Annotated in this window: 56 protein-coding genes and 1 pseudogene (2 of these 57 running past the window's edge); 35 read left to right on the top strand and 22 right to left on the bottom strand. The window is 67.1% G+C overall.

The features are described 5' to 3' along the window. The 6 genes from LLW23_RS09760 to LLW23_RS09785 all read left to right on the top strand — a co-directional run. Positions 1-2,253, top strand: the 3' portion of a protein-coding gene (locus tag LLW23_RS09760) for a helicase-related protein (protein ID WP_408642040.1). It extends 210 nt beyond the left edge of the window; only the last 2,253 of its 2,463 coding nucleotides appear in the window; its start codon lies off the left edge, out of view; the stop codon is at positions 2,251-2,253. Between the two features lie 37 nt (positions 2,254-2,290). Then, positions 2,291-2,596 carry an RNA-binding S4 domain-containing protein gene (locus tag LLW23_RS09765; protein WP_228945051.1) on the top strand — a complete coding sequence of 102 codons (306 nt, stop codon included), beginning with the start codon at positions 2,291-2,293 and terminating at the stop codon, positions 2,594-2,596. A gap of 64 nt (positions 2,597-2,660) precedes the next feature. Next, on the top strand, positions 2,661-3,002 hold the full coding sequence (gene fdxA / locus LLW23_RS09770) for a ferredoxin FdxA (protein ID WP_228945053.1): 342 nt from the start codon (positions 2,661-2,663) through the stop codon (positions 3,000-3,002). Positions 3,003-3,299: 297 nt separating this feature from the next. Further along, entirely contained in the window at positions 3,300-3,833 is a 534-nt protein-coding gene (locus LLW23_RS09775) for a CarD family transcriptional regulator (RefSeq protein ID WP_228945055.1), read from the top strand. A 120-nt stretch (positions 3,834-3,953) separates the two neighbouring features. Next, positions 3,954-4,682: a head GIN domain-containing protein gene (locus LLW23_RS09780; RefSeq protein ID WP_228945056.1), complete on the top strand. Its 729-nt coding sequence runs from the start codon at positions 3,954-3,956 to the stop codon at positions 4,680-4,682. A gap of 39 nt (positions 4,683-4,721) precedes the next feature. Next, on the top strand, positions 4,722-5,423 hold the full coding sequence (locus LLW23_RS09785) for a GIN domain-containing protein (protein WP_228945058.1): 702 nt from the start codon (positions 4,722-4,724) through the stop codon (positions 5,421-5,423). 32 nt (positions 5,424-5,455) lie between these two features. On the opposite strand, the gene rpmG is transcribed toward LLW23_RS09785, so the two are convergent. Beyond that, entirely contained in the window at positions 5,456-5,623 is a 168-nt protein-coding gene (rpmG, locus tag LLW23_RS09790; protein ID WP_228945060.1) for a 50S ribosomal protein L33, read from the bottom strand. Positions 5,624-5,804: 181 nt separating this feature from the next. Between rpmG and LLW23_RS09795 the strand changes: the two genes are divergently transcribed. The 5 genes and pseudogenes from LLW23_RS09795 to LLW23_RS17730 all read left to right on the top strand — a co-directional run. Then, positions 5,805-6,110: a hypothetical protein gene (locus LLW23_RS09795; protein ID WP_228945062.1), complete on the top strand. Its 306-nt coding sequence runs from the start codon at positions 5,805-5,807 to the stop codon at positions 6,108-6,110. 22 nt (positions 6,111-6,132) lie between these two features. Further along, entirely contained in the window at positions 6,133-6,699 is a 567-nt protein-coding gene (locus LLW23_RS09800) for a TMEM165/GDT1 family protein (RefSeq protein WP_228945064.1), read from the top strand. Between the two features lie 87 nt (positions 6,700-6,786). Beyond that, entirely contained in the window at positions 6,787-7,284 is a 498-nt protein-coding gene (locus tag LLW23_RS09805) for a Dps family protein (RefSeq protein ID WP_228945065.1), read from the top strand. A gap of 178 nt (positions 7,285-7,462) precedes the next feature. Continuing rightward, on the top strand, positions 7,463-9,070 hold the full coding sequence (locus LLW23_RS09810) for a cisplatin damage response ATP-dependent DNA ligase (protein ID WP_228945066.1): 1,608 nt from the start codon (positions 7,463-7,465) through the stop codon (positions 9,068-9,070). 211 nt (positions 9,071-9,281) lie between these two features. Next, positions 9,282-10,016, top strand: a pseudogene (locus tag LLW23_RS17730) (SMR family transporter); the annotation flags it as partial. On the opposite strand, the gene LLW23_RS09815 reads toward LLW23_RS17730, so the two are convergent. The 4 genes from LLW23_RS09815 to recQ form a co-directional block, all read right to left on the bottom strand. Further along, complete coding sequence (locus LLW23_RS09815) at positions 9,957-10,949, bottom strand: sterol desaturase family protein (RefSeq protein ID WP_228945067.1); 993 nt, start codon at positions 10,947-10,949, stop codon at positions 9,957-9,959. The pseudogene LLW23_RS17730 and the gene LLW23_RS09815 sit on opposite strands and share 60 nt — an antisense overlap. Before the next feature lie 36 nt (positions 10,950-10,985). Next, positions 10,986-11,381, bottom strand: a complete 396-nt coding sequence (locus LLW23_RS09820) for a hypothetical protein (protein ID WP_228945068.1) — start codon at positions 11,379-11,381, stop codon at positions 10,986-10,988. Positions 11,382-11,391: 10 nt separating this feature from the next. After that, entirely contained in the window at positions 11,392-11,826 is a 435-nt protein-coding gene (locus LLW23_RS09825; protein WP_228945069.1) for a TIGR01244 family sulfur transferase, read from the bottom strand. Positions 11,827-12,066: 240 nt separating this feature from the next. Beyond that, the gene (recQ, locus tag LLW23_RS09830) at positions 12,067-13,827 is read right to left on the bottom strand and encodes a DNA helicase RecQ (RefSeq protein ID WP_228945070.1); all 1,761 of its coding nucleotides are present in this window, start codon (positions 13,825-13,827) and stop codon (positions 12,067-12,069) included. 89 nt (positions 13,828-13,916) lie between these two features. Between recQ and LLW23_RS09835 the strand changes: the two genes are divergently transcribed. Continuing rightward, positions 13,917-14,189, top strand: a complete 273-nt coding sequence (locus tag LLW23_RS09835) for a GNAT family N-acetyltransferase (protein WP_228945072.1) — start codon at positions 13,917-13,919, stop codon at positions 14,187-14,189. A gap of 139 nt (positions 14,190-14,328) precedes the next feature. Here LLW23_RS09835 and LLW23_RS09840 read toward each other — a convergent pair whose 3' ends face one another. Together LLW23_RS09840 and LLW23_RS09845 are read right to left on the bottom strand one after the other, a co-directional pair. Continuing rightward, a complete protein-coding gene (locus LLW23_RS09840) occupies positions 14,329-16,146 on the bottom strand; it encodes an ABCB family ABC transporter ATP-binding protein/permease (RefSeq protein WP_228945074.1) in 1,818 nt (605 codons plus the stop codon). Between the two features lie 84 nt (positions 16,147-16,230). Beyond that, positions 16,231-18,261, bottom strand: coding sequence for a S9 family peptidase (locus LLW23_RS09845; protein WP_228945077.1), 2,031 nt, complete (start codon positions 18,259-18,261; stop codon positions 16,231-16,233). Between the two features lie 118 nt (positions 18,262-18,379). On the opposite strand from LLW23_RS09845, the gene LLW23_RS09850 reads away from it, so the two are divergent. Then, entirely contained in the window at positions 18,380-18,610 is a 231-nt protein-coding gene (locus LLW23_RS09850) for a hypothetical protein (protein ID WP_228945079.1), read from the top strand. A 21-nt stretch (positions 18,611-18,631) separates the two neighbouring features. Here LLW23_RS09850 and LLW23_RS09855 read toward each other — a convergent pair whose 3' ends face one another. Next, the gene (locus LLW23_RS09855; protein ID WP_228945081.1) at positions 18,632-19,966 is read right to left on the bottom strand and encodes a NupC/NupG family nucleoside CNT transporter; all 1,335 of its coding nucleotides are present in this window, start codon (positions 19,964-19,966) and stop codon (positions 18,632-18,634) included. A gap of 138 nt (positions 19,967-20,104) precedes the next feature. Between LLW23_RS09855 and LLW23_RS09860 the strand changes: the two genes are divergently transcribed. From LLW23_RS09860 to acs, 7 genes are all read left to right on the top strand, one after another. Continuing rightward, the gene (locus LLW23_RS09860; RefSeq protein ID WP_228948527.1) at positions 20,105-20,743 is read left to right on the top strand and encodes a queuosine precursor transporter; all 639 of its coding nucleotides are present in this window, start codon (positions 20,105-20,107) and stop codon (positions 20,741-20,743) included. Continuing rightward, complete coding sequence (locus LLW23_RS09865; RefSeq protein ID WP_228945084.1) at positions 20,740-21,717, top strand: class I SAM-dependent methyltransferase; 978 nt, start codon at positions 20,740-20,742, stop codon at positions 21,715-21,717. The genes LLW23_RS09860 and LLW23_RS09865 overlap by 4 nt, the downstream gene beginning before the upstream one ends. 31 nt (positions 21,718-21,748) lie before the next feature. Further along, a complete protein-coding gene (argB, locus tag LLW23_RS09870; RefSeq protein WP_228945086.1) occupies positions 21,749-22,651 on the top strand; it encodes an acetylglutamate kinase in 903 nt (300 codons plus the stop codon). An 89-nt stretch (positions 22,652-22,740) separates the two neighbouring features. Beyond that, a complete protein-coding gene (locus tag LLW23_RS09875; RefSeq protein WP_228948528.1) occupies positions 22,741-23,040 on the top strand; it encodes a YggT family protein in 300 nt (99 codons plus the stop codon). 44 nt (positions 23,041-23,084) lie between these two features. Then, positions 23,085-23,954 (top strand): bifunctional methylenetetrahydrofolate dehydrogenase/methenyltetrahydrofolate cyclohydrolase FolD, encoded by an 870-nt coding sequence (gene folD, locus LLW23_RS09880; protein WP_228945088.1) that lies wholly within the window; start codon positions 23,085-23,087, stop codon positions 23,952-23,954. A 4-nt stretch (positions 23,955-23,958) separates the two neighbouring features. Continuing rightward, positions 23,959-24,576, top strand: a complete 618-nt coding sequence (locus LLW23_RS09885; RefSeq protein WP_228948529.1) for a MarC family protein — start codon at positions 23,959-23,961, stop codon at positions 24,574-24,576. Positions 24,577-24,763: 187 nt separating this feature from the next. Next, on the top strand, positions 24,764-26,701 hold the full coding sequence (acs, locus tag LLW23_RS09890) for an acetate--CoA ligase (RefSeq protein WP_228945090.1): 1,938 nt from the start codon (positions 24,764-24,766) through the stop codon (positions 26,699-26,701). Positions 26,702-26,860: 159 nt separating this feature from the next. Here acs and LLW23_RS09895 read toward each other — a convergent pair whose 3' ends face one another. Together LLW23_RS09895 and hisC are read right to left on the bottom strand one after the other, a co-directional pair. Next, positions 26,861-27,769, bottom strand: a complete 909-nt coding sequence (locus tag LLW23_RS09895; RefSeq protein WP_228945091.1) for a prephenate/arogenate dehydrogenase family protein — start codon at positions 27,767-27,769, stop codon at positions 26,861-26,863. Positions 27,770-27,907: 138 nt separating this feature from the next. After that, positions 27,908-29,008, bottom strand: coding sequence for a histidinol-phosphate transaminase (hisC, locus tag LLW23_RS09900; protein ID WP_228945093.1), 1,101 nt, complete (start codon positions 29,006-29,008; stop codon positions 27,908-27,910). A gap of 96 nt (positions 29,009-29,104) precedes the next feature. Between hisC and metX the strand changes: the two genes are divergently transcribed. Genes metX through LLW23_RS09920 form a run of 4 tightly spaced genes read left to right on the top strand, consistent with a single transcriptional unit; the run spans position 29,105 to position 31,662 of the window. Next, positions 29,105-30,223: a homoserine O-acetyltransferase MetX gene (metX, locus tag LLW23_RS09905; RefSeq protein WP_228945095.1), complete on the top strand. Its 1,119-nt coding sequence runs from the start codon at positions 29,105-29,107 to the stop codon at positions 30,221-30,223. After that, positions 30,220-30,651, top strand: a complete 432-nt coding sequence (locus LLW23_RS09910) for a GNAT family N-acetyltransferase (RefSeq protein ID WP_228945097.1) — start codon at positions 30,220-30,222, stop codon at positions 30,649-30,651. Before metX ends, LLW23_RS09910 begins: the two co-directional genes overlap by 4 nt. Continuing rightward, on the top strand, positions 30,648-31,247 hold the full coding sequence (gene metW, locus LLW23_RS09915; RefSeq protein WP_228945099.1) for a methionine biosynthesis protein MetW: 600 nt from the start codon (positions 30,648-30,650) through the stop codon (positions 31,245-31,247). The genes LLW23_RS09910 and metW overlap by 4 nt, the downstream gene beginning before the upstream one ends. A gap of 22 nt (positions 31,248-31,269) precedes the next feature. Further along, complete coding sequence (locus LLW23_RS09920; RefSeq protein ID WP_228945101.1) at positions 31,270-31,662, top strand: response regulator; 393 nt, start codon at positions 31,270-31,272, stop codon at positions 31,660-31,662. Here the strand turns inward: LLW23_RS09920 and LLW23_RS09925 are convergent. The 6 genes from LLW23_RS09925 to LLW23_RS09950 all read right to left on the bottom strand — a co-directional run bounded on the left by LLW23_RS09925 (position 31,637) and on the right by LLW23_RS09950 (position 37,690). Continuing rightward, the gene (locus LLW23_RS09925; protein WP_228945103.1) at positions 31,637-33,130 is read right to left on the bottom strand and encodes a sensor histidine kinase; all 1,494 of its coding nucleotides are present in this window, start codon (positions 33,128-33,130) and stop codon (positions 31,637-31,639) included. The two genes, LLW23_RS09920 and LLW23_RS09925, sit on opposite strands and share 26 nt — an antisense overlap. A gap of 104 nt (positions 33,131-33,234) precedes the next feature. Beyond that, the gene (gene ssb, locus LLW23_RS09930) at positions 33,235-33,777 is read right to left on the bottom strand and encodes a single-stranded DNA-binding protein (RefSeq protein ID WP_228945104.1); all 543 of its coding nucleotides are present in this window, start codon (positions 33,775-33,777) and stop codon (positions 33,235-33,237) included. Between the two features lie 9 nt (positions 33,778-33,786). Beyond that, positions 33,787-35,643, bottom strand: coding sequence for a ferrous iron transporter B (gene feoB / locus LLW23_RS09935; RefSeq protein WP_228945106.1), 1,857 nt, complete (start codon positions 35,641-35,643; stop codon positions 33,787-33,789). Between the two features lies 1 nt (position 35,644). Further along, complete coding sequence (locus LLW23_RS09940) at positions 35,645-35,869, bottom strand: FeoA family protein (RefSeq protein ID WP_228948530.1); 225 nt, start codon at positions 35,867-35,869, stop codon at positions 35,645-35,647. A gap of 201 nt (positions 35,870-36,070) precedes the next feature. Next, complete coding sequence (locus LLW23_RS09945) at positions 36,071-36,730, bottom strand: COQ9 family protein (RefSeq protein WP_228945108.1); 660 nt, start codon at positions 36,728-36,730, stop codon at positions 36,071-36,073. 48 nt (positions 36,731-36,778) lie between these two features. Then, on the bottom strand, positions 36,779-37,690 hold the full coding sequence (locus LLW23_RS09950) for a DMT family transporter (RefSeq protein ID WP_228945110.1): 912 nt from the start codon (positions 37,688-37,690) through the stop codon (positions 36,779-36,781). Between the two features lie 62 nt (positions 37,691-37,752). Between LLW23_RS09950 and LLW23_RS09955 the strand changes: the two genes are divergently transcribed. After that, positions 37,753-38,832, top strand: coding sequence for an alkene reductase (locus LLW23_RS09955; RefSeq protein ID WP_228945112.1), 1,080 nt, complete (start codon positions 37,753-37,755; stop codon positions 38,830-38,832). A gap of 482 nt (positions 38,833-39,314) precedes the next feature. After that, positions 39,315-40,718, top strand: a complete 1,404-nt coding sequence (dnaA, locus tag LLW23_RS09960) for a chromosomal replication initiator protein DnaA (RefSeq protein WP_228945114.1) — start codon at positions 39,315-39,317, stop codon at positions 40,716-40,718. Between the two features lie 86 nt (positions 40,719-40,804). Here the strand turns inward: dnaA and clpA are convergent, their stop codons facing one another. Next, a complete protein-coding gene (clpA, locus tag LLW23_RS09965) occupies positions 40,805-43,126 on the bottom strand; it encodes an ATP-dependent Clp protease ATP-binding subunit ClpA (RefSeq protein ID WP_228945116.1) in 2,322 nt (773 codons plus the stop codon). A gap of 133 nt (positions 43,127-43,259) precedes the next feature. Further along, the gene (locus LLW23_RS09970; protein ID WP_228945118.1) at positions 43,260-43,457 is read right to left on the bottom strand and encodes a DUF1192 domain-containing protein; all 198 of its coding nucleotides are present in this window, start codon (positions 43,455-43,457) and stop codon (positions 43,260-43,262) included. Between the two features lie 92 nt (positions 43,458-43,549). Between LLW23_RS09970 and LLW23_RS09975 the strand changes: the two genes are divergently transcribed. The 7 genes from LLW23_RS09975 (at position 43,550) to LLW23_RS10005 (ending at position 49,572) form a co-directional block, all read left to right on the top strand. Beyond that, positions 43,550-44,551, top strand: a complete 1,002-nt coding sequence (locus LLW23_RS09975; RefSeq protein ID WP_228945120.1) for an NAD(P)H-quinone oxidoreductase — start codon at positions 43,550-43,552, stop codon at positions 44,549-44,551. A gap of 1 nt (position 44,552) precedes the next feature. Further along, complete coding sequence (locus LLW23_RS09980; protein ID WP_228945122.1) at positions 44,553-45,170, top strand: glutathione S-transferase family protein; 618 nt, start codon at positions 44,553-44,555, stop codon at positions 45,168-45,170. Positions 45,171-45,264: 94 nt separating this feature from the next. Continuing rightward, positions 45,265-46,149, top strand: coding sequence for a UDP-2,3-diacylglucosamine diphosphatase (locus LLW23_RS09985; protein ID WP_228945124.1), 885 nt, complete (start codon positions 45,265-45,267; stop codon positions 46,147-46,149). Positions 46,150-46,154: 5 nt separating this feature from the next. Then, entirely contained in the window at positions 46,155-47,171 is a 1,017-nt protein-coding gene (locus LLW23_RS09990) for a glycosyltransferase family 4 protein (protein ID WP_228945126.1), read from the top strand. A gap of 149 nt (positions 47,172-47,320) precedes the next feature. Further along, complete coding sequence (locus tag LLW23_RS09995) at positions 47,321-47,989, top strand: DUF1013 domain-containing protein (protein WP_228945128.1); 669 nt, start codon at positions 47,321-47,323, stop codon at positions 47,987-47,989. Between the two features lie 61 nt (positions 47,990-48,050). Beyond that, the gene (locus LLW23_RS10000; RefSeq protein ID WP_228945130.1) at positions 48,051-48,455 is read left to right on the top strand and encodes a hypothetical protein; all 405 of its coding nucleotides are present in this window, start codon (positions 48,051-48,053) and stop codon (positions 48,453-48,455) included. Positions 48,456-48,483: 28 nt separating this feature from the next. Next, a complete protein-coding gene (locus tag LLW23_RS10005) occupies positions 48,484-49,572 on the top strand; it encodes an MBL fold metallo-hydrolase (protein ID WP_228945132.1) in 1,089 nt (362 codons plus the stop codon). A gap of 226 nt (positions 49,573-49,798) precedes the next feature. Here LLW23_RS10005 and purH read toward each other — a convergent pair whose 3' ends face one another. From purH to LLW23_RS10025, 4 genes are all read right to left on the bottom strand, one after another. Next, positions 49,799-51,370 carry a bifunctional phosphoribosylaminoimidazolecarboxamide formyltransferase/IMP cyclohydrolase gene (purH, locus tag LLW23_RS10010; RefSeq protein ID WP_228945133.1) on the bottom strand — a complete coding sequence of 524 codons (1,572 nt, stop codon included), beginning with the start codon at positions 51,368-51,370 and terminating at the stop codon, positions 49,799-49,801. 66 nt (positions 51,371-51,436) lie between these two features. Next, positions 51,437-53,170, bottom strand: a complete 1,734-nt coding sequence (locus LLW23_RS10015; RefSeq protein ID WP_228945135.1) for a heparinase II/III family protein — start codon at positions 53,168-53,170, stop codon at positions 51,437-51,439. After that, entirely contained in the window at positions 53,167-53,826 is a 660-nt protein-coding gene (gene rpe / locus LLW23_RS10020) for a ribulose-phosphate 3-epimerase (protein ID WP_228945138.1), read from the bottom strand. The genes LLW23_RS10015 and rpe overlap by 4 nt, the downstream gene beginning before the upstream one ends. Positions 53,827-53,851: 25 nt before the next feature. After that, positions 53,852-55,162 (bottom strand): RsmB/NOP family class I SAM-dependent RNA methyltransferase, encoded by a 1,311-nt coding sequence (locus LLW23_RS10025; protein WP_228945140.1) that lies wholly within the window; start codon positions 55,160-55,162, stop codon positions 53,852-53,854. Between the two features lie 41 nt (positions 55,163-55,203). On the opposite strand from LLW23_RS10025, the gene LLW23_RS10030 reads away from it, so the two are divergent. Together LLW23_RS10030 and LLW23_RS10035 are read left to right on the top strand one after the other, a co-directional pair. After that, positions 55,204-55,365, top strand: coding sequence for a DUF1674 domain-containing protein (locus LLW23_RS10030; RefSeq protein WP_228945142.1), 162 nt, complete (start codon positions 55,204-55,206; stop codon positions 55,363-55,365). 54 nt (positions 55,366-55,419) lie between these two features. Then, a protein-coding gene (locus tag LLW23_RS10035; protein WP_228945144.1) for an AsmA family protein crosses the window boundary here: on the top strand, positions 55,420-55,856 show its 5' end (the start). The gene runs 1,417 nt beyond the window's last position; only the first 437 of its 1,854 coding nucleotides appear in the window; its start codon is at positions 55,420-55,422; its stop codon lies off the right edge, out of view.

Consider the following 55,856-nt stretch of genomic DNA (forward strand, 5'->3'; position numbering starts at 1 on the left):
CCCAAGGATGCGCGGTGGTTTCTCTGCACTGCCGAATCGATGCCGTTGGAGCGGGATGTGGCGTTCGTGGCGCTCGACGAGGCGCAGCTTGGCGCGGATACCGAGCGCGGGCATGTGTTCACCGATCGGCTGCTTCATGCGCGTGGGCGCGAGGAGACGATGATCCTCGGCTCGGCGGCGCTGAAGCCGGTGGTGCGATCGCTGGTGCCCGGCGTCGAGATCGTCGAGCGGCCGCGCTTTTCGGACCTGAGCTACGCCGGGGCGAAGAAGATCAGCCGGCTGCCGCGGCGCTCGGCAATCGTCGCGTTCAGCGCCGAGGAAGTCTATGCCGTGGCCGAGATGATCCGGCGGCTGCGTGGCGGCGCGGCGGTGGTGATGGGCGCGCTTAGCCCGCGCACGCGCAACGCGCAGGTGGCGATGTTCCAGGCGGGCGAGGTGGATTATCTCGTCGCGACCGATGCGATCGGCATGGGGCTGAACATGGACGTGGCGCATGTCGCGTTCGCCGGGCTGCACAAGTTCGACGGCAAGCGGCGGCGGCGGCTGACGACCGCGGAAATGGCGCAGATCGCGGGGCGGGCGGGGCGGCACCAGCGCGACGGCACGTTCGGCGCGGTCGCCGAGGAGGGCCCGGACGCGTTCCTGCCCGAGGAAGTGCTGGCGATCGAAGGGCATCGTTTCCCGACGCTCGACACATTGTATTGGCGCGAGGGCGATCCGGACCTGTCGAGCGTCGACGCGTTGCTGGCGTCGCTATCTGCGCCGCCGAACCACGAGACGCTGCGGCCGGCGCCGGAGTCGGTCGATCTTGCGGTGCTGCGCCGCATGGCCGAAGACCCTGCGGTGCGCGCGCGCGCACGCGGGCAGGTCGATCGGCTGTGGGCGGCGTGCGGGATTCCCGATTTCCAGAAGCTGGGGGTCGAGCCGCATACGCGCTTCGTTGCGCGCGTGTTCGGGTATCTTTCCGAGGGGCATTTGCCGCATCAGTGGTTTGCGGACGAAGTGGCGCGGCTGGATCGTGCCGATGGCGATGTCGAGACGATCGCGGGGCGCGTCGCGGCGATCCGCACCTGGGCGTATATCGCGCAGCGCAAGGACTGGCTGGCCGATCCGGCGCATTGGGCGGCGCGGACGCAGGCGGTGGAGGAGCGGCTGTCCGATGCGCTCCATACCAGCTTGACGCAGCGCTTCGTCGACAAGCGCACGAGCGCGTTGATGAAGCAGATCGGCGCGGGGGCGGGCGCGCTGCCGGTCGAGATCGGCGCGACGGGCGAGGTGACGATCGACACGCATGCGATCGGGCGGCTCGATGGCTTCCGCTTCGTCGTGGCGCCCGAGGCGCGCGCGACCGACAAGCGGCTGCTGCTCGCGACGGCGGAGAAGCGGCTGGCGGGCGAGCGGCGCGCGCGGGGACAAGCGCTGGTCGCGGCGGCGGACGATCGCTTCGTGCTGGCGAGCGGTGGCGGCATCGTGTGGGGCGGGCATGTCGTGGCGCGGCTGGCGCGCGGGCGATCGCTGGGGCGGCCAGTGGTGGTGCTGGACGATGCGCTGGATTGCCTCGACGTGACGCTGCGGCGCGCGGCGCTGGAGCGGGTGCAGCGCTGGGTGGAGGCAGCGGTTGCGGCGCAGTTGCCCGCGCTGGCGGCGCTCGCGGGGCTGGCGCGCGATCCGGCGGCGACGCCGGCGCTGCGCAGTACCGCGGCGGCGATCGAGGCGGGGGCGGGGATTACGCAGCGGTTGCCGGTGCGCGTGGCGATCGAGGCGCTGACGGCGGCGGATCGCACACGGCTGCGGCGTGGCGGGGTGACGATCGGCGCGCTCGACCTATTCGATGCGCGATTGCTCAAGGCGCGTGCGCGGCCGTGGCGCGAGGCGCTGCTCGTGGCCGCGGGGCAGCCGGTGCCGGTGCCGGCGGCGGATGGCGCGACGGTGCTGCCGCGCGGCGCGCCGGGTGCGACACTTGCGGCGGGTTTCCGCCCGCTCGGCACGCAGGCGGTGCGGATCGATCTGGTCGAGCGGATCGCGCGCGCCGCGCATTATGCGCGCAAGGGCCGCACGCCGTTCGCGCCCGATCCGGCGCTCGCGACGTCGATCGGGTTGGAGCCGGCCACCGTGGCGCGGTTGATGACCGAACTGGGCTTCCGGCCGCTGCCCGAGGGGCGCTGGGCGTGGCGCGGGCGGCCGCCGGCGGCGGTGATCGCGCCGCGTGCCGACAATGCGTTCGCGGCACTGGCGGAGCTCGGGCTTGGTTGAACGGCGGGGGGCCACGAGCGCGGCAGCCGAGCCGACGATGCGGCTCGACCGATTCCTGTGGTTCGCGCGGTTGGCCCGCACGCGCGAGGTGGCGCAGGCGATGGCGATGGAGGGGCGGCTGCGGATCGACGGCCGCGTGATCGACCGCGCGCATGCGCCGGTGCGGGTCGGCTGTATCCTGACCTTCTTCAAGGCGGGCGAAGTGCGCGTGCTGCGCGTCGAGGCGCTGCCGGTGCGGCGCGGATCGGCGCCCGATGCGCTGGCGTGCTACATCGATCTCGACACGATGGACGATGCCACGCGCGGGGCCGCAAACGTATGGCAGGAAGGCGCGGGCGATTGACGATGGCCAGCGCTACGCATAGCAGCGCCTCCACGCCTGCCGACCGAGGGGAGTTTTACCGGCCATGACCTATGTCGTCACCGACGCGTGCATCCGTTGCAAATATATGGATTGCGTCGAAGTGTGCCCGGTCGATTGCTTCTACGAGGGCGAGAACATGCTCGTCATCAACCCCAGCGAGTGCATCGACTGCGGCGTGTGCGAGCCGGAATGCCCGGCCGAGGCGATCCTGCCCGATACGGAGAGCGGACTCGAGCAATGGCTTGAGCTCAACACGACCTTTTCGAACCAATGGCCCAACGTGACGCGCAAGGGCGACCAGACCCCCGCCGATGCCGACGAGCACAAGGGCGAAGAGGGCAAGTACGACAAGTATTTCTCGGCCGAGCCGGGCCCGGGGGACTGAGCGGTTTCGCGCCTGCGATGCGCCACGATGGCGCTATCGCGGGGCACCGATCCAGACCGGTATCGAGGCGGGGCGAGCGGAGGCTTGCGTCCGGATGCCGCAAACGCCAGCGATGCTGACCGATCGCCGCTGGTAATATTGTTGCAACGATGCTATATAAGTCCGCGACGGGCGCTTTCCTTGTGCGCCCTGCTGGAGAAGCTCAACCCCTTCACGTCTTATTGGCTGGATCGAGCGGGTATTGAAACCCGCTTCGTCGTGCCAGTGCCGTGATGTAACCCAGAGGGTCCGGTTCCTATGGCTGCAAAGCTGCTGCACTTCGATGTCGGTGATTACGTCGTTTACCCCAAGCATGGCGTGGGTCGCGTCGTCGAGCTGCAGAAACAGGAAATCGCTGGCATGCAGCTCGAACTGTACGTGCTGCGCTTCGAGAAGGAGAAGATGACGCTCCGCGTGCCGACCAACAAGGCCGAGAGCGTCGGCATGCGCAAGCTATCGTCGGACAAGACGATGCGCGAGGCGATGGAAACGCTGAAGGGCAAGCCCAAGGTGAAGCGCACCATGTGGTCGCGCCGTGCGCAGGAATATGAAGCGAAGATCAACTCGGGCGACCTAGTGTCGATCGCCGAAGTGGTGCGCGATCTGTTCCGTGCCGAGGACCAGCCCGAGCAGAGCTATTCCGAGCGCCAGATCTTCGAAGGCGCGACGAGCCGCCTCGCGCGCGAACTCGCCGCGATGGAGCAGCTCGACGAGCCGGCAGCGCAGGAGAAGATCCTCGACATTCTTCGCGCCGCGGCGGCGATCTACAACAAGGACAAGGTGCCGGCGTAACGCTCGCGTCTTGATCCGGTGACAAAGGGGCGGCTCTGCGGGGCCGCCCTTTTCATTTGTGTCGAACTATTGCGTAATGCCCCTTAGTGTATTAGTACGGCGATACACAGGGAGGTGGTCATGCGCGCTTTCGTCTTTGCTCTACTGATGCCGCTTGCGGCGTGTGGCGGCGGTTGGTCCGACGATGAAAGTCCGGGCGTGCCGGCGACCGGATCCGGCGGCACGCGCAATTACGCCGTCGCCGATTTCACTGCGGTCGACCAGCGCGGGCCGGACGATGTCGACGTGCGCGTCGGCGCGGGCTTCTCCGTGCGCGCCGAGGGCGATCCCGACGTGCTCGACAAGGTGAAGATCGAGCAGGTGGGCGATGCGCTGCGGATCGGGCGCGTGCGGACGGCTGGCTTCAACTGGAGCTCGTCGTCGGGCGCCAAAATCTATGTGACGATGCCGCGACTGACGCGCGCGACGCTTGCCGGATCGGGCGACATGGCGATCGACCGGGTCGAGGGCGCTGCGTTCGACGGCAAGATCGCGGGCTCGGGGGCGCTGGCACTCGGCGCAGTCGCGGTCGAAACGCTGCAATTGACGATCGCGGGGTCCGGTAGCGTCGCGGCGCGCGGAGAGGCGGCGACGCTCGGCGTTTCGATCGCCGGTTCGGGCGATGTCGACGCGGCGGGGCTGACCGCGCGCGGTGCCACCGTCAAAATCGCGGGCACGGGCAGCGTGAAGGCGCTGGTCGATGGCGATGCCAAGGTCTCGATCGCGGGTGTGGGTGATGTCGATCTGGGGCCAAAGGCGCGGTGCCAGACGAAGAAGGCGGGCTCGGGCGAGGTGCGCTGCGGCGGGTGAGGCCTTGCGCCATGCCCGCGCTTGATGCGAGGCTGACGCATGTTCCGTTTTGCGTTGCTTAGCCTGCTCGTTGCCGCTGCCACGCCGGCCGCGGCGACCGATCGCGTCTTTTCGGTCGGGAGCTATGAACGCGTGCGGGTCGACGGGCCGTTCGAGGTGCGGATCGTGACCGGCGGCTCGCCGCGCGCGACCGCGTCGGGCGATCGCGAGCTGATCGAGCGGCTGACGATCGCGGTCAACGGCACGATGCTGACGGTGCGGCTCGGCAGTAGCGGATGGGGCGAGATGCCGCGCAGGGCGACCCAGGCGCCGCCCGTCATCACGCTATCGACTCCGCGGCTCACGTCGCTCGCGGTTAGTGCGGGCGCGCGCGCCACCGTCACGCGGATGGCGGCACAGCGCATCGATTTGCGCGTGATCGGATCGGGCACGCTGACGCTCGATCGTGCCGATACCGACCAGCTCAGTGCCGCGCTGACCGGATCGGGGACGATGACGATTGGTGGCCGGGCGAACCGCGCAATCTTGCTGGCGGATGGCGCCGGGACGATCGATGCGTCTGCACTAGGGGTAAACGACCTGATCGCGCGGCTGGAAGGCGCGGGCGAGATGAAGGCCGCGGCGCGTTATACCGCGCAGGTCACGAGCAACGGGCTTGGCCGCGTGACCGTATCGGGCGATGCGAAATGCACGGTGCGCGCGCTTGCCGGCGGTCCAGTGACGTGCGGGAAGCAGCGATAAGGCACGCCGGCGAGACGCCGCCGGCGCAGCGCTTACTTGATCTTGGTTTCCTTGAACGCGACGTGCTTGCGCACGACGGGATCGTACTTGTTGAAGCTCAGCTTCTCGGTCTTCGTGCGCGGGTTCTTCTTCGTGACGTAGAAGAAGCCGGTATCGGCCGTGCTCACGAGCTTGATCTTGACGGTGGTCGGCTTGGCCATGACCCGCGAATCCTGTTCTTTAGCGACAACAAAAAGAGCGGCGAGCACAAGCGCGCCGCTTCCAACGCCGGCCCGATGAAGGATCGGAGCGCCTGAGTCAAGTCGCGCGGCCGAAGTGTGGCGTCGTTAAGCCGGCTTTTACTGCACCGCTGCTATCACAATAGTCGAGTGGAGGGCGGCAATGAACGAGGGCATCCAGGACATACGCGCTGACCTGATTCGGCGAATTGCCGCGATCGAGTGGCGCGCCGGGCCGGGCGCGATCGCCGGCGAAATCGACGGTATCCGCCGGACCGCGCATGGCGCGCAGATGCTGCCCGCGGTGACGGTCGCACACCTTTTGGAAGCGGCCCTCGCGCGCGGCGAGCGCGGCGCGCTGGTCCATGGCTGGCTGGCGATGCTGCGCGAGGCAGTGGGCAGCGAGCGGCAGGATGCCGCCGCGTCTGCGACCTTCGCGGCGGCGTGCCAGGTCCGCTTCGCCGCCTGATCGACGCGACCGGACCCTCGACATGGACGCGCTGATGGCCGCGCTGGTGCTCGGCGCGATTTGCCAGGCGGGCGACAAGACGCCGTGGCTCGCCGCGATCCTCGCCGATCGCTATCGCACGCCAGGGATCGTGATCCTTGCAACGGCCGTAGCGCTGGCGGGCAATTATGCGCTCGGCGTGATTGGCGGGCTGCTGATCGCGCCGATGATCACGCCCGAGGCCAAGCTACTGCTGCTGGCGCTCGCGCTGCTGTTTGCCGGGCTGAGCACGACATTGCGATCGAAGACGCCCGATCGGCTCGAGGGGTGGCGGCTCGGTGCGCTCGGCACGAGCATGCTGGGGCTGGCGATCATGGTGTTCGGTGATCGCATGCAGTTCGTCGTGGTGGGGCTTGCGGCGCGCAGCGAGCTGCCGTGGCTGGCGGCGATCGGCGCCACGCTGGGGGCGCTCGCGGTGGCGGTGCCGGCGGCGCTGATCGGCGAGCGGCAATGGCTCGCGCTGCCGCAACAGCACATTCGGATCGGCAGCGGGATCGTGCTCGTGCTTGCTGGTATCGTCTTTGGCCTGATGGCGTTGCGGCTGGTTTGATCGATTGCGCCGATCGGGATTGACCGTGGAGCGATTCCGCGATCGGATCGTTCTCGCAACGAACCCGAAATCATTGGAGCCGACACCATGGCCGACATCGCCCCCGAGCTGAAGACACCGACCGACCTGCAGCGCAACGACACGCGCTCGGTCGCAGAGGCGCTGAACTCGTCTCTCGCGGACTGTTTCGCGCTGTATCTCAAGACCAAGAACTTCCACTGGCACGTCTCCGGGCCGCATTTCCGCGACTATCACCTGATGATGGACGATCAGGCCGCGCAGATCCTGGGCGTGACGGATGCGATCGCCGAGCGCGTGCGCAAGACCGGCAACGTCACGCTGCGCTCGATCGGCGACATTTCGCGCCATCAGACGATCAAGGACAACGACAAGGAGTTCGTTGCGGCGGACGACATGCTGGCGGAGCTTCGCGAGGACAACCTCAAGCTCGTCGAGAGCTTCCGCGTGGTGAAGGACGCCGCGGACGAGGCGAAGGACAATGCCACCAGCGGGATCGTCGACGAGTGGACGGATCAGGCCGAGGAACGTGCGTGGTTCCTGTTCGAGGCGAGCCGCAAGGGGTGATTTCAGTCCCAATCCTCCCCGAACTCGTTCGAGGAGGGGGACCGCGCCCGTAGGGCGTGGTGGAGGGGTAATGCCACGAGCGCGCCGTCTGTGGCATTTCCCCTTCACCATCCGCTTTGCGGATGGTCCCCCTCCCCAAGCTTTGCTTGGGGAGGATTTGATAGGGTAGCTGCCCACCATGCACGCCTTCGCGCAGCTTCTCGATTCGCTGATTTATACCCGCTCGCGCAATGCGAAGCTGAAGCTGATCGGCGATTATCTGCGCGATACGCCCGATCCCGATCGCGGCTGGGCGATGGCGGCGCTGACCGGGGATCTCGACATTCCGGGTGTGAAGCCGGCGGTGATCCGCGGGCTGATCGAGGAGCGGGTCGATCCGGTGCTGTACCGGATGAGCCGCGATTTCGTCGGGGATTCGGCGGAGACGATTGCGCTGCTGTGGCCGACGCCCGACGCGCCGGCGGTGGATGCTGCGCCGCTGACCGTCTCGGCGGTGGTCGATCAGTTGATGCATTTGCCGCGCGGCGAGGCGCCGGCGGTGCTGGCCGGGATGCTCGATGCGCTCGACGCGGACGAGCGGTTCGCGTTGCTCAAGATGGCGACGGGAGCGTTGCGGGTCGGGGTGTCGGCGCGGCTGGCGAAGCAGGCGCTGGCGAATGCGTTCGGGATAGATGTCGAGGCGGTCGAGGAGGTGTGGCACGGGATCGATGCGCCGTACGCCTCGCTGTTCGCCTGGGCCGAGGGGCGCGGTGAGCAGCCGACCGCGGCGGACGTGCCGGTGTTCCGGCCGTTCATGCTCGCGCATCCGCTGGAGGATCTGCGCGTCGACCTTGCCGATTATGCGGCCGAGTGGAAGTGGGACGGAATCCGCGTCCAGATTGTCCATGTCGCGGGCGAGACGCGGCTGTACAGCCGGACCGGTGATGATGTGACGCGCGCGTTTCCGGATGTCGCGGCGGCGTTTTCGGCGTTCGGGGCGGTCGACGGCGAGTTGCTGGTGAAGGGTGAGGCGCAGGGTGGAGCGCTCGGCGCCGGCGGTGATGGGGGAGGCGGCGCGGCGAGCTTCAATGCGTTGCAGCAGCGGCTCGGGCGCAAGGTCGTGTCGGCGAAGATGCTGGAAGAGGCACCGGCGTTCGTGCGGCTCTATGACATCCTGTTCGACGGGGCGGAGGATCTGCGCGCGCTGCCGTGGCATGAGCGGCGCGGGCGGCTGGAGGCGTTTGCAGCGCGGCTCGATCCCGAGCGGTTCGATGTCAGCGCGTTGATCGAGGCAAAGGATTTCACCGATCTCGAAGGCATTCGTGCCGGTGCGCGGGATGCCGCGATCGAGGGGGTGATGCTGAAGCGGCGCGATTCGCCGTACGTTACCGGGCGGCGCGTCGGGCTGTGGTACAAGTGGAAGCGCGATCCGCTGACCGCCGATTGCGTGATGATGTATGCGCAACGCGGCAGCGGGCGGCGATCGTCGTTCTACAGCGATTATACCTTCGGGTGCTGGACGCCGGAGGGCGAGCTGCTGCCGGTGGGCAAGGCCTATTCGGGGATTACCGACGAGGAATTGAAGCTGCTCGACAAGTTCGTGCGGACGAAGACGGTCAACCGCTTCGGGCCGGTGCGCGAGGTGGAGAAGACGCTGGTGCTGGAGATCGCGTTCGATTCGATTCACGAATCGAAGCGGCACAAGTCCGGCGTGGCGATGCGCTTTCCGCGGATTGCGCGGATCAGGATGGATAAGCCGGCGGCTGAGGCGGATACGGTGGCAGGGCTGCGGCGGCTGATTACGTGAGCCGTCCTCCCCATGCGGAGCATGGGGAGGGGGACCAGCGAAGCTGGTGGAGGGGCGGCGCGTAGCGCCGGCTGTGGTGCGCTTGTGGCTTTCCCCTCCACCACCGCCTTTGGCGGCGGTCCCCCTCCCCATCTGCGATGGGGAGGATGGCGGGGGCGCGGTTCTGCTGTAGCGCTCCCTCATGTCGCCCTTCACCCTTGCCGCGTTGATGATGATCGCTTCGGGTTCGATCCATGCGGTCGTGAATGCGATCGTGAAGGGCGGGCGCGACAAGGCGGCGGCGCGGGCGTTGACCGATGGGGCGAGCGCGTTGATCCTGTTGCCGGCGCTGCCGTTCGTGCCGCTGCCGCATGGCGCCTGGGGCTGGCTGGCGGCGAGTGCGCTGGCGCATGGCGTGTATCTGTTCGCGCTGGTGCGGGCGTATCAGCGCGCGGATTTGTCGACGGCGTATCCGGTGCTGCGCGGCACCGCTCCGGTGCTGACGGCGATCGTGACGATCGGGGTGCTCGGCGAGCCGGCGAGCGCGGCGGACGTCGCCGGCATCGTGCTGATCGCGAGCGCGATGTTCTTGCTGGTGATCGGGCGGCACCTCGATCGCGCGTCGCTCGGCTGGTCGCTGCTGACCGGAGCGACGATCGCAATCTATACGGTGATCGACGCGCATGGCGTGCGCAGCGCACCGAGCCCGGCGAGCTATATCGTCTGGCTGTTCGTGATGATGGGCACGGTAACGCCGGCGATGTTCGCGGTGGTGACGCGCGGCGGGATCTTTCGGGCGGCGCGCGACCAGTGGCGGCCGGGGGTGATCGCCGGAGCGCTGTCGATCGTGACGTATGGGCTGGCGCTGGCGGCGTTTTCGTTCGGGCCGACCGCGCCGCTCGCCGCGCTACGCGAGACGGGGATGGTGACCGCGCTCGGCATCGCCGCGTTCGGGCTGAAGGAGCGCGTCACCTGGCAGCGTAGCGCTGCGGTCGGGCTGATCCTGGCGGGTGCGGCGGCGATCCTCGCGGGCTGACCAGGCGGCGCGGATGCTCTCGCTGGTCGCGCGGCTGCCGTCGTGGCTCCAGCCGGGCGGGCGCCAGAGGTAGCCGAGCTTGGAGCCCCAGGGCGCGGTCCAGGCGTCGCGCGCGATGCCGATCCATTCGTGGAACGCCGCCCAGATCAGGTTGAAGCTGCCGAGCTGGTGGACGATGCCGTAGCGCGGGCGATCATCGTCACGCTCGGGCTCGTACGTGCCGAACATTCTGTCCCAGACGATGAACACGCCGGCATAGTTGCGGTCGAGGTAGCGTGGGTTGGTGGCGTGGTGGACGCGGTGGTGCGAGGGCGTGTTCATCACCGCCTCGAACCAGCGCGGCAGTCGGTGGATCGCCTCGGTGTGGATCCAGAACTGGTAGATCAGGTTCAGCCCGGCGACGAAGAAGACCAGCGCGGGCGGAAAGCCGATCAGGAACAAGGGCAGGCGGAAGAGGAAGCCGAGGCTGACGAAGCCGGTCCATGTCTGCCGCAGCGCGGTGGAGAGGTTATAGTGTTGCGAGCTGTGGTGGATGACGTGGCTTGCCCAGAACCAGCGGACGCGGTGCGCCGAGCGGTGGAAGACGTAATAGGCCAGATCGTCGATCACGAAGGCGATGACGAACCAGTACCAGGCATAGCCGATATCGAAGAGGCGGAACTGGTGGAGCCAGGTGGCGAGCGCGAACACTGCGCCGGCGGAGAGGACGCCAGCGATGGTGCTGCCGAGCCCGAGGCCCAACGAGGTGAGCGTGTCGCGCGGCTCGTAGCGCGTACGATCCTTGATGCGCGCGACGATCATCTCGGCGACCACCAGCAGCACGAAGCCGGGCACGGCGATCTGCACGGGGTCGGGTAGCGCCATGATGCGCGGGCAGCCTCTCCTGTTATGGAGCGATGCTTACACGCGTGTCAGTTGCGGCGCCAGCCGGCGGATGTCGAGATTGTCGATGCCGGCGACCAGCACAGTGCCGAAGCGGCGATCCCCGGTGGAGACGACCATGCCCTCGTGGCTCGCGCGCACATCGTGCCAGACGATCTCGCGCGCGGCCGAATGCGCGCCGTGCGCCTTGAGGACGACAACCCGCATGCCTTCGCCGAAGACGAGCGCGGCACGGCCGTCACTGGCGACGGCGGCGGATACGGCGACGAAGCCAGTGATCGCCTCCTCCGCGGCGCGCATGGCGGCATCGGGCGCGGTGAAGACGGGCTCGCTGCGGCCGAGCTTGAGCCAGGCGGCAATACCGCCCAGCGCGAGCACCGCAACGAGCGATGCCGCAAAGACTACCCAGTTCACTTTGGCCAATTCATTGGTTGCCGGCTACCGCATCCATCAAGGGGCGCAGGCCGGTGAGATCATAGCCGGCGCCACGTGCCTGCGCGACGAGCGTATCCTGGTCCGCGCCGAGCCCGGCTTGCGACAGTGCCCACAGGTTGCACGAGCGCGTACCCGAGCGGCAATAGGCGAGCACCGGGCCGTTCGCGCTGCCCAGTGCGTCGATCATCGCGGTGACTTGCGGCATGGCGAAGCCGGCATGGGTGATCGGGATCGCGGTATAGGCGAGGCCGTGATCCTCGGCGGCGGCGCGGATCGCGTCGCCGGTCGGCTGGCCGCCTTCCTCGCCGTCGGGGCGGTTGTTGACGATCGCGACGAAGCCCGCGGCCTTGATGGCGGCGATATCTTCGGGGTCGATCTGCGGGGCGACCGAGATGCGATCGTCGATGCGGCGGATGTCGAGCATGTCGTGGTTCTAGCGCAGGTTGGCGTGGGGGTGAACCGGTTCGTCGGTGCTCTTGGTGGGGGCTGCGAACAATCCCGCCGTCATCCCGGATCAAGTCCGGGATGACGAGGTGGGCGGGGCAGACGTCAGCCACTTTCGTCATGCCGGGCTTGTCCCGGCATCCACCCGTCAGCGAACCCTGCCGGCGGGGATGCGTGGCACGGTGGATGCCGGGACGAGCCCGGCATGACGGTAGGAGCGTCAATTCTCTCGGATCACCCGCAGGAACGCTTCGCCATAAGCGTCGAGCTTGCGTTGGCCGACGCCGGTCAGCCGGCCCATCGCGGCGAGCGTCGCAGGGCGGACGGTGGCCATTTCGCGCAGCACCGAATCGTGGAAGATCACGTACGGCGGCATGCCGGTTTCCTGCGCGATCTCGCGGCGGCGTGCGCGCAGCGCTTCGAACAAGGGATCGCCGACGGGGTTCTGCACCGTATCGCCGCGCCTGCGGCGTTCGCGCTTGGGCGGCACGACGAGCGCGAGCGTGTCCTCGCCCTTCAGCAGCGCGCGCGCGCCGGGGCCGAATTCGAGCCCGCCGTGCTCGTTCGCGCGCAACGCGTCGCGCAGCAGCAGCGCGCGACCGACGGGCTTGAGCAGCGCCTGTTCGTCGCCGTCGACGATCTTCCACACCGACAGCGCCTCGTGCCCGTTCATCAGGCTGCGCTCGGACGATTTGCCGGTGAGCACTTCCTCGACATAGGAGGCACCGAAGCTTTGGCCGGTGCGGAACACGGCGGAGAGATATTTGCGCGCCGTTTCGGTCGCGTCGAGCGCGGCGGGGGGCGAGAGGCAATTGTCGCAATTGCCGCAGGTTTCGGGCGGCTGTTCGCCGAAGTGCGCGAGGAGGATGCGGCGGCGGCAGCCGGGGGTTTCGACCAAAGCGCCGAGCGAATTGAGGCGCTGGCGTTCGCCGGGCTGGCGCGCGGGCTCGACCTCGCCGATCCGCTGGCGGGCGCGGGCGAAATCGTCGGCGCCCCAGAAGAGATGCGCGACCGCGGGATCGCCATCGCGCCCGGCGCGGCCGGTTTCCTGGTAATAGGCCTCGATCGATTTTGGCAGGCCGGCGTGGGCGACGAAGCGGACGTCGGGCTTGTCGATCCCCATGCCGAACGCGACGGTGGCGCAGATCACCATATCTTCGCTGGCGACGAAATCGGCCTGGTTCTTCCGCCGCACCGCCGGATCGAGCCCGGCGTGATAGGCGCGCACCGGGCGGCCGGTGGCGGCGAGCGCGGCGGCGAGCTTCTCGGTGCCGGCCCGCGACTGGACGTAGACGATGCCCGCGCCGGGCGTGTCGCGGATCAGATCGGTGATCTGCCGCGTCGTATTGTCGCGCGGCGCGATCGAATAACGGATGTTGGGCCGATCGAAGCCCGATACGATCATGCCCTCGGTCGGAATGCCGAGCTGTTCGAGGATGTCGGCGCGGGTATGCGCGTCAGCCGTGGCGGTCAGCGCGAGCCGGGGAATGCCGGGGTAGCGATCGAGCAAAGGGCGCAGCAGGCGGTAATCGGGGCGGAAATCGTGCCCCCATTCGCTGACGCAATGTGCCTCGTCGATCGCGAACAGCGCCACCCGGCCGCGATCGAGCAGGTCGCGGAAATCGGCGGTCGAGGCGCGTTCGGGCGCGATGTAGAGCAGGTCGAGCTCGCCATCGAGAAAACGCGTGCGGGTTTCGGCGCGGTTCTCGTCGACGCTCGTTAGCGTGGCGGCACGGATGCCGACGGCTTCGGCGGCGCGGAGCTGATCGTGCATCAGTGCGATCAGCGGCGAGACGACGACACACGTGCCATCGAGCATTGTCGCGGGGAGTTGATACGTCAGCGACTTGCCCGCGCCGGTCGGCATCACTGCGAGCGTCGACTGCCCGGCAAGCACGCGATCGACGACGTGGCGCTGGACGCCGCGGAAATCGGGGAAGCCGAAGATGCGCTGGAGAACTGGCTTGGGATCTGCGGACATTGCGGCCGCCTCTAGGAGTCTGCCGCCGTCCTGTCATCAACGCGCCGCCCGGCTTTCATCGCATCGGCGAAGCCCCTACCTAGCCGGTGATGAAGAAAGTACGCGACAACCGGGCCGAACAGGAATTCGAGCTGGAGGTGGACGGCCATCGCGCGCTGGCGGCCTATCAGCGCGAGGGCAACCGGATCGTGTTCACGCACACGACGGTGCCGCCGGCGATCGAGGGGCGCGGCGTGGCGTCGAAGCTGATCCGCGCGGCGCTCGACAGCGCGCGCGACCAGCGGCTGAAGGTGGTGCCGCAATGCGCGTTCGTTGCGGGGTTCATCCGCAAGCATCCGGAGTATCGGGATCTGGTGGCGTAGCTTTCTTGCAAGTTCCGTCATTCCCGCGAAGGCGGGAATCCATAACCACTGCACTGGAATATGGATTCCCGCCTTCGCGGGAAAGACGGGGGTGGTGTCGGTTGATGGCGACGTAATCGCGTCCAGCAACCGCCCGCGATCAGACGTTCACCAAGGCCTCGCGCTGCTCGCTCGCCTGCCGCGCCCATAGTTCGGCATAGGTGCCGCCGGTGCGCAGCAGTTCGGCGTGGGTGCCCTGTTCGACGATCCGGCCGGCCTCGAGCACGACGATGCGATCGGCGTGGACGATCGTCGAGAGGCGGTGTGCGATGACGAGCGTGGTGCGGCCGCGCTCGATCGCCTCGAGCGTCGCCATGATGTCCGCCTCCGTCCGGCTGTCGAGCGCGGAGGTGGCTTCGTCGAGGATCAGGACGGGCGGGTTCTTGAGCAGGGTGCGTGCGATCGCGACGCGCTGCTTCTCACCGCCCGACAGCTTCAGCCCGCGCTCGCCGACGCGGGTGTCGTAGCCGTGCGACTGGCCTTCGATGAAGCCGGCGATTGCGGCGCCGCGGGCGGCGGCGTGGACTTCGGCTTCGTCGGCGCCTTCGCGGCCGTAGGCGATGTTGTAGCCGATCGTGTCGTTGAACAGCACGGTATCCTGCGGGACGATGCCGATCGCGCCGCGCAGGCTCGCCTGCGTCACGCGCGCGATATCCTGCCCGTCGATCGTGATCCGCCCGCCGGTGAGATCGTAGAAGCGGTACAGCAGCCGCGCGAGCGTCGACTTGCCCGCGCCCGATGGGCCGACGACGGCGATCGTGCTGCCCGCCGGGATGTCGAGATCAATGCCCTTGAGGATGTCGCGATCGGGATCATAGCCGAAGTGGACGTTCTCGAAGCGGATATGCCCGGTGCTGACCGCGAGCGGCGGTGCGCCGGGGGCGTCGACCACTTCAGACGGCGTATCGACGAGGTCGAACATCGCGCCCATGTCGATCACCCCCTGGCGGATCGTGCGATAGACCATGCCGAGCAGATCGAGCGGGCGGAACAATTGTGCGAGCAGCGTCGAGACGAGCACGACGTCGCCCGCGGTGAAGCGGCCCTGCGCCCAGCCCCAGACGACGAACGCCATGCCGCCGCCGAGCATCAGATTGGTGATCGCGGCCTGGCCGACGTTGAGCCATGCGAGGCTGTTTTCCGAGCGGACCGCGGCCTTGGCATAGGCGGACATGGCCGCGCCATAGCGGCGCGCCTCGCGCTCCTCGGCGCCGAAATATTTGACCGTCTCGAAGTTCAGCAGCGAATCGACCGCATGCGACACCGCGCCGGTATCGAGATCGTTCATCCGCTCGCGCAAGGCGGCGCGCCAGTCGGTCACCATCCGCGTGAACCAGATGTAGACGACGACCATCACCAGCGTCGCGGCGACGAGCGGCCAGCCGAACTTTACCCAGAAGATGCCGATGACGAGCGTGAGCTCGAGCACCGTCGGGGCGATGTTGAACAGCAGGAAATAGAGCATCGTATCGATGCTCTTTGTGCCGCGCTCGACCACCTTGGTGACCGCGCCGGTGCGGCGTTCGAGGTGGAAGCGCAGCGACAGATCGTGGAGGTGGCGGAACACTTGGCTCGCGAGGCGGCGGGTGGCTTCCTGGCCGACGCTTTCGAACACGGTGTTGCGCAGATTGTCGAACAGGGTGCTGCCGAAGCGCGCCGCGGCATAGCCGACGACAAGCAGGATCACGAGCGAGGCGGGCGAGCGCGGCACGCCGGCCATGCCATCCACCGCGCCCTGCAGCGCGAAGGGCGCGCCATAGACCTGGACGAGCTTCGACATCACGACCAGCACCATCGCGATCGAGACGCGCAGCTTCATGCCCGGCGCGTCGCTCGGCCAGAGATAGGGGAGGAAGCGGCGCAGCGTTGGCCCGAGCGGGCGATCGGGACTGCGGATCGTCGTATCGATTGGCGGCATTGCGGCGCTATGTCGGCCTAGTCGCGCCGGGGTGCAATGGGTTTGCGGTCACCCCGGGCTCTCGCGAACCCGGGGTGATGGTGGCTATTGCCCTGCCGCGGGCGCCGTGGTCGCTTCCAGCCCTTTCACGAACTGCGCGCCGTGCCGGATTTCCGCGGTCGAGGCCTTCAGCGCGTCACCGATCGGTTCGGCGCGGCCGCCGAGGCACGAGGCGAGGAAGTTCTCGGTCACCGCGTTGAACGCGATGTTGTTCACCGGACGCGCGAAGCCATGGCCCTCGTCCGGAAACACCACATACGTCACCGGAATGTTCTTCGCCTTCATCGCGTCGACGATCTGATCGCTTTCGCGCACGTTGACGCGCGGATCGTTGGCGCCCTGGCCGATCAGCAGCGGGCGCTTGATCTTGTCGGCGGCGAACAAGGGCGAGCGTTCCTTGAGGATCGCCTGGCCCTCGGGCTTGGTCGGATCGCCCATGCGGCGGTACATTTGCTGCTTGCCCGCCTCCCAATAAGCCGGGATCGAGCCGAGCAGCGTGTTGAGGTTCGACGGGCCGACGATATCGACGCCGCACGCGAACGCGTCGGGCGTGAAGGCAAGGCCAGCAAGCGTGGCATAGCCGCCATACGAGCCGCCCATGATGGCGACCTTGTCCTTGGTGGTTACGCCTTCCTTCACCGCCCAATCGACCGCGTCGATCAGGTCGTCGTGCATCTTTTTGCCCCATTCCATGTTGCCGGCGGCGAGGAATTTCTTCCCGAATCCGGTCGAGGCGCGGAAGTTGACCGAGAGCACGGCATAGCCGCGGTTCGCCATCCACTGGTGGTAGCTGTTGTAGCCATAGACGTCGCGGCCCCATGGCCCGCCGTGGACGAACAGCACCATCGGCACCGGCGCATCGGCCTTGCCGTCGCCGTTCGCGTCGGCGCCCTTGGGGAGCGTGAGGTACGAAACGAGATCGAGCCCGTCGCGCGATTTGATCACGGCGGGGTGCATCGGCACGAGCGGCGCGCCGACGAGCGCGGGGCGCGAGACGTAAAGCTGCTTCAGCGCCTTGGCGGTGCGATCGTAGACCCAGGTCGAGGCCGGGGCGGACACCGCGTCGAACGCGACGAGCCACTTGTCGTCGGCCTGCGTGCGGCTGGTGACGGTGAACTCGCCCTTGTTCTGCGCTTTCAGGAAGTCGAGATCGGCCTTCACCGCATCACCGACCGGCACATATTCGGACTTGAGATAATCCTGCTGGTACGCCTCGATCGTGCCCGACTTGGGATTGAACAGGCCGCTGGCGAGATCGACGCGCGGGTCCTGCGCGACGAGCGTCATCTTGCCCGCCGCATCCTGCGCCATGATCGCGCTGGTGTCGCGATCGCGCGAGTCCATCCAGTAGAGCGTCTTGCCATCGCTGGTGAAGCCGAGCGGGCCGGTGTTCGACGCGTCGTCGAGCCCGTACGAGGCGACCGGCGTGGCTTCCGCCTTGTTGCCCACCACCTTGAACCAATCGTCGCCGCCATCGGCGCGCGGGCGTGAAGCGAGGCGGACGGTGAGCGCGTCGTCCGCCATGAACCCGCCATAGCCGTCGTTCTGCATCACCAGCGTCAGCTTGCCGGTTTTGAGATCGAGGCTGTGGACGTCGTGCCAGCGTGGATCGCGGTTGTTCACGCCGATCAGGATGCGGTCCTTGATCGTGCTGCTCTCGCCGATCGGCATCACGCGCACCTTGTCGAACGGCGTGTAATCGCGCGCCTCGCCGCCGGCGACGGCGACACCGTACATATGGAAGTTCTCGTCGCCGCCCTTGTCGTTGACGAACAGTACCTGGCTCGAATCGGGCGCCCAGAAGGCCTGGCGGATCGGGCGCGTCTTTTCCGCCGTCAGCGCGCGCGCAGCGGCGGGATCGGCGGCGGGCGCGACCCAGACGTTGAGCACGCCATCACGCGGCGCGATGAAGCTGATCCACTTGCCGTCGGGCGAGAGGCGCGCGCCGGTCTTCTCGGGATTGCCGAACAGCTTCGCCCGTTCGATCAGCGGCACATCGCCGGGGGCGGCAAGCGCGGGGGCCGCCGCCAGCGTAAGTCCGGTCGCGGCGAGCAGCACCTTGGTCGCATCGAGCATGATTCCAGATCCTCTTTATGATTTGGCCAAGTGTGTCACATGACTACGACACCAGCAAGCGCGTTTTGGGAACGGTTCGGCGTGTTCGTCGTTTTGTCACGTAAGTGGAGGCGACGAAATGCAACCTATCTTCTTCGTGCTGGCAATCATGGGTTGTGGCGATGACACGTCCGGCTGTGCCGAGGCGCGAATCGAGCCGGTTCGGTATGCCACCGTCCAACAATGCCGCGCTGACCTGCCCGCTGCCTTGGCGCGCAATACGGATCTGTCGTTTCCGGTAATCAGCGCTGGTTGCCGCTCGACCGGCCCGCAGATGGTATCGCAGGACGAGTCTTCGCCGAAGGGCTGACCTATTAGCGTCGCGCGCGTTTTACCCCAGCAACAGCCCTGCGAGCGCCGCCGACATCAGGTTAGCAAGACTGCCCGCAAGCAAGGCGCGGATGCCGAGCTTCGCGATCATTGGCCGCTGGTTGGGCGCAAGGCTCCCGGTCACCGCCATCTGAATCGCGATCGAGGAGAAGTTCGCAAAGCCGCAAAGCGCGAAGGTGACGATCGCGACGGTGCGCGGGGATAGCGCCGCCGCTTGCTTTCCGAGATCGATGTAGGCGACGAATTCGTTGAGCACGATCTTCTCGCCGAATAGCCCGCCCGCGCGCAGTGCTTCGTCCCACGGAATGTTGATGAGGAACATGATCGGCGCGAAGATATAGCCGAGGATCTGCTGGAAGCTGAGCAGCGGATAGCCGAACATGCCCCCGATCCCGCCGAGGATGCCGTTGGCGAGCGCCACCAAGGCGACGAACGCTAGCACCATCGCGCCGACCGCGACGGCGAGCCGCACGCCGGTCTGCGCGCCTTGCGCGGCGGCCATGATGAGGTTGGCGGGCTTCTCCTCGTCGTGCGTTGCTTGCGGCATTGGCTCGCCGGGGGTGAGTTCATCGGGCACTGCGGCGATGCTGGCGCCCGCCATGCGCGCTTCGGAGATGCGGATCTCGGCATCGGCGTCGGGAATGTCACCGAGTGGAAGTTCGCCTTCGGGGGGCACGGTCGAATCGGGCATGATGATCTTCGCCATCAGGATGCCGCCTGGCGCGGCCATGAAGCTCGCGGCGAGGAGATAATCGATGCGGATGCCCATCGAGGCATAGGCGGCCAGGATCGTGCCGGCGACGCCGGCCATTCCGCTCGTCATCACGGTGAACAGCTGCGGCGGGGTGAGGCCTGCAAGATACGGCCGGATCACGAGCGGCGATTCGGACTGGCCGACGAAGACGTTCGCGGCGGCGCACAGGCTTTCGACCTTCGAGACGCCGATCACTTTTTCGATCGCGCCGCCGAGCCAGCGGACGACGAATTGCATGATCCCGAGATAGTAGAGGATCGACACCAGGCTGGCGAAGAAGATGATCACCGGCAGCGCAGCGATCGCGAAGCTGTTGCCGCCGATCGCTGGACTGGCGAGCGGGCCGAACAGGAAATCGACGCCCGCCTTGGCATAGCCGAGCAGGTTCGAGACGCCGCCCGACATCGCCGACAGGATGCGCTTGCCCATATCGACGTAGAGCACGAGCACCGCGATGCCGACTTGTAGCGCAAAGGCGCTGAGCACGACACGCGGGCGGATCGCACGGCGATCGGTCGACAGGGCGAGGGCGAGCGCCAGGATCACGACGATCCCGGCGATGCCGATAAGGAAACGGCTCAACTGCTACTTTCCCGTTGCGGGCGGAGCGTGACCGCCGATCTAATCGGGCCGCATCATAGGGATGCGCGCGGCGGTTCGACAAGCGGCACAGCAATCCGCGCTTCCGCTTCGCCCGTGCGCGATGCTACCGGCGACGGGATGGACCAACGCGCCCCCGCGCCGATCGCGCGCTCGCTCTTCGCCTTTGCGATCTTCTACGGCGGCATGGTGTGCATCGCCGGGGTGCTCGGCAACAAGCAGGTCGCGCTCGGGCCGCTGGCTGTCGAGGCCGGAATCTTCGCGTTCCTGCTGCTGGTCGTCACGTCGAGTGCGATCGCCGAGCTACATGGGCGGCATGTCGCCAACCGGCTGGTGCAGATCGGATTCATCCCGCTGATCGTATCGCTGCTGCTGACGCTGGCGGTGTTGGCCGTGCCCGCGTCGCCGGCGATGGAGCCGGCGCGGCTCGACGCGTTCGAGATGATGATGACCGGCACGCCGCGGATCTGGATGGGCGGGATCGTCGCGTATGGCACCTCACAGACGTTGAACGTCACGATCTTCGCCGCGCTGAAGGGGCGCGAGGGCGGGCGACTGTTGTGGCTGCGCGCGGCGGTGGCGAGTGTGCTGTCGCAGATCGTCGATACGCTGCTGTTCGTCACCATCGCGTTCTGGGGCGTGTTCCCGATCGGCGAGTTGCTTCTTGGCCAGATGCTGGCGAAAGTGGTGCTGTCAATTGTGCTGGTGCCGCCACTGATCTACGCCTTCGTCGCGCTGGGGCGGAGACTTGATCGATGAGTGACGCGGAATCGGGCCTCAGCCGCCGGGACGTGCGCCTGGCCTATCTGCTGATGCTGGGTCGTGAACCGGAATCGGTGGATGTGGTCGATGCCCATCGCGCGCGCCATGCCGATCTCGCGTCATTATCAGGTGCGTTCATGGCCTCGGACGAGTTTCGGCAGAAGGCCGGCGTGGCGCGGACATGGACCCCGATCGATGTCGAGCGCGGCTATTGGGCCACACCAACGCATGTCGATCACCGCGTGCCGGCGCCGGTGCTCGATCGCCTCGCTGCACGGATCAAGGATCAGTGGACGGCGCTCGGCGAGCAGGATCCTTATTGGTCGGTGCTGACCGACGATCGCTTCCGCAGCGCGCAGATCGACGCAGCCGGCCTGGCGGCGTTTCACGCGTCGGGTGCCGCAGCGGCATCGCTGATCGACATCACCGTCGGCCGTAGCGACCGACCGAAGCCGTCTGGCACGTGCCTGGAACTTGGCTGCGGCGTGGGGCGGGTAACTCGGCATCTCGCGAAACGGTTCGATCGCGTGATTGCGGTGGATATCTCACCCGGCAATCTCGCGCTGTGTCGTCGCTACATGGAAGACGAAGGTGTGGCGAACGTCGAAACCGTACTCGTGCAAGGCGTTCACGACTTTGCTTCGCTGCCGACGTTCGATTTCTTCTATTCGGTGATCGTGCTGCAGCACAATTCGCCCCCGGTGCAGCGTTTCATCCTGGAAAGCTTGCTGTCCAAGCTTCGCCCGGCGGGGCAGTTCCTGTTCCAGGCCGTCGCCGACCGGCCGGGATATGCGTTCGATGTCGATCGCTATCTTGCCAGCGCTCCACCGGAAATGGAGGTTCATTCGCTGCCGATGCCAGCGATCATGGAAGTAATCCGCAGCAGCGGCCTGGTCGCAGACAGTGTGCGGCTAGATCCATGGGCCGGCTTCTACGGCAGCTATACATTCCACGGCGCGCGTGAGGCGTGACGCGCGGCATCGGCTGACGTAGACGCGCGCCATGACCGATCACGCCCCCACGCCCGCGCTGCTTGCCAAGGCGGAGACGCTCGTCGAGGCGCTGCCGTATTTGCAGCGTTATGCCGGCGCGACGTTCGTCGTGAAATATGGTGGGCACGCGATGGGCGATCCCGAGGCGCAGCGTGACTTTGCCGAGGATGTCGTGCTGCTGAAAGCGGTCGGGATCAATCCGGTCGTGGTGCATGGCGGCGGGCCACAGATCGGTTCGATGCTGAAGCGGCTGGGGGTCGAATCGCGGTTCGTCGATGGCTTGCGCGTCACCGATGCCGAGACGGCCGAGATCGCGGAAATGGTGCTAGCGGGATCGATCAACAAGCAGATCGTGTCGTGGATCGCCGCAGCCGGTGGGCGTGCGGTGGGGATCTCAGGTAAGGACGCGGGGCTGGTTCAGGCCGAGAAGGTCAATCGCAACGAGCCCGATCCGCTGCAGGGGATCGAGCGCAAGGTCGACCTGGGGTTCGTTGGCGAGCCAGTGGCGGTCGATCGGCGGATCATCGACACGCTAAGCCGCGACGGCATCATTCCGGTGATCGCACCGATCGGCACCGGGGCGGATGGCCACACCTATAACATCAACGCCGACACGATGGCGGGGGCGATAGCCGCCGCCATGGGGGCGAAGCGCTTTTTCCTGCTGACCGACGTGGCCGGCGTGCTCGACAAGACGGGCGAGCTGATGACTGACCTGACGCCGCACGACATCGCCGGGCTGCGTGCCGACGGTACGATTTCGGGCGGCATGATCCCCAAGCTCGAGACGTGCGTCGCCGCGGTGCAATCTGGGGTGGACGCCGCGGTGGTGCTCGATGGGAGGGTGCCGCACGGGATGCTGCTCGAGATCTTTACGCGGCGCGGGGCGGGGACGCTGATCCGCGCCGACTGATCGGGGCCGGAATCAGACTTGATCGCGACGTGCGCGATGCCCAACTGTACTATATACATGATACACGTCGACGGAGACCGACCTTGCTGATGCTTACGATCATCCAGATCCTGCAGGTGCTGCTGAACGTGGTATGGTGGGTCATCATCATCCAGTTCGTGCTGTCGCTGCTGGTGGCGTTCAACGTCGTGAACATGCAGTCGAACTTCGTCCGCTCGCTCTATGAAGGGCTCGATCGGCTGACCGAGCCGCTGTATCGCCCGCTGCGTCGCGTGTTGCCGCAGTTGCAGGGAATCGATCTGGCGCCGGCGGTGGTGCTGATCGGCATCGCGATCCTCCAGATCGTGCTGAACAACATCGCAGCGAGCGTACTGATCGGCACCGTCTGACGCTACGCTGGCGCGTACCCGCGGGCGCCGCTATGGGCGCCGGCATGACGGCACGGATCATCGACGGGAAGGCGTTCGCCGCCGGCTTGCGCGCGCGCGTGGGCGCTGCGGCGGCTGAGGTCACGGCGGAGTGCGGGCGCAAGCCAGGGTTCGCGGTGGTTCTGGTGGGTGAGGATCCGGCGTCGGCGGTCTATGTCCGCTCGAAGGGCAAGGCGACGCTTGCCGCCGGGATGGAGAGCTTCGAGCATCGCTTGCCGGCGGATATTGCGCAGGGGACGCTGGAGGCGCTGGTCGATCGGCTCAACGCCGACCCCGCGGTGGACGGTATACTGGTGCAGTTGCCGCTGCCCAAGCACCTCGATGAAAGCGCGATCATTACGCGGATCGATCCCGACAAGGATGTCGATGGCTTCCATCCGGTGAATGCCGGGCGGCTGGCGACGGGGTTGGCAGGGTTCGTGCCGTGCACGCCGTACGGTTGCCTGCTGCTGCTGCGTGACGTGCTGGGCGATCTGAGCGGGCTCGATGCGGTGGTGATCGGGCGGTCGAACATCGTCGGCAAGCCGATGGCGCAATTGCTGATCGCCGAGAGCTGCACCGTGACGGTGGCGCATTCGCGGACGCGCGACCTGCCTGAGGTAGTGCGGCGCGCGGACATCGTCGTCGCGGCGGTCGGACGGGCGGGCATGGTGAAGCCCGATTGGGTGAAGCCGGGCGCGACGCTGATCGATGTCGGGATCAATCGTACCGAGGCGGGGCTGGTGGGCGATGTCGATCCGGCGTGCGCCGAGGTGGCGGGCGCGATGACGCCGGTGCCGGGCGGCGTGGGGCCGATGACGATTGCGGTACTGCTGCGCAATACGCTCGTTTCCGCCGCACGGCGCGGGGGCGTGACGCTGGACGCGGCGATCTGAAATGCTGCTCGAACTCTTCATCTCCTCGTTCATCACCTTCTTCGTGGTGATCGACCCCCCGGGTTGTGCGCCGATCTATGCCGGGCTGACCGCGGGGGCGGGGCCGGTGCAGCGGCGGGTGATGGCGGTGCGCGCGGTTGGGGTCGCGGCGCTGATCCTGCTGGTGTTCGCGCTGTTCGGCGAGAATCTGCTCAAGGGGCTCGGGATCGAGCTGGCGTCGTTCCGCATTGCGGGCGGGATCATGCTGTTCCTGATCGCGCTGGAAATGGTGTTCGAGAAGCGCACGCAGCGGCGCGAGGATCGTGCCGCGAAGGTGACCGAGGAGGAAGCGGAGGACGTTTCGATCTTTCCGATGGCGATGCCGATGATCGCCGGGCCGGGATCGATCGCGAGCGTCATGCTGCTGATGGCGCGGAGCGATGGAGTCGAGCGATCGGCGGTGGTGATGGCGGCGCTGGGCGCGAACCTGCTGCTGACGCTGATCGCGTTGCTGGCGGCGGGGCCGATGATGCGGCTGCTAGGGCACAAGATCGAGGCGGTGATCACGCGGCTGCTCGGCGTGCTGCTGGCGGCGCTGGCGGTGCAGTTCGTGATCGATGGGGTGCAGATTCAGTTCGGGTGAGCGCCCGAGGTTGGTGCATCGAGACGCCGCCCAAGCAATGTCCCTCGATACGGGCTCTCGACTTCGCTCGATCCCTACTCGGGACGAACGGTGGGGTGATGGGCCGAGGTTAGCTTAGTGGCGCGCGCTGGCGGGTTGCCAACACTCCCAGCGACCCGCCATCAGGGCCCCAATAAGGAGACGACGCATGGCCGATCAGCAACTCTATCGCGTGCCCGAGGCCTGGGCGGCGGAGGCGAAGGTCGATCGTGCGGGGTATGAGGCGATGTGCGCTGCCGCGGCGGCCGACCCCGATGGCTTCTGGCTGGATCAGGCGAAGCGGCTCGACTGGGTAACGCCGCCGACGGTGGCGGGGGACTGGTCGTTCGACGAGGCGGATTTCGGGATCAAGTGGTTCGCGGACGGGGCGCTCAACGTCTCGGTGAATTGCCTCGACCGGCACTTGGCGCAGCGTGGCGACAGCGTCGCGATCATCTGGGAGCCGGACGAGCCGAACGAGGAACCGAAGCATTTCACCTATGCCCAGGTTCATGCCGAGGTCTGTCGTTTCGCCAATGTGCTGAAGGCGCAGGGTGTCGCCAAGGGCGACCGGGTGACGGTGTATCTGCCGATGATCCCCGATGCGGCGTTCGCGCTGCTGGCGTGCGCGCGGATCGGGGCGATCCATTCGGTGGTGTTCGGGGGGTTCTCGCCCGATGCGCTGGCGGGGCGGATCGAGGATTGCGATTCGAAGGTGGTGATCACCGCCGATTGCGGACGCCGCGGGGGGAAGCGCATTCCGTTGAAGGCGAATGTCGATGCGGCGGCCGAGCGCGCGCCGAGCCTGCAGACGGTGATCGTCATCAAGGCGACCGGCGACGACGTGCCGATGCATAATCGCGATATCTGGTATCACGAGGCGGCGGCGGGCGTGCCCGCGGAATGTGCGCCCGAGCCGATGAACGCAGAAGACCCGCTGTTCATCCTCTACACCTCAGGCTCGACGGGAAAGCCCAAGGGCGTGCTTCATTCCACCGCGGGCTATCTGCTGTGGGCAAGCTACACGCACGATCTGGTGTTCGATTATCGGCCGGGGAACGTTTTCTGGTGCGCGGCGGACATCGGTTGGGTCACGGGGCATACGTATATCGTCTATGGGCCGCTCGCGAACGGCGCGACGACGCTGATGTACGAGGGGCTGCCGACGTGGCCTGACGCGAGCCGTATCTGGCAGGTCGTCGACCGGCACCAGGTGCACACGATCTTCACCGCGCCGACTGCGTTGCGCGCGCTGATGAAGGAGGGCGATGCGCCGGTGAAGGCGACGAGCCGCGCGAGCCTGAAGCTGCTGGGCACGGTCGGCGAGCCGATCAATCCCGAGGCGTGGCGCTGGTATTACGACGTGGTGGGCGAGGGACGCTCGCCGATCGTCGATACGTGGTGGCAGACCGAGACGGGCGGGGCGCTGATCGCGCCGTTGCCGGGGGCGACCGACCTGAAGCCGGGATCGGCGACCAGGCCGCTGCCGGGGGTGTATCCGCAACTGGTCGACGAGACCGGGGCGGTGCTAGAGGGGGCGGTGAGCGGCAATCTCTGCATCACGGCAAGTTGGCCGGGGCAGATGCGCACCGTGTGGGGCGACCACGAACGCTTCTTCCAGACGTATTTCACCACCTATCGCGGCAAATACTTCACCGGCGACGGCTGCCGCCGCGACGAGGACGGCTATTACTGGATCACCGGGCGGGTGGACGACGTGATCAACGTCAGCGGACACCGCATGGGAACCGCCGAGGTGGAGAGCGCGCTGGTGTTGCATCCCAAGGTGGCCGAGGCTGCGGTGGTGGGCATGCCGCACGACGTGAAGGGGCAGGGGATCTACGCCTATGTCACGCTGAACGCGGGCGAGGCGGGGTCGGACGCGCTGGCGGCGGACTTGCGGCAGTGGGTGCGCAAGGAGATCGGGCCGATCGCGAGCCCCGATGCGATCCAGTTCGCACCGGGACTGCCGAAGACGCGATCGGGCAAGATCATGCGGCGTATCCTTCGCAAGATTGCCGAGGGCGATGTGAGCAGCCTCGGCGATACGTCGACGCTGGCCGACCCGGCGGTGGTAGAGGATCTGGTTGCGAACCGGGTGGGGTGACCAACGCCCGTTCGTGCTGAGGAGGCATTGAGCTTGCCGAAAGGCCGTCTCGAAGCACATGCCCGAGCGACGCGGCGGGCCCTTCGAGACGAGGCTTCGACAAGCTCAGCCTCTCCTCAGGGCGAACGGGATGGGTAAATGCTCCCCACCATATGTGCCCTATTCGTGCCGGCGGCCGAAGTCGGCCGCGGCGTCGTCTTGGCCCTGATCGACGATCGAGCGGCGGATCGTGCGGGTGCGCGAGAACAGGTCGAACAGCGTGTCGCCGTCGTCGCGGCGGATCGCGCGCTGGAGGTGCGTCAGATCCTCGCTGAAGCGCTGGAGCATCTCGAGCACCGCTTCCTTGTTGGCGAGGAAGACATCGCGCCACATCGTCGGGTCGGACGCGGCGATGCGGGTGAAATCGCGAAAGCCGCCGGCGGAGAATTTGATCACTTCGGACTGCGTGACTTCGGCGAGATCGTTGGCGGTTCCCACGATCGTATAGGCGATCAGGTGCGGCAGGTGGCTCGTCACCGCGAGCACGCGATCGTGATGCTCGGGTCCCATCGTCTCGACCTGGCTGCCGAGGCGGCGCCAGAACTCCGCGACACGCTCGGTAGCGATCGGATCGCCGTCGGCCAGCGGAGTGACGATGCACCAGCGGCCGTTGAACAGGCTCGCGAAGCCCGCTTCGGGGCCGCTCTTCTCGGTGCCCGCGACAGGGTGCGCGGGGACGATCGTGGCGTTCGGCAGCGCTTGCGTGAGCGCGCGCGCGACCTCCGCCTTGCAGCTGCCGACATCGCTGACGATCGCGTCGGCGGGCAGATCCGCCGCCATGTCCGCCGCTGCCGCGCCCATCGCGCCGACGGGGACGCACAGGATGACGAGGTCGGCGTCGGTCACCGCAGCCCCGATCGTGTCGGTCACATCGTCGACGATGCCGAGTGCGTCCGCGCGGGCGCGCACGTCCGGGTCGGCGTCATGGCCGGTGAGGCGCACCGTCGGCATGTGCTGGCGCACCGCGCGCGCGACCGAGGAACCGATCAGGCCGAGGCCGACGATGGTGACGCGGGAGAAGGGGAGCATGTCAGCCGCAGACCGAGATACCCCCGGCTCCGTTCGTGCCGAGCGAAGTCGAGGCATGGTCACCGGCGGTGACGCTTGTGGCATGTCCCTCGACTCCGCTCGGGACGAACGGGTGGGGGGAGTGAATTGGCAGGAGGTTCACGCGTCCGCGCCCACCAATGTCCGCAGCGCTGCGATCACGCCGATCGTCTCCTGCGCGGTGCCGATCGTGATGCGCAGGCCGTGCGGCAGACCCTGGCCGGGGAGCCAGCGGACGATGTAGCCGGCGTCCATCAGCCCTTGGTACGCGGCCTCGGCAGTCAGCTGGCCTTTGAACAGCACGAGCACGAAATTGGCCTGGCTGGGGATCGCGCGCAGGCCGGCGTTGCCGAGCTTGGCGATCTCTTCGGCGAACCAGGTGCGCCACTTGGCGTTGTGCGCGGCGGTTTCGGCGACGAACTCGGTATCGCCAAGCGCGGCGACAGCCGCCGCGGTGCCGGCGATGGTGATCGAGAAGGGCAGGCGGATGCGGTGCATCGCCTCGATGATCGGCGCGGCGCCATAGCCCCAGCCGATCCGCTCGGCGGCCAGACCGTACATTTTCGAAAAGGTGCGCGTGACGAGCACGTTCGACGACCGCTCGGCGAGCGCCATGCCGCCATCGTCGTTGGTCCCGTCGATATACTCCGCATACGCATGGTCGAGCACGAGCAGGATGTCGTCGCGCAAGCCTGCGTGCAGCCGCTCGATCTCGCTGCGCGGCGCATACGTGCCGGTCGGGTTGTTCGGGTTCGCGACGAAGACGACGCGCGTGCGATCAGTGACCGCAGCGAGGATCGCGTCGACGTGGGTGGCGTAATCGTGGTCGGGGGCGATCACTGGCGTCGCGCCGGTGCGGCGCGCGGCGATGTTATAGACCGCAAAGCCGTAGTTGACGTAGATCACCTCGTCGCCCGGCCCGGCAAAGGCGCCGGCGGCGAGATGCAGCACCTCGTCCGATCCGTTGCCGTAGATGATCCGCGCTGGGTCTAGGCCATGCTTCGCGGCGAGCGCGTCGCGAAGCTCGGTGGCGCCGGCGTCGGGATAGCGTTCGAGGTTCGTGGCGGCGGTGGCGAAGGCGGCGCGCGCGTGCGGGCTGGTGCCGAGCGGGTTCTCGTTCGAGGAAAGTTTGGCGACCTTGCGCCCGTCATCGGTCGTCGAGCGGCCGGGGACGTAGGGCGCGATCTCCATGATCCATGGCTTGGGGGTGGGGCCTGTCATGGGCGGGCGCATAGCGGGCGGCGGCGGGGGATGGCAATGTATCGCGCGGGGCCCAGCCGCTTCCCCCTCCGCCCGCACAATGCTAGCGGCACGCGCATGTCCGCCGACGACCAGCGTTTCGGTCTCCAGCGCCACGTCAGCCTGCCCGGCCCGCTGCCGCTCGACGGCGGGGGCAGCCTGTCGCCGGTCGAGATCGCGTACGAGACCTATGGCCGCCTTGCGCCCGATGGGGGCAATGCGGTGCTCGTCTGCCACGCGCTGACGATGGATCAGCATGTCGCGGGGGCCAATCCGCGCACCGGCAAGCCGGGCTGGTGGACGCAGATGGTGGGGCCGGGGCGGCCGGTGGATACCGATCGGTTCTTCGTGGTGTGCGCCAACGTGCTGGGCAGTTGCATGGGATCGTCAGGGCCGGCGACGATTGATCCGGCGAGCACGCGGCCGTGGGGTATGGCGTTCCCGGTGATCACGATCCGCGACATGGTGCGCGCGCAGGCGCTGCTGCTCGATCATCTCGGCGTCGGCCGGCTGAAAGCGGTGATCGGCGGATCGATGGGCGGGATGCAGGCGCTGAGCTGGCCGGCGACGTTCCCCGACCGGGTGGAGGCAGTCGTGGCGATCGCTACCGCGCCGCGGCATTCGGCGCAGAACATCGCTTTCCACGAGGTGGGGCGGCAAGCGATCATGGCCGATCCGAACTGGCGCGGGGGCGAATATTATGGGCATGACGTGCCCGCCGCCGGGCTCGCGGTGGCGCGGATGGCGGCGCATATCACTTATCTGTCGGAGGCCGGGCTGACCGAGAAATTCGGGCGGCGGCTGCAAGCGCGGGAAGCCAAGAGTTTTGGGTTCGACGCCGATTTCCAGGTCGAGAGTTACCTCAGGCATCAGGGGATCGCGTTCGTCGATCGTTTCGATGCGAACAGCTATCTCTATATCACTCGCGCGATGGACTATTTCGACTTGGCGGAGGAGCATGGCGGGCTGCTCGCCAATGCCTTCCGACAGACGCGCGCACGGTTTGCGCTGGTGAGCTTTGATACCGACTGGCTGTATCCGACCGCGGAATCGCGCAGCATCGTCCAGGCGCTCAACGCGGCGGGCGCGCCGGTGAGCTTCGTCGAGCTGACGAGCCCATATGGCCATGACGCGTTCCTGCTCGATTCGCCGGCGATGAACCGGGTGGTCGCGGGCTTTCTGGGGACGGGCGCATGATCGAGCTGAGCGACGACCGCAACCGGATCGACGTAGCCACGGTGCAGGGCTGGCTCGCGTTGAGCTATTGGTCGCCGGGGATCGAACGCGAACTGGTGGAGCGGGCGATCGCCGGATCGCATTGTCTTGGTGCGTACGACGGCGAGGTGCAGGTGGGGTTCGCGCGGATGATCACCGATCATGCGACCTTTGCCTGGCTCGCCGACGTCTGGATCGAGGAGCGCATGCGGGGGCAGGGGATCGCGCGGCGCATGGTGCAGTGGTTCCTCGATCACCCGGGATTTGCCGGCATCCGGCGGATCGCACTGACCACGGCGGACGCGCATGGCGTGTATGCGGCGCTCGGTTTCACACCGCTGGTTCGGCCGGGCCGCTACATGGAGCGAATTGCGCCCGACCTTCGCGCGATACTGGAAGCGGCTCCATGACGCTGCGCGCCGATCTGGCGATCATCGCGGATCATGTCGCGCCGGGCAGCCGGCTGCTCGACATCGGCTGCGGCGACGGGGCGCTGATGGCGGCGCTGCGCGATGGCAAGCAGGCCGATGCGCGCGGGCTGGAGCTCGATCCGGGGAACGTCGCCGCGGCGGTGGGGCGGGGGCTCAGCGTGATCCAGGGGGACGCCGATGTCGATCTGGCGAGCTACCCCGATGCGAGTTTCGACTATGCGATCCTGAGCCAGACGTTGCAGACGTGTCGCGCGCCCGATGCGGTGCTGGGGCATTTGCTGCGGATCGGTCGGCGGGCGTTCGTGAGCTTTCCCAACTTCGCGCACTGGCGGGTGCGCGTGTCGCTGTTGTGGGGCGGGCGGATGCCGGTGACTCGGCTGCTGCCCGAACGCTGGTTCGACACGCCCAACATCCACCACCTGACGATCGACGACTTTCGCGCGCATCTGAAGCAACGCAACGTCGAGGTCGAAGGCGCTTGGTTCCTGTCGGGTGACAAGAAGACCACATCGGCGGCGGCGAACTTTCTGGCTGAGCACGCCATCTTCCTGTTGCGCGGAACCAATCCAGATTAAAGCCGTTGCTTCGCCCAGGACCATGACCAAGACCGCACTCATCATTGAAGACGAGATTTTTGTTGCTCTCGATCTGGAGCGCATCCTCGTTGACGCTGGCTATAATGTCGTGGCGATCGCGGCCGATAGCGATCAGGCGCTCGCCGCCGCGCCGGGTTGTTCCTTCGCATTCGTCGATATCAACCTGCGCGATGGGGCGACCGGACCGAAAATCGCTGAGAAAATCGCGCGCGACTACGGGGTGAAGGTTGTATTCGTCACCGCCAATCCGGCGCAGATTTCGGGGTGCCCAGACGCGCTTGGCTACATCCGCAAGCCGTTTAGCGATCAGGCAATCCTCGCTGCGGCGGCCTTGGCCAGCGGCGAGCCAGCGGTCGCGAACGACGACGTCATTCGGTTCGCAGCACACGGCTGAATGACGCCGCCGGCGCTTCGATCGTCAGCTGCAATCCTTCGCGACGCCATTCTCGCTCTACGCGGCCGCCGAGCTGTCGGACGGCGCTGAGCTCGATCAATTGATTGCCGAAGCCTGACGGTTCCGCGTTGCCGCTGAGCAGCGGACCGCCGTCCTCGCGCCAGATTATGCGCGAAACGTCACGATGTGCCGTTATGTCGATCGTCACATGACCATTCGGCGTGGAAAGCGCGCCGTATTTGCTCGCGTTGGTGGCAAGCTCGTGAAACAGGAGTGCGAGAGGCGTCGCGGCGCGATCATCGATCGCGATGTCGATGCCGGTTACCGTCACGCGCTCGGCCGCGTTCGACTGATACGGAGCGAGCAGCTCCTCGAGCAAGCCGCGCAGACTGTCCTGCTGCGCCGATGGTCGCGAATTGTTGCTGTGAGGGCGGACGAAATCATGCGCGCGGCCGAGCGCGGCGATACGCTCGCGCAAGTCAGCGGCGAGCGGCGCAATGTCAGGGTGCGCGCGCGCAGCGAGGTGGATCAGCCCGCTCATCACCGCGAAGATGTTCTTGATCCGGTGCGACAATTCCTGGCTGATGACCTCGCGTTCTTCGAGCGCGAGCTTCTGTTCGTGGATGTCGGTGCAGGTGCCGAACCAGCGCGTGATGTGGCCTTCCGCATCGCGGATCGGCTGCGCGCGGCCAAGCACCCAGCGGTAGGTGCCGTCGAAATGGCGCAAGCGATATTCGATCTGGTAAAGCTCGCCCGTTTCCAGGCTGTGCCGCCAGAGCTGCCACGCGCGATCCTGATCCTCGGGATGAAACATGTCGTTCCAGCCCTCGCCGTCGGTGGTGCCAGCGGGGACGCCCGTGAATTCGTACCAGCGCGCGTTGTAGTAATCGTGGAAGCCGTCGGGCAGCGCGGACCACACCATTTGCGGCATCGTATCGGCGAGCGTCTGGAAACGCATTTCGCTGTCGACGAGCGCCGCGCGCGTTTCCGCGACGGTCGCGCGCTGTTCGCGCCGCTCGCGCGCCGCGCGCCGGGCGTCGAGCCGGGCCATGGCAGCGGTGGCGAGGATCTCGAGCCCGCGCGTCTGGAACGGCGTGAGGCCATCGCGCGGCGTATCGTCAATGATGCAAATCGCGCCGAGCGGAACGCCATCGCGCGAAACGAGCGGCGCGCCGGCGTAGAAGCGGATGTTCGGCGGCCCGGTGACGAGTGGATTATCGGCGAAGCGCGGATCGCGCGACGCATCGGGCACTTCCATCACCTGATGGCCGTGCATCGCGTGGGCGCAAAAGGATTGCGACCGCGGCGTGCTTTCCAGATCCGTGCCGACGCGTGCGAGGAAGCTCTGGAACTCCTCCTCGACGACGCTGACGAGCGCGACAGGTGCCGCGCATAGTTCGGACGCGAAGTTCACGAGATCGTCGAGCGCGCCTTCACTGCGGGCGCCGGCGAGGTCGTAAAGCGCCATCACACGCGCGCGATCGATCTCGTCAAGAATGGGAAGGGCGGGGTGCGTAACGGCTCCTGAAACTAGATGGCCTTGCCGGCGAGTGCCGGGGTGACGGGCGTGGATCAGAACGGCACGTCGTCGTCGAGATCGTCGCCGAAGCCGCCACGCGCCTGGCCGAAGCCGCCGCCGCTTTTGCTGCCACCGCCGCTGGTGCCGCCGCGACCGCCCGAAGAGGCGCCGCCGCCGCCGCCGAAGTCGTCGCTGCCGCCGAAGTCGTCACGCGCGCCGCCACCGCCACCGCCGCTATTGCCGCCGGGGCCATCAAGCATCGTCAGCACGCTATTGAAGCCCTGCAGCACCACTTCGGTCGAATAGCGGTCGTTGCCCTGCTGATCCTGCCACTTACGCGTGGTCAGCGCGCCCTCGATGTAAACCTTGCTGCCCTTGCGCAGATACTTTTCGGCCACGTTCGCAAGGCCTTCGGTGAACACCTTCACGGTGTGCCACTCGGTCTTCTCCTTACGCTCGCCCGAGTTGCGATCCTTCCAGCTTTCGGAGGTCGCCAGTCGCAGCTCGACGACCTTGCCGCCGTTCTGGAACGAGCGCGATTCGGGATCGCGGCCGAGATTGCCGACGAGAATTACCTTGTTAACGCTGCCTGCCATTGGGGCCCCTCAGAGGCCCGCGGCGATCGCGAGCCAGTATGTGATTCCGGCCATGATGTAGGCGGCGGCGAACAGATAGCCAACCATGAACAGCGGCCACTTCCACCCGTTGGTCTCGCGCCGGGTGACGGCGATGGTCGAGATGCACTGCGGCGCGAAGACGAACCACATCAGAAACGCGAGCGCGGTGGGCAGCGACCAGCGGTCGCGCAGATTCTCGATGATCGTGCGTTCGCCTGCGGCATCCTCGGGGTTATCGACGGCGTAAACGGTGCCAATCGCCGCCACCGCAACCTCGCGCGCCGCCATTGCCGGGATCAGCGCGAGCGCGATATCGCGGTTGAAGCCGATCGGGGCGACGAGCACTTCGATCCCCCCTGCGATCTTGCCTGCGATCGAATAATCGACCTGGCTTTGCCCCTCGGGAGCACGCGGGAAGCTGAGCAGCGCCCATAGCACGATCGTGGTGAGCGCGATGATCGTGCCGGCGCGTTTGAGGAAGATCGCCGCGCGGCTCCACAGGCCGATCGCCACGTCAGTGAGGCGCGGCATCTGGTATTTCGGCATCTCCATCATGAAGCCCGACGATTCGCCCTTCGTAACCGTCCGGCGAAGCACCAGCGCGGCGACGAACGCGCCGACGATGCCCATCAGGTACAGGACGAGCAGCACCAGCCCTTGCAGGCCGACACCGGGCAGTACGCTGGTGTTGGGGATGAACGCGCCGATGATGATCGTATAGACCGGCAGGCGCGCCGAGCAGGTCATCAGCGGCGCGATCAGGATGGTGGTGAGCCGATCCTTCTCGTCGCTGATCGTGCGCGTCGCCATGATGCCGGGGACGGCGCAGGCGAAGCTCGACAGCAATGGGATGAACGCGCGGCCTGACAGCCCGACGCCTGCCATCAGCCGATCCATCAGGAAGGCGGCGCGGACCATGTAGCCCGATGCCTCGAGCACCAGGATGAAGGTGAAGAGGATCAGGATCTGCGGCAGGAAGACGACGACGGCACCGACGCCAGCGATGATCCCGTCGGTCAGCATCGAGCGCAGCAGCCCATCGGGCAAGGCGCCGCGGATTCCGTCATCGAGCGCGGCAAAGCCGGCTTCGATCCAGCCGATCGGGGCTTCGGACCAGGTGAACACCGCCTGGAACATCACGAACATCAGCGCGACCAGCAGCACCGGCCCGATCACCGGGTGCAATGCGACGGTGTCGAGCGCATGGTTCCAGCGGCGCATCGGCGTTTCGGAGACGGTCGCGGCGGCGGAAAGCGCCCGCGCGCGGCGTTGGAGCGCCGCGATCGGCTGATCGGCGGCGTCCGTATCGCGCGGTGAGCGCTCCGCACTGCCGTCGACCGCGGCGGTCAGCGCGGCGCGCAGCGGATCAAGGCCGCGCTTGCGGACTGCGACGGTCGGGATGACGGGCACGCCGAGTTCGCGCGCGAGCGTTTCGGGCGACAGCTGCAACCCGTCGCGCTCGGCGAGGTCGATCATGTTGAGCGCGACGACCACCGGAAGATCGAGCGCGATCAACTGCAACGCGAAGCGCAGGTGGAGATCGAGGTTCGCGGCATCGACGACGACGACGAGCGCATCGGGACGGCGCTCGCCGGCCTGTCGCCCGAACAACACGTCACGCGTCACCTGCTCGTCGGGCGAGGAGGGATCGAGGCTGTAGGTGCCGGGCAGGTCGACCAGCTCGACCGGACGGCCATCGTCGAGCGCGAGCCGGCCGGAATGCCGCTCGACGGTGACGCCGGGGTAATTGCCGACCTTCTGCCGCGCGCCGGTCAGCGCGTTGAACAGCGCCGATTTGCCGGCATTGGGATTGCCGACCAGCGCGACCAGCGGAAGCAGGCTCATCTCAGTCGATCGTGACGGTAATCGCGGCGGCGACGCTGCGCCGCAGCGCGACGGTCATGCGGCCGATGCGGCAGGCGACCGGGCCGCGGAACAGCGTGGCGCGGTGCAGGATCTCGACGTGCACGCCTTCGTCGAAGCCGAACTCGCGCAGCCGCCGTGCTTCGGGGACGGCTAGCCGATCCCAGGCGATCGCTGTCACGACCGCGCGGCGGCGGGCGGGTAACAGTTCGAGAGGGAGCGAGGCGGGAGCAAGCACATGCACACCATATCGGTGATGCGAACGATTATCAATTTAATCCTCCCCGTCGTGGAGTGGGAGGCGTGGGAAGAGTGGTGATGCCGCTAGCGGGTCGTGTGCTGCATTTCCCCTCCACCACCCGCTGCGCGGGCGGTACCCCTCCCCAAGCTCAGCTTGGGGAGGATTGGATCACGCTATCGGGTAGCGCAGCCGGCCGACGAAGCGGCTCAGGCTTGGGCGGTTCCGGGTGCGGCGAACGAAGCTTGCCTTGGCGGTTTCGAAGCGCATGATCCCGTCGATGCGGCGCGCGAGGAAGGCGCGCGTGTCGGCCTGGCCGTCGCTTTCGTCGTCGAGGAAGACGGTGACGGTGGCGCCGTAGACCGCCAGCAGCATCGCGCGCTTGGTGTAATGGTTATAGTCCGTCGCCGTGTCGCCCGCCGCACGCCACATCGTATCGGCGCTGCGCCAGCCGAGTCGCGCGGCGGCGGCGACATTCTGCGGTTGTGCGAGGATCGCAACCGCGCGGCGGAGCGCCTCACGATGCGGGGCAAGCGTGTCCAGCCGCGCCTCGACGAGCGAGGTGATCTTCGCGCGGATCTTCATCACCGCGAGCTGCTCGGGCGGCACGGCCGCGAGCATCGCGGCGTCGATGCTGGCGAACCAAGCGTCGATCATCGCGATCGTGCCATGTTCGAAGGCGAGCGCGGCAACGTCGCGGTCGATGTCGGCCATGTCCGCGGCCATGTCGCGCGCGGCGGGGCCCCAGCCGTCAAATGCGGCATTCTCGGCAATCGCCGGGGCGAGCGCGCTGCGGATTTCGTCGAGCGTGAGGTCTGCGGCCTGAGTCATAGATCGGATATAGGCCGGTTTCGTTGCCGGCGCACGTGAGATCGGCGGTCAGATCGGTCGGGGAAGGCGCTCGGGTGCGATCCGCACCAGCACGAGCGCGACTGCCACCAACAGCGCGCCGATCAGGTCCGCCGACCCCAATGTCTCGCCATAAGCCAGCCAACCGATCGCGGCCGCGACCACCGGCTGGGTCAGCAGCGCGAGGCCGATGACGAGCGGGCTGATGCGGCCGAGCGCATAGATCATCAGCCCCTGGCCGACGACCTGACTGAGCAGCGCGAGCGCCACCAGCGGCGTCCAATCGCCCGGCATGATTCGTTCGCCGAGCAGCAGCGCCGCGACCAGCAGCGGCAGCGTCGCGGCGGCCGACGAGAGGCCGAGCGCGGGCAGCGGAGGCATCGTCGCGCGCGCCCGCGCCATCAGGATGAAATAGCCGGCGTAGAGGATGCCGGCGACGAGGCAGAGCAGGTCGCCAATCAGGTTCTCGGGCGCGAGCTGGTACGATTGCCCCATCAACAGCGCCGCGCCGACTGCGGCGAGGCCAAGCGCGACGCCCTGCATCCGCGTCGGCCACGTGCGCGCGACAAGGAAGCCGTAGAGCGGGAATACGAAGGTCGCGGCGTTGCCGAACAGCGTCGCATTGGCGAGCTTCGTCTGGTGAATGCCGACGTGCCAACTTGCCAGGTCACCCGCGAACAGCACGCCCGACCCGAGCAGGATCCAACCGAGCCCGCGCGCACTGGCGAAGGCGCGCGGTGCGCTGACGGCGGCGAGCGCGAGCAGCAAGGGTGTCGCGAGCGCGATGCGCCAGAAAGCCGCAGCCACGGGGCCGACATCGGTCAGCCGCACGAACCACGGCCCGAACGCCAGCGCGATATTGCCGGCGAGGAGCGCGGCAAACGCGAGCGCGTTGCCGCTTGGCTGCGATGTAGCTTTTCTTGGGGCTGTTGCCTCGTGCATGCTGCCCCGTAACCGCCTAGATCAGCGGCGTCCCGTAGCAATGTGAAACTGAAAGGAACTCAATGCCCAGCCTGTTCGATCCGATCGCACTCGGCGCGATTCGCGCTTCCAACCGTATCCTCATGGCGCCGCTCACGCGCACCCGCGCAACCAGCGAGCATGTGCCGACCGACCTGATGGTCGAATATTATCGCCAGCGCGCCAGCGCCGGGCTGATCATCTCCGAGGCGACGGGCATCAGCCGCCAGGGCCTGGGCTGGCCGAACGCGCCGGGCCTGTGGACGCAGGAGCAGACCGAGGCGTGGAAGCCGGTGACCGAGGCGGTGCACGAGGCGGGCGGCAAGATCATCGCGCAGCTGTGGCACCAGGGCCGGCTGGCGCGCCCCGACGTCAACAAACTGCAGCCGCTGTCGGCATCGGTGACGCGGGCGCCGTACGGCAATCCCGAGAAGAACCCCTATGGCGAGGCACGCGCCGCGACGCTCGACGAGATCAAGGAAGCGATCGAGCAATATGCCGAGGCCACGCGCAACGCGCTCGAGGCCGGGTTCGACGGCGTGCAGGTGCATGGCGCGAACGGCTATCTGGTCGACCAGTTCCTGCGCGACAACACCAACCTGCGCGAGGATGAATATGGCGGCTCGCCCGAGAATCGCATCCGCTTCATGAAGGAAGTGGTGGCAGCGGTGATCGCGGTGGCGGGTGCCGATCGCACCTCGATCCGCCTGTCGCCCAACGGCGAGACGCAGGGCGCCGACGACAGCGATCCCGAAGCGGTGTTCCTGCCGGCGGCCAAGGCGCTCGACGAACTCGGCATTTCGTTCCTCGAACTGCGCGAGCAGGGCCCGGAAGGCACTTTCGGATCGACGACCGTGCCCAAGCTGAGCCCGAAGATCCGCAAGGTGTTCAGCCGGCCGCTGGTGCTGAACCAGGACTACACGACGGAAACGGCGCAGACCGACCTCGACTCGGGCGTGGCAGACGCGATTGCGTTCGGGCGCGCGTTCATCGGCAATCCCGATCTGGTCGAGCGGCTGCGCACCGGCGCCCCGCTGACGCAGGACAATCCCAAGACGTGGTATTCGAACGGCCCCGAGGGCTATGTCGACTATCCCGCACTCGAGGCGCAGGCCGCCGCTTGATGCGTGCCTGATGGAAGCTGCCGCCGCGTCTTGGCGCGGCGGCAACTTCCGGTCTTCGTATGAATCGTGTTTATCTGGCGCCGCGCTAGCGCCATCATCCGGCAAGACTTTTTGCCCGATCCGGACGCAGTTGCTGCACTATTTTTTGCCGACGCCGGAACCCTAGGATTCCCCGCGATTCGCGCTATCGACCAAATGAGGCGATCCGGAATTGTTCAGCAATTACAGCGCATTATAAGTTTTCCGACGCATTTGCGTGGCCAGTGTCGAGTCAAGGCCGATTATTTCGGAAATGTGGCAGCGGACGGACTTGATCGACTCACCTTGCTGTTCCTAAACCACTCTAGTCGCGTGGGCGCTCTGCCCGATACGCGCCAATCATCGTCGTAGCCGACCGTGGCGGGGGCCACATTCGGGGGACATATTTTGTCGAGTTTCGATCTGCGGTCGTGACCTGTGTCGCGGCCGAAGGAGAGGTGTGCGTGCCGTTGTCCCAGTATCGAGTACCCGAAGAGGCAAGCGACATCAGCCGGGCGTGGGCGCGAGTACGCGCCAACCTGCGCGAATCGGCCGGTAGTCGATTGTTCGACCAGTGGCTCAAGCCGATCGAACTCGACGAGAGCGGCGACGTGGAGCGGGTGCGGCTGACGCTGCCATCGGCGTTCATGACGAACTGGGTGCGCAATCACTATGCCGAGCGGCTGGTGCACGAGTTCCGTGCCATCCTGCCGCAGGTGCGCAGCGTGACGATCGAGACGGCGAGCGCTGCCCCGGTCGCGCACGTGATCGCGGCGCCGGCCGTGGCCGCGGTGCCAGCCGCAGCGCCTGCCCTAGCCACATCCGCCGCGGCGCTCGAGATCGAGCAGCCGGTGCTCGATCCGCGCAACACGTTCGATCGCTTCGTCGTCGATGTGTCGAACAAGGTGGCGTTCAACGCCGCGCGCGCGCTGGCCGAGCCTGGCCCGGTGCGGTTCAGCCCATTGTTCCTCCATTCGGGGACCGGTCAGGGCAAAACGCACCTGATGCACGCGATCGGCCACTCCTTCGTCGCCGCCCAACCCGGCGCGCGGGTGATCGCGATGTCGGCCGAGCGATTCATGTTCGATTTCGTCGCGTCGCTGCGCGCGCGCGATACGTTCGCGTTCAAGTCGCGGCTGCGCTCGGCCGATCTGCTGCTGATCGACGATCTGCAGTTCATCGCCGGCAAGGATGCGACGCAGGAGGAATTCTTCCACACCGTCAACGAGATCATGGGGGCGGGGAAGCGGCTGGTGATCTCGGCCGATCGCTGCCCGCAGGCGCTGGAAGGCATTGAGCAGCGCATCGTCGGGCGGATGGCAATCGGCCTGGTCGCGGACATCAAGGCGCCGTCACTCGAGCTGCGCCGCACGATCCTGACGCGCAAGGTCGCCGACCTGCCCGACGCGCGCGTGCCGATGGACGTGCTCGACCTGCTGGCGGCGCGAATCACTGGCAGCATTCGCGAGCTTGAGGGCGCGCTGAACCGCGTGGTCGCTTATGCGCAACTGACCGGCGACACGATCGACCTCGATTTTGCGATCGCGGCGCTTGGCGACGTGCTGCGCGGGGTGCAGCGCCGGGTGACGATCGACGAGATCCAGAAGCTTGTCTCGACCCATTTCGACCTCAAGCCGGTCGACCTCATTTCCGCGCGCCGCGCACGTGCGGTGGCGCGGCCGCGTCAGATCGCAATGTATCTGGCCAAGCGGCTGACGACGCGCTCGTTGCCCGAGATCGGGCGCAAATTTGGCGGGCGCGATCATTCGACGGTGATCCATGCCGTTCGTCGGATCGAGGAGCTGCGCGACACCGATCGCGACGTGGACAGCGCGGTCCGCACGCTGATGCGCGAGTTGGAAGGCTGATTAGGGCGCGGGCGCGATGCGCGTTTGCCGATTACAGCGCGCCGTAAAGAAAAATGGCGCCGATCCAAAGACCGGCGCCTGATCGATTATTCGACGACGACCTTGGGTGCGCGGCCGCCCTTCTTCTTGGGCTTCTTGGGCGCTGCGCCGACGATCTCGAACGCGAGCGCATTGTCCTTCAGCTTCACAGTCACTTCGCCGCCGTGGACGAGCTTGCCGAACAGCAATTCCTCGGCAAGCGGCTGCTTGATCTTCTCCTGGATCAGGCGGCCCATCGGACGCGCGCCGTAGAGTTTGTCATAGCCCTTCGTCGTCAGCCACTGACGGCTCTCGTCGTCGAGCTTGATGTGGACGTCGCGGTCCGCGAGCTGCAGCTCGAGCTGCAGGATGAACTTATCGACCACGCGTGCGACCACTTCGGTCGGCAGGTAGCTGAACGGCACGATCGCATCGAGTCGGTTGCGAAACTCCGGCGTGAACATCTTCTGCACCGCCTGCTCGTCCTCGCCCTCACGAGTGAGGTTGCCGAAGCCGAGCGTCTCGCGTGCCATGTCGGATGCGCCCGCGTTGGTCGTCATGATCAGGACGACGTTGCGGAAATCGACCGACTTGCCGTGCTGGTCCGTCAGACGCCCGTTATCCATCACCTGCAGCAGGATATTGAACAGGTCCGGATGTGCCTTTTCGATCTCGTCGAGCAGCAGCACGCAGTGCGGGTTCTGATCGACCGCATCGGTCAGCAGACCACCCTGGTCGAACCCAACATAGCCCGGGGGCGCACCGATCAGCCGCGAGACCGAGTGGCGCTCCATATATTCCGACATGTCGAAGCGCTGGAGCGGGATGCCCATGATTGTCGCGAGCTGCTTGGCGACTTCGGTCTTGCCGACACCCGTGGGGCCGGTGAACAGATAGTTGCCGATCGGCTTTTCGGGATCGCGCAGCCCGGCGCGGCTGAGCTTGATCGCCGAAGCAAGGTTCTCGATTGCCTTGTTCTGGCCGAAGACGACGCGCTTCAGATCGGTCTCGAGATGTTCGAGCACGCGCTTGTCGTCGGTCGACACGCTCTTCGGCGGAATGCGCGCCATCGTCGCGATGACGAGCTCGATCTCCTTGGGCGTGATCGTCTTCTTGCGCTTGTTCGGCGGCACCAGCATCTGCATCGCGCCGACTTCGTCGATCACGTCGATCGCCTTGTCGGGCAGTTTGCGATCATTGATGTAGCGCGCGCTGAGCTCAACCGCCGACTTGATCGCGTCAGGCGTGTACTTAACGTCATGATGCGTTTCAAACGCCGAGCGCAGACCGGCGAGGATCTTGATCGTGTCCTCGATCGTCGGCTCATTAACGTCGATCTTCTGGAACCGGCGCAGCAGCGCACGATCCTTTTCGAAGTGGTTGCGGAATTCCTTGTACGTGGTCGAGCCGATGCAGCGGATCGTGCCGCCCGACAGCGCGGGCTTCAGCAGGTTGGACGCGTCCATCGCGCCGCCGCTGGTGGCGCCGGCACCGATCACGGTGTGGATCTCGTCGATGAAGAGCACCGCGTGCGGCAGCTTCTCAAGCTCGTTGACGACTTGCTTCAGCCGCTCCTCGAAATCGCCGCGATAGCGCGTGCCGGCGAGCAACGCGCCCATGTCGAGCGAGTAGATCACCGCGGGCTTGAGGACGTCGGGCACGTCGCCCTCGACGATCTTGCGCGCGAGGCCTTCCGCGATCGCCGTCTTGCCGACGCCGGGATCGCCCACATAAAGCGGATTGTTCTTCGAGCGGCGGCACAAGATCTGGATCGTGCGGTCGACCTCGGGGCCGCGGCCGATCAGCGGATCGACCTTGCCCTTCCTGGCCTTCTCGTTGAGATCGACGGTGAATTGCTTGAGCGCGCTTTCGCCCTTGCCCTTCTCCGCCGGCTTCTTCTCTTCCTTATCCTCGGCGCCCTTCGGCCCGGCGGCGGTCTCGGGCGAAGATACGCCCTTGCCGACGCCGTGGCTGATGAAGCTGACCGCGTCGAGCCGGCTCATGTCCTGCTGCTGAAGGAAATAGACGGCGTAGCTCTCGCGTTCGGAGAAGAGCGCGACGAGTACGTTGGCGCCGGTCACCTCGTCGCGACCCGACGATTGGACGTGCAGGATCGCGCGCTGGACGACGCGCTGAAAGCCGCTGGTCGGCGAGGGGTCGGTCTGCTGGTCGACCTTGAGCGCGCCAAGCTCGGTGTCGAGATAGTGCGACACAGTCGTTTTGATCTCGCCGAGATCGACGCCGCACGCCGTCATCACCTGGCTGGCGTGTTCGTCATCGACGAGCGCGAAGAGCAAATGTTCGAGCGTCGCATATTCGTGGCGCCGGGAAGACGCTGCCTCGAGCGCCTTGTGCAGCGTGGTCTCGAGAGCGCTGGCAAAGGATGGCATTAGATTACTCCAAGCGGGCCGCAGGCAGGCGCCTTGCCCTTGCTCACAATGTCGTGATGGGTGAGCCCGGCATCAAGCGCTGGGGCTTCCGCACTGATGCGATGGTCGATCCGCTGCACCAGTGCGCCAGCGTTCATCGCTTGAATATCGCGTCGGCGCTTGCGCGATGATTAACGGCGAAGTCGATCTTGGTACGGCTGCGTGAAATCTCGCGCTCCAGCGCCGCGATCCGCTCCTCCAACTCGGTCACCGAAAGCCGATCGAGATCCTCGCGTACAAGCGCGGCAAGGGGATCGTCGGGCCGGGACCCAAGGATATCATCCAGATCCATGAAGCGCATCGTTGACCGCTGCAGGTGCGAAGTCAATAAGGCGCGCGTCGAGCGGCTGAGCGGGAAACTCGGCAGGCGGCAGGGGAGCGGCAATGCACGAATTTCCGACGACGATGCTGGCGATCGATCCTGATGCGCCCGGTGGCCCAGAAGTGCTGGTGCCCACCGAGCGGCCAGTGCCCTCGCCGGCCGCCGGCGAAGTGCTGATCCGCGTCGCGGCGGCGGGCGTCAATCGCCCCGACGTGCTGCAGCGCAAGGGCGGCTATCCGCCGCCGCCGGGCGCGCCCTCGATCCTCGGGCTGGAGCTGGCCGGGGAGGTCGTCGCGGTCGGCGCAGACGTCGGCGACGAGATGATCGGCCAGCGCGTCTGCGCCCTGGTGGCTGGCGGCGGCTATGCGCAATATGCCGTCGCACCGGCCGGGCAATGCCTGCCGATCCCCGATGGCGTGACGCTGGAAGAAGCCGCGGCGATCCCCGAGACGCTCTTCACCGTGTGGACCAACCTGTTCGAACGCGCCTTCGCGGTCGAGGGTGATACGGTGCTGGTCCATGGCGGCACGAGCGGGATCGGGACGATGGCGATCGCGCTCGCCAACATCTTCGGGCTGTCGATCATCGTCACCGCCGGGTCGGACGACAAGGTAGCGGCGGCCAAGGCGCTCGGCGCCGACCATGCGATCAACTACAAGACCGAGGATTTCGTCGCGCGGGTGGCCGAGATCACTAGTGGCAAGGGCTGCGCCGCGGTGCTCGACATGGTCGGCGGCGACTATGTCGCGCGCAACCTGAAATGCCTTGCCGACGACGGCCGCCACGTTTCGATCGCGGTGCAGGGCGGCGCGACCGCGACGATTCCGATCTTCGAGGTGATGCGCCGCCGCTTGACGCTGACGGGATCGACGCTGCGCGGGCGCGATACGTCGTTCAAGGCAATGGTCGCCGACGAACTCGCGCGCACCGTCTGGCCGCATGTCGAGGCGGGCAAGCTGAAGCCGGTGCTCGACAAGACCTATCCACTCGCCGAAGCGGCCGAGGCACACCGCCGGATGGAAGCGGGCGAGCATGTGGGCAAGATCGTGCTGGTAATGGGCTAGGGTGACCGCGATCATCCTCCACGAAGACCCGGCGTCAGGCAATTGTTACAAGATCCGCCTGACCGCTGCGCATGTCGGCGTCATGCTGGACCGGCGCAGCTACGATATTCGGAGCGGCGAGACGCGGACGGCGGCCTTCCTGGCGGAGGTCGATGCCGGCGGGCGCATTCCGGTGCTTCAGATCGGCGACCGCTTTCTGCCCGAGAGCAACGCAGCGTGTGCTTGGCTGGCACACGACAGTGCGTTGATCCCGGCCGATCGCTTCGATCGCGCCGACATGCTGCGCTGGATGTTCTGGGAGCAATACAGCCACGAGCCCAATGTCGCGACGCTGCGCTTCTGGCGGCATTTCATTGGCGAGGCGGCGCTGACCCCGGCGCAGCGCGCGCTGGTGCCTAGCAAAGAGGCTGCCGGGCGCGACGCGCTTGCGCTGCTGGAACGTCATCTGACGGGGCGCGACTGGCTCGTTGGCGATGCGATGACGCTCGCCGACATCGTGCTCTACGCCTACACGCATGTGGCCGAGGAGGGCGGGTTCGTGCTCAGTGCAAGCCCCGCGCTAACCGCTTGGTTGGCGCGTGTGGCAGCGCAGCCGGGGCATATCCGCTTCGATCCGTGACTCCGAACCGTCACGCGACCGAGACAGAACCGTCACCGCAACGTGATCGCGGCGTAACGCGGCACTTGTAGGCGCTTTGGCATGGAGGCCCGCCATGCCGACGACCGCAACGCTTGCCCCGGTAACATTGGGGGACGTCACCGACCTCGCCGACTTCGCCAATTCACGGCCGTATTTGCCTGAGCGGATCGTCGAGCGCACGCGCTATCGCACGATATGGATCAGCGACGTCCATCTCGGCACGCGCGGCTGCAATGCCGAGATGCTGATCGACTTCCTGGATCACGTTGACAGCGACACGATGTACCTCGTCGGCGACATCGTCGACGGATGGCGGCTGCGCAAGAAATTCTACTGGCCGGCGGCGCACAGCGACGTTGTGTGGCGACTGCTGAAGCGCGCTGGGCGGGGCGCCAAGATGGTGTTTATTCCAGGCAACCACGACGAGGCGTTCCGCCAGTTCTGCGGGCTCGATTTCGGCGGTATCGCGATCCGGCGCAACGCGATCCACCACACCGCCGACGGGCGCCGCCTGTTGGTTCTCCACGGCGACGAATTCGATGCGATCACGCTGGCGCACCGCTGGCTCGCCCACGTCGGCGACACGGCGTACAATCTGTTGATGGCCGCCAACCGCGGCGTGAATGCCTTCCGCCGTCGCTTCGGCATGGCCTATTGGTCGCTCAGCAAGCACGCCAAGGCGCGCGTAAAGAACGCCGTCGCGTTCATCTCGCGCTTCGAGGAAATCGTCGCCGAGGCGGCCGGCGCGCGCGGCGTCGATGGCGTCGTGTGCGGGCACATCCATACCGCCGAGATGCGCGACATCGCTGGGGTGCAATATTACAACGACGGCGACTGGGTGGAGAGCGCGACCGCGCTCGTCGAGCATTTCGATGGGCGAATGGAGATCCTTCACTGGTCTGACGTGATCGCTGAGCGCGAGCTCGAGCGCCCAGCCGAGCTGGCGCTGGCGGCCTAAGCCCAGTGCGGATTGCGATCGTCACCGATGCGTGGGCACCACAAGTGAATGGTGTCGTCCGCACGCTCGAATCGGTGACGCGCGAGCTGACGGCGATGGGGCATGAGGCGATGGTGATCGCGCCAAACGCCTTCCGCTCGCTGCCGTGCCCGACCTACCCGGAGATCCGGCTGGCGATCGCCGGGCGCGCGGCGGTCGGCAAGCGCATCGCCGCCTTCCGCGCCGAGGCGGTGCATATCGCGACCGAGGGCCCGCTTGGCCTGGCGGCGCGGCGCTGGTGCCTCGATCGCGGGATGCCGTTCACCACCGCGTACCATACGCAATTTCCTGATTACGTCGCCGCGCGGACAGGCGCCGACCCCGAATGGGTGTGGCGCTTCATCAGCTGGTTCCATCGCCCGGCGGCCGCGATCCTCGTATCGACGCCGACCATCCAGCGGTCGCTCGAGGCGCATGGGCTGACGAGCATCCGCCGCTGGGGTCGCGGCGTGTCGCGCGAATTCAGTGCGCACGGGCCGGCGGATGCGACGATGGCGGCGCTGCCGGGTCCGGTGATGCTGTGCATCGGGCGGGTCGCGGTCGAGAAGAATATCGAGGCGTTCCTGTCTCTGCCGCTCCCCGGCAGCAAGGTTGTGGTCGGCGCCGGGCCTGCGCTCGCCGGCCTGCGCCAGCGCTTCCCGCAGGCGCATTTCCTGGGGCCGCAGTTCGGCGAGGCGCTCGCCGCCTGCTATCGCGCGGCTGACGTGCTCGTGTTCCCGAGCCGCACCGACACGTTCGGGCTGGTGATGATCGAGGCGCTGGCCTCCGGCACGCCGGTCGCGGCCTATCGCGTGCCGGGGCCGGTTGATGTGCTGACGCCCGAAACGGGGGTGATGCACGATGATCTCGCGCAGGCGGTCACGGGCGCGCTCGCGCTCGATCGGGCAGCGTGCGCGGCGGCCGGGGCGCGCTTCACGTGGCGGGCGAGTGCCGAGCAATTCCTGGGCGCGCTGACGCCGATCGACCTTGCGCGAGCCGCCTAGCGCTAACGATCCACTACGACTGTCCCACCTGAATTCTGCCAGCGACGCACGGCGCTTGCCCTGAAGCCGCGCGCGCACTAGATCGCCAAGGTCAAGCGGCCGCTCCGGTAAGGGGCGGCCCTATTTGTTTCTACCGAAAGGCACCCCGCATGGCCCAGCCGCTCATGCCCCACGCGACCGCTTCCTGGATGGTCGACAATACGTCGCTCACCTTCGAGCAGATCGCGGAATTCTGCGGGCTCCACATCCTCGAGGTGCAGGCGATCGCGGATGATACCGCGACGACCAAGCTCACCGGGCGCGATCCGGTGCGCACGCACGAAGTGACGCAGGACGAGATCGACAAGGGTCAGGCCGACCCCAAGTATCGCCTGAAGATCACCAAGGGCCCCGATCAGGTCCGCCGCACCAAGGGGCCGCGCTACACGCCGGTCTCGAAGCGGCAGGACAAGCCGGACGGCATCGCGTGGATCATCCGCAACCATCCCGAGATCACCGACGGCGCGATCTCGAACCTGATCGGCACCACGCGCACGACGATCGCCGCGATCCGCGACCGTTCGCACTGGAACATCGGCAACATCACGCCGAAGGATCCGGTGACGCTCGGTCTCACGACGCAGCGCGAGCTCGATTCGGCAGTGTCGAAGGCGGCGAAGCAGGCCGGGGTCGAGGCACCTGTGGACACGCGGCTGGACGGCGACCGCGAGGCGCTGATCGAGCAATTGCGCGCCGAACGCGAGCAGGCCGCCCGCGATGTCGAGATGGGCACCGTGCCCGCGCCCAAGCCGTTCTTCGACGACCCGTTCCGCCGCTGATCTTGGTCTCCCGCCCGCGGCCGTGTTAGGCTCGTTCCGGCTCCAGAACGGAATGAGTCAAATGCGGAAGGTATTGGGGGTAATCGTCGGCGTCGTTGCGGCAATCGCGACCATCACCGTGATCGAATTGATCAGCCACACGCTATTCCCGCCGCCCACGGGGATCGACATGAACGATCCGCTACAAGCTTCGCGCTTCGTCGATCTCATGTCGATGCCGGCGAAGATCTCCGTGGTTGCAGCCTGGTTCCTCGGCGCGGCGGTGGGTGCGTTTGCCGCGCTGAATATCGCGCGCTGGTCAGTAGCAGGGTGGTTTGTCGCTGCGACGGTGGTCACCGGCGCGATTTCGTCGTTCATGATGATCCCACATCCGATGTGGATGCAGGTTGCGGGCATCCTGCTCCCGATCGCCGGGGTGCTGATGGTTGCCCGCATCGTTCCTTCCACAATTAACGGCTCGACGTAACGGAAGTTATGCTGATAGCGTTTCCGCTATGGCGACCGCATATCAACGCACGCTGATCAGCGACGAGGGGTTGACCCCGACGAGCTGGGCCGGCCTCAATTTCCCGTTCGGTGACCGTGGCCCGCAGCCGGGCGAGCTCCTGACGGTGATGGACGGCATTCGCTGGTGGCGGGTGCCGATGTCGGGGCCGTTGAAGCACGTCAACGGCTTGATCCTCGATGACGGCGCCGATCTGCTCGCGATCGATACAGGCACCGCCGGCCCTCGTTCGACCGAGGCGTGGAAGACGGTGATCGACGGCCCGCTCGCCGGGCAACGGATCGGGCGCATCCTGTGCACCCATATGCATCCGGATCATGTCGGGCTCGCCGGTTGGCTCTCGCGGCGCTTCGACGATGCGGACATCGTGATGACGCGCACCGAGTGGCTGATGGTCCGGCTGTTTTCCGCCGATTCGCGGCCCGAAGTGCCCGAGGAGCAGCTCGCCTTCTGGCGCGGTTGCGGCTGGGATGCGGAACAGGTGTCGCGTGGCGCCGGGCGTGGCTGGTCGAACTTCGGCAAGATGATCGCGCGGATGCCGCTGATGTATACGCGCATTCAGGATGGCGATGTGCTGCGGATCGGCGGCAGCGACTGGCATGTCATCACCGGCAGCGGGCACAGCCCCGAACATGCGTGCCTGGTCGATTACGAGCGGCGCGTGCTGGTGGCGGGCGATCAGGTGTTGCCGAAGATCAGCTCGAACATCTCGATGCACGTGAGCCAGATCAACGAGGATCCGCTCGGCGACTGGCTTGCCTCGATCGAAAAGTTCAAGCAGCTGCCCGAGGATCTGCTGGTGCTGCCGGGTCATGGCGACCCATTCTACGGGCTGCACACGCGGCTCGACGCGCTGCGCGACGAGCATCTCGACCGGCTCGATGCAATTGTCGCTCTGATGGCGGACGGACCGGTGCGCGCGACGGATTGCTTCAAGGTGCTGTTCCGCCGGCCGATCGGACCGGACGTGATCGGCATGGCGACGGGCGAGTCGCTGGCGCATCTGCGGCGGCTGGTGGTCGAGGGGCGTGCGGTGCGCGAGGTGAAGGACGGGGTCTGGTGGTACGGGCGGGTTTGAGGGCCATTTACCACCGTTCGCAGCGGCTTGTGGCGATGCCCTTCGAGACGCTACTTCGCTTCGCTCAGCAGCTCCTCAGGGCGAACGGATTTATTTGATCCGTTCGTGTCGAGTAGGGTTCGTAGAACCGGTATCGAGACACACCTGTCCCCCGGTACGCCATCTCGGCTGCGCTCGATGGCTACTCGGGACGAACGGTGGTGGGAAGGGCGTGCGCGTCCGCGGATCAATGCCGGAAGTGGCGCATCCCGGTGAACACCATCGCCAGCCCTGCTTCGTCCGCCGCCGCGATCACCTCGGCATCGCGAATCGAGCCGCCGGGCTGGATCACTGCCGTGGCCCCGGCCTCTACTGCCGCCAGCAAGCCGTCAGCGAAGGGGAAGAACGCATCCGATGCCACCGCGGAGCCGATCGTGCGCGGCTCCATCCAGCCGGCCTTGTCGGCGGCGTCCTTCGCCTTCCAGGCCGCGATGCGGGCGGATTCGAGGCGGTTCATCTGGCCTGCGCCGATTCCGGCGGTGCTGCCGCCCTTGGCATAGACAATCGCGTTTGACTTGACGTGCTTGGCCACCGACCAGGCGAAGCGGCAGTCGGCGAGCTCCTGTGCGGTCGGCTGGCGCTTGGTGACGACCTTCAGCATGTCGTCGGCGAGCACCCCGTTGTCGCGGGACTGGACGAGCCAGCCGCCGGCGATCGTCTTGGCCGCCAGCCCGCCGCGCGCGGGATCGGGCAGGCTGCCGGTGAGCAGCAGGCGCAGGTTTTTCTTTGCCGCAAACAGGGCGATTGCTTCTTCGTCGGCATCGGGCGCGACGACGACTTCGGTGAAGATTCCGGTGATCGCCCGCGCCGTATCGACGTCGAGCGTGCGATTCAGTGCGATGATGCCGCCGAATGCCGAGACGGTGTCGCACGCGAACGCCGCCTCATAGGCGACGGCTAGCGAGCCGGCTGTGGCGACACCACACGGATTGGCGTGCTTGACGATGACGCAGGTCGGCTCGGCGTCGCGGAACTCGGCGATCAGTTCGAGCGCAGCGTCGGCGTCGTTGAGGTTGTTGTACGACAGTTCCTTGCCCTGCACCTGGCGGGCCTGGCCGATGCCGGACGCCGACCGGCCGGCGTGGCGGTAGAAGGCGGCCTGCTGGTGCGGATTCTCGCCGTAGCGCAGCACGCTGGGCGCTTCGAGCACGAACGGGAGCGTGGCAGGAAAGCGCTCGCCCTGGTCGGCGAAGCCGAACCAGCTGGCGATCATCGCGTCATAAGTTGCAGTGGCGGCGAAGGCCTTCGCGGCGAGGCGCTTGCGTTCGTCAAGCGTCGTTTCGCCCTTGGCGACGATCGTATAATCGGCGGGGTCGGTGACGATCGCTACAAACGCGTGATTCTTCGCGGCAGAGCGAACCATCGACGGCCCGCCAATGTCGATGTTCTCGATCACCTCGGGGCGCGCGGCTCCCTTTGCGACGGTCTGTGCAAAAGGATAGAGGTTCACGACGACGAGATCGATCGCGCCGATCGCATGTTCTTCCATTGCGGCGGTGTGCGCGGGATCGTCGCGCACCGCGAGCAGCCCGCCGTGAACCATCGGGTGCAGCGTCTTGACGCGGCCGTCCATCATTTCCGGAAAGCCGGTCAGGTCCGAAACGTCGCGTACGTCGAGCCCAGCGTCGCGCAGCGCCTTGGCCGTGCCGCCGGTGGACACCAGTTCAACGCCTGCCGCGGCTAGCGTGGTGGCGAGTTCGACGACGCCGGTCTTGTCGGAGACTGACAGGAGCGCGCGGCGGATGGGGATGCTGGTCATGGTGTTCCTAGGGGCGGGGCGAAACATTTCCCGAGTGGAATGTACCGTCGCCGCGCCCTTTACCCGTCACCGCGCGCGCTTCAAGGCCCAGCCGATCGTCGCGCCGCCGGCTTCGGCCGTGGCGGTGACCACCAGTTGCTGCGTGGCGAGTGGGCGGCCGTCGCCGTCGATCCACAGGCTGTCGTCCACCGCCAGCGCCCCACCGCGCGTGCGGAACTGCCAGATTGCGCCGCCGGGCACACGCAGCACCGCGCCCAATCCGTCGGCGGTAGGCGAGGCCTCGACGCCGCGGCCGAGGTGAAAGCGGATCGCGAATGGCGTCGCGCCGGGGTTACGGCGGCGGCCCTTGGGCAGCAGCACGTCCTCGCCACGCACTTCCCTGCCGTCGCCGGTCAGCACCAGTTGGCGGCGGTGGACGAAGCCATGGTGGCGGACATAGCCGTCGTGGCTCGCCTCGATCCGGCTGGCGTTTTCCGATTCCTGGCGGCTGAGCTCGAGTTCGGCAACGCCGCGGCCGAGTGTGCCGTCGGCATGGATCGCGGTCGAATTGGTGTCGGCGAGCGTCAGCGTCGAATGCGCGGCGGTGGTGCGCAGCCCTGCGACGAGACCGGGCGACAGCCGCGCGTCGGCCGCGCGCGCGCCGCCGCAATTCACCACGATCCGCGCTGGCCCGTCGGAAAACTCGAACGCTAGCGTCGAGGCGCAGCCGCCCTCGACGACGCGCGCGACCGGCGGCGGCGCTGCGTCCATGATCAGCACTGCGCCGGCCGCGGCGAGCCGTTGATAGCCCCAGTCGCGTGCCTGACGCAGCGGGCGGGTGCGGATGCCGCTCGCCTCGATCACCTGCGCAACCCGATCGGCGGCGACTGGCCCACCGCCTTGCCAGCTCGAAAGCCCGCGATCGGCATGGCAAACGCCGAGCAGCGCCGGCACGATCCGCGTCAGCGCGTCCTGCACGGGAGCGGGCAGATCCAGCCGCCGCGCGGCATAGGTCTCGCGCAACATCGCCAGCAGCCCGACAATCTCGAGCAGCGCTTCGGGCGAGCGGCTCACCGTGCCGCCGTCCTCGAATAGCCCGGTGACGAGCGCGCGCGCCAGCCCAGCCTCGCCGAACGCGCGGCGCGGATCGCCGCCTGGGATCAGCAGCCCCGCTGCGACCACCCCGCACCATGCCGCAATCCGCGGCAGGCCAGGCGGCGCCTTGTCGGCGCTGCTGTCGATATGCCGCGCGCCGCGTGCGAGCGCATTCAGCACCTTCGATCGATAGACGAGATCGGCCGACGAAAGGATTAGCGGCGCGTGCGCGGTCCAGAACAGGATGCGTCGGCCCCATAGGTCCGGCCGCCAGGCGAGCGGCGTGATCTTTTCGGCATGCGCCGCCAGCCAGCGCGACATCAGATCCTCGGCGATCGGCGCGGCCTGCGCGCGCGTTGCCACGGTGGAGAGATCGCGCAGCCACGCGAAGCTGTGGAGATGGTCGGCGAGCGCCGGCGAGGGCACGAAGGTACGCAGGTCGAGGCCTTCGATCGCATGGCTTTCGCCGCGAAAGGCGAGACGGCCCTCGAGCAGCGCCTTGCCGCGCGCGACATCGCCGAACAGCGGATCGTCGGGCACCGCGATCAGCTTCAGCGGGTAGCGGCCCTTCAGCCGGATGCTGTGGATCGGCGTGCGCCACGTCAGCCGGTGGAAACGGTCGGTCAGCCGTTCGGCCAGCGACAGGCCCTTGTCGCCGCCGACACGCATCAGCCGCTTGCCCTCGTCAATCCCGTCGGCGGCGGGATCCACGTCGGGCAGGCTCATCCGCCGCGCAAGCCGCGAATGTTGGCGGCATAGGCGTCAGGCCCGCCACGGAAGGTCGCGGTGCCGGCAACGAGCGCATCGGCGCCGGCGGCGATGGCGAGCGGTGCGGTACGCTGATCAATCCCGCCATCGACCTCGAGATCGATGTCGCGACCGCTCGCGTCGATCATCTTGCGGATCGCGGCGATCTTCTTGAGCTGGCCGTCGAGGAAGCTCTGCCCGCCGAAGCCTGGATTGACGCTCATCACCAGCACCAGATCGATCATGTCGATGAGGTAGTCGAGCATCTTGGCCGGCGTGCCGGGATTGAGCACGACACCCGCGCGCAAGCCCAGCGACTTGATGTGCTGGATCGAGCGATGAATATGCGGTTCGGCCTCGGGATGGACGGTGATCGTGTTCGCGCCGGCGTCGGCGAAGGCGTCGAGATAGGCGTCGACCGGCGAGATCATGAGGTGGACATCGAACGGCTTCGTGGTGTGCGGGCGCAATGCCTTCACCACGGCGGGGCCGATCGTGATGTTGGGCACGAAATGCCCGTCCATCACATCGACATGAATCCAGTCGGCGCCGGCCGCGTCGATCGCGCGTACCTCCTCCCCGAGTTTCGCAAAGTCGGCGGAGAGGATCGATGGCGCAATACGGACTGGCTTCATGATCAAGCGTTAACGCCGGTTTCGATCAGGCGGAAGCGCGCACGAGCCGGGCGATGAAAAAGCCGTCGCAGCCGCCTTGCGCCGCAAGCGTGCCGGGCAGGATGCGGAGGTGGCCGTCGGGGTGCGGCGTGATGCCGGCGGGTAGTTCGTCGGCGATCGGTGGTTCGAGGCGGTATTCGGGATGGTCGGCGAGGAAGCGCGTGAGCTGTTCCTCCCCCTCGGCAGGTTCGAGCGAGCAGGTGGCGTAAACCAGGCGCCCGCCGGGGCGCACCCAGCCTGCGGCGCGATCGAGCAATCGGGCCTGCAGCGCGGCCATCTCGGCGATGATGCCGGCGTGCGCGCGGTACAGCACGTCGGGGTGGCGGCGGAAGATGCCGGTCGCGCTGCACGGAGCGTCGATCAGCAGCGCGTCGATCGGGTCGGTCGGTTCCCAATCGAGCGCATCAGCGATCACCACCTTGGCCGGCGACCGCGTGCGCGCGAGATTTTCGTGCAGCCGCGCGGCGCGGGTGGGCGAGAGTTCGAGCGCGGTCACGTCCCAGCCGGCGGCGGCGAGCTGCATCGTCTTGCCGCCGGGTGCGGCGCACAGGTCGAGCGCGGTTCCCGGCCCGCGGCCGAGCAGGCGCGCGGGGAGCGAGGCTGCGAGATCCTGCACCCACCAATTGCCCTCGGCATAGCCGGGCAGTTGCGTGACGGGCGCCGCATCGACGAGCCGGCGATGGTGCGGCGTCAGCGCGACGCCTTCGGGCGCGAGACCCGCGGGATCGGCGAGCGTCAGGTCGAGCGGTGGCTGCGTGGCGATCGCGGCGGCGGCTGCGGTGACCATCTCGTCGCCCCAAGCGGCGCGCCAGCGGTCCGCAACGCTTTTGGGCAGCGTCGGCACGTCGGGGAGGGTGACGGCGTTGCGCGTCAGCGTGCCGAACACGCCGTGGACGAGCTTGCGTGGCCCGCCATCGACCAGCGGCAGAACGGTGGAGATGGCGGCGTGCGGCGGCGTGCCGAGCGCGAGCGTCTGGACGAGCGCGATGCGCAGCGCGGTGCGCGCCTTGGCATCCTCGGGCAGCGGCTGGCGCGTCGCGGTATCGATCAGCGCGTCGAGATCGGGCAGTCGGCGCAGCACCTCGGCGGCGATGGCATGCGCGAGCCCACGGTCATTCGCTTCGCGCAGATCGCGCGTCGCGGCCGGCAGCGCGGCTTCAAGCGGATCGCCGCGGCGCAGGACGGCATCGAGCAGCCGCATCGCGGCGCGGCGCGCCGCGGTGCCGGGTGGATCGGCCGGGCGGCGTGGCTTCGCAGGCGATGGCGGGGCGGGGTGGGGGTTGGCGGGGGCAGGCATCGCGCCCATGTGGCGGGTGAACGCCGCAACCGGAAGAGCCGATGTCGAAACGCCCCGCCAATGTGAAGCCGCCGGCCTATCTCACACCCAACACGCCGGTGCCCAAACCGGCGCCGATGGAACGCCCGGCAGAAGACCCGCTCGGCCGCGATCCGGTGCGCTACGGCGATTGGGAGAAGAAGGGCGTTGCGATCGACTTCTGATTTGAAGCGATACGGGGACGGAACGAACCCCGATCGGCGGGAGTCTCATCGATAATGTCCCGCCTTTTTGCCGATCGCCGCGTCCGCATCGCGTTTGCGGCGATCGCCGCCCTATTTGTCGCGCTCCTGCTGCTGCTCGCTGCCTTTCCGTGGGGCATGCTGAAAGGCGTGATCGAAGATCGCATGACCGACCGGTTCGGGCGGCCGGTCACGATCGGTGAGATGCAGCGTGTCGATCATTTCGGCTTTTCCCCAACGATCGCGCTTCGTGATGTACGCGTGCCGGGACCGGCATGGGCGGGGCCACAAGATCTTGCGCGGATCGGACAGATGGAGATCGGGTTCGGCGCGCTTTCGCTGTTCACCGGGCGGCTTGCGTTGCGGCACGTGTCGATCGCCCGCGCGCAAATGAATCTGGTGCGCGCGAAGGACGGCCGCGCGAGTTGGCAAGGCAGCGAGCGGCGCGGCGGATCGGGTGGCGGCGGGCTCGA

The sequence above is a fragment of the Sphingomonas radiodurans genome (assembly GCF_020866845.1).
GTDB classification, from domain to species: domain Bacteria; phylum Pseudomonadota; class Alphaproteobacteria; order Sphingomonadales; family Sphingomonadaceae; genus Sphingomonas; species Sphingomonas radiodurans.

Excerpts from the sequence above, each read along its gene's own strand:
- rpe (WP_228945138.1), bottom strand. The coding sequence starts at position 53,826 with ATGAAGCCAGTCCGTATTGCGCCATCGATCCTCTCCGCCGACTTTGCG.
- LLW23_RS09850 (WP_228945079.1), top strand. The coding sequence starts at position 18,380 with ATGCAACCTATCTTCTTCGTGCTGGCAATCATGGGTTGTGGCGATGAC.
- LLW23_RS09810 (WP_228945066.1), top strand. The coding sequence starts at position 7,463 with ATGCACGCCTTCGCGCAGCTTCTCGATTCGCTGATTTATACCCGCTCG.
- LLW23_RS09775 (WP_228945055.1), top strand. The coding sequence starts at position 3,300 with ATGGCTGCAAAGCTGCTGCACTTCGATGTCGGTGATTACGTCGTTTAC.
- LLW23_RS09835 (WP_228945072.1), top strand. The coding sequence starts at position 13,917 with ATGAAGAAAGTACGCGACAACCGGGCCGAACAGGAATTCGAGCTGGAG.
- fdxA (WP_228945053.1), top strand. The coding sequence starts at position 2,661 with ATGACCTATGTCGTCACCGACGCGTGCATCCGTTGCAAATATATGGAT.
- LLW23_RS09780 (WP_228945056.1), top strand. The coding sequence starts at position 3,954 with ATGCGCGCTTTCGTCTTTGCTCTACTGATGCCGCTTGCGGCGTGTGGC.
- LLW23_RS09875 (WP_228948528.1), top strand. The coding sequence starts at position 22,741 with ATGCTTACGATCATCCAGATCCTGCAGGTGCTGCTGAACGTGGTATGG.
- LLW23_RS09845 (WP_228945077.1), bottom strand. The coding sequence starts at position 18,261 with ATGCTCGATGCGACCAAGGTGCTGCTCGCCGCGACCGGACTTACGCTG.
- LLW23_RS10000 (WP_228945130.1), top strand. The coding sequence starts at position 48,051 with ATGCGGAAGGTATTGGGGGTAATCGTCGGCGTCGTTGCGGCAATCGCG.
- recQ (WP_228945070.1), bottom strand. The coding sequence starts at position 13,827 with ATGTCCGCAGATCCCAAGCCAGTTCTCCAGCGCATCTTCGGCTTCCCC.
- LLW23_RS09910 (WP_228945097.1), top strand. The coding sequence starts at position 30,220 with ATGATCGAGCTGAGCGACGACCGCAACCGGATCGACGTAGCCACGGTG.
- hisC (WP_228945093.1), bottom strand. The coding sequence starts at position 29,008 with ATGACAGGCCCCACCCCCAAGCCATGGATCATGGAGATCGCGCCCTAC.
- LLW23_RS09800 (WP_228945064.1), top strand. The coding sequence starts at position 6,133 with ATGGACGCGCTGATGGCCGCGCTGGTGCTCGGCGCGATTTGCCAGGCG.
- LLW23_RS10005 (WP_228945132.1), top strand. The coding sequence starts at position 48,484 with ATGGCGACCGCATATCAACGCACGCTGATCAGCGACGAGGGGTTGACC.
- LLW23_RS09860 (WP_228948527.1), top strand. The coding sequence starts at position 20,105 with ATGGACCAACGCGCCCCCGCGCCGATCGCGCGCTCGCTCTTCGCCTTT.
- metX (WP_228945095.1), top strand. The coding sequence starts at position 29,105 with ATGTCCGCCGACGACCAGCGTTTCGGTCTCCAGCGCCACGTCAGCCTG.
- LLW23_RS09840 (WP_228945074.1), bottom strand. The coding sequence starts at position 16,146 with ATGCCGCCAATCGATACGACGATCCGCAGTCCCGATCGCCCGCTCGGG.
- LLW23_RS09950 (WP_228945110.1), bottom strand. The coding sequence starts at position 37,690 with ATGCACGAGGCAACAGCCCCAAGAAAAGCTACATCGCAGCCAAGCGGC.
- LLW23_RS09970 (WP_228945118.1), bottom strand. The coding sequence starts at position 43,457 with ATGGATCTGGATGATATCCTTGGGTCCCGGCCCGACGATCCCCTTGCC.
- argB (WP_228945086.1), top strand. The coding sequence starts at position 21,749 with ATGACCGATCACGCCCCCACGCCCGCGCTGCTTGCCAAGGCGGAGACG.
- LLW23_RS09925 (WP_228945103.1), bottom strand. The coding sequence starts at position 33,130 with ATGGCGCTTTACGACCTCGCCGGCGCCCGCAGTGAAGGCGCGCTCGAC.
- LLW23_RS09995 (WP_228945128.1), top strand. The coding sequence starts at position 47,321 with ATGGCCCAGCCGCTCATGCCCCACGCGACCGCTTCCTGGATGGTCGAC.
- LLW23_RS09825 (WP_228945069.1), bottom strand. The coding sequence starts at position 11,826 with ATGCTCGACATCCGCCGCATCGACGATCGCATCTCGGTCGCCCCGCAG.
- LLW23_RS10030 (WP_228945142.1), top strand. The coding sequence starts at position 55,204 with ATGTCGAAACGCCCCGCCAATGTGAAGCCGCCGGCCTATCTCACACCC.
- LLW23_RS09765 (WP_228945051.1), top strand. The coding sequence starts at position 2,291 with ATGCGGCTCGACCGATTCCTGTGGTTCGCGCGGTTGGCCCGCACGCGC.
- LLW23_RS09920 (WP_228945101.1), top strand. The coding sequence starts at position 31,270 with ATGACCAAGACCGCACTCATCATTGAAGACGAGATTTTTGTTGCTCTC.
- clpA (WP_228945116.1), bottom strand. The coding sequence starts at position 43,126 with ATGCCATCCTTTGCCAGCGCTCTCGAGACCACGCTGCACAAGGCGCTC.
- LLW23_RS09785 (WP_228945058.1), top strand. The coding sequence starts at position 4,722 with ATGTTCCGTTTTGCGTTGCTTAGCCTGCTCGTTGCCGCTGCCACGCCG.
- acs (WP_228945090.1), top strand. The coding sequence starts at position 24,764 with ATGGCCGATCAGCAACTCTATCGCGTGCCCGAGGCCTGGGCGGCGGAG.
- LLW23_RS10025 (WP_228945140.1), bottom strand. The coding sequence starts at position 55,162 with ATGCCTGCCCCCGCCAACCCCCACCCCGCCCCGCCATCGCCTGCGAAG.
- folD (WP_228945088.1), top strand. The coding sequence starts at position 23,085 with ATGACGGCACGGATCATCGACGGGAAGGCGTTCGCCGCCGGCTTGCGC.
- feoB (WP_228945106.1), bottom strand. The coding sequence starts at position 35,643 with ATGAGCCTGCTTCCGCTGGTCGCGCTGGTCGGCAATCCCAATGCCGGC.
- LLW23_RS09945 (WP_228945108.1), bottom strand. The coding sequence starts at position 36,730 with ATGACTCAGGCCGCAGACCTCACGCTCGACGAAATCCGCAGCGCGCTC.
- metW (WP_228945099.1), top strand. The coding sequence starts at position 30,648 with ATGACGCTGCGCGCCGATCTGGCGATCATCGCGGATCATGTCGCGCCG.
- LLW23_RS09865 (WP_228945084.1), top strand. The coding sequence starts at position 20,740 with ATGAGTGACGCGGAATCGGGCCTCAGCCGCCGGGACGTGCGCCTGGCC.
- LLW23_RS09795 (WP_228945062.1), top strand. The coding sequence starts at position 5,805 with ATGAACGAGGGCATCCAGGACATACGCGCTGACCTGATTCGGCGAATT.
- LLW23_RS09895 (WP_228945091.1), bottom strand. The coding sequence starts at position 27,769 with ATGCTCCCCTTCTCCCGCGTCACCATCGTCGGCCTCGGCCTGATCGGT.
- rpmG (WP_228945060.1), bottom strand. The coding sequence starts at position 5,623 with ATGGCCAAGCCGACCACCGTCAAGATCAAGCTCGTGAGCACGGCCGAT.
- LLW23_RS09815 (WP_228945067.1), bottom strand. The coding sequence starts at position 10,949 with ATGGCGCTACCCGACCCCGTGCAGATCGCCGTGCCCGGCTTCGTGCTG.
- LLW23_RS09985 (WP_228945124.1), top strand. The coding sequence starts at position 45,265 with ATGCCGACGACCGCAACGCTTGCCCCGGTAACATTGGGGGACGTCACC.
- LLW23_RS09975 (WP_228945120.1), top strand. The coding sequence starts at position 43,550 with ATGCACGAATTTCCGACGACGATGCTGGCGATCGATCCTGATGCGCCC.
- purH (WP_228945133.1), bottom strand. The coding sequence starts at position 51,370 with ATGACCAGCATCCCCATCCGCCGCGCGCTCCTGTCAGTCTCCGACAAG.
- ssb (WP_228945104.1), bottom strand. The coding sequence starts at position 33,777 with ATGGCAGGCAGCGTTAACAAGGTAATTCTCGTCGGCAATCTCGGCCGC.
- LLW23_RS10015 (WP_228945135.1), bottom strand. The coding sequence starts at position 53,170 with ATGAGCCTGCCCGACGTGGATCCCGCCGCCGACGGGATTGACGAGGGC.
- LLW23_RS09955 (WP_228945112.1), top strand. The coding sequence starts at position 37,753 with ATGCCCAGCCTGTTCGATCCGATCGCACTCGGCGCGATTCGCGCTTCC.
- LLW23_RS09805 (WP_228945065.1), top strand. The coding sequence starts at position 6,787 with ATGGCCGACATCGCCCCCGAGCTGAAGACACCGACCGACCTGCAGCGC.